Source organism: Mycolicibacter engbaekii (assembly GCF_002101585.1).
In the GTDB taxonomy this organism is placed as follows: Bacteria; Actinomycetota; Actinomycetes; order Mycobacteriales; family Mycobacteriaceae; genus Mycobacterium; species Mycobacterium engbaekii.
In genome coordinates, this window is the sequence record NZ_LQOT01000019.1 from 1 (window position 1) to 55,844 (window position 55,844).

Here is a 55,844-nt window from a genome sequence, read left to right on the forward strand (position 1 = left end):
GCGGTGGCGGCGGCGGTGGCGGCGGAGCTGGAGGCGGCAGCAACGGCGGGGATGGCGGGCATGGCGGTGACGGCAGCCACACCATTTTCCCTTACGCCGGAAGAACTGGAGGAACTGGAGGAACTGGAGGAACTGGAGGCCTAGCTAACGGCGACGGCATTGGTGGCCACGGCGGCCACGGCGGCAACGGCGGCAACGGCGATCCGAGTAGCGGCGGCAACGGCGGCGCGGGCGGCGACGGCAACAACAACGGCACGGGTGGTCACGGCGGCAACGGTGGCAACGGCTATACGGGTAACGGCGGCGATGGTGGCGCGGGCGGCGACGGCAGCAACAACGGCACTGGCGGTCACGGCGGCAACGGAGGTCAGGGCGGGGCCGGTGGGCGCGGGGGCTATACCGCTGGGGGCGACGGCGGCAATGGTGGCGTTGGCGGTGACGGCAACGACAACGGTACTGGCGGTCACGGCGGCAACGGAGGTACCGGCGGGAACGGCGGCACCAACGATGGCGGCGGTCGCGGTGGCGCTGGCGGCGCTGGCGGCCTAGGCAGCGACGACGGCACCGGTGGTGACGGTGGCGGCGGCGGTGACGGCGGTAATGGCGACGACGGCAGGGGCGGCGATGGTGGTGCTGGAGGTACCGGTGGTGACGGCAGCAGCGGTGGTACGGGCGGCGAGGGTGGCGCTGGTGGCCTAGGCGGCGCTGGTGGCCTGGTCAGGGTAGGCAATGGCGGCGGAACCGGCGGAACCGGCGGCACCGGCGGCACCGGCGGCAGTTTCTATGGCACTGGCAGTGGCGGCGCTGGTGGCGCTGGCGGCTCCGGCGGACTGGCCAGCAGTGGCGGTACTGGCGGCCATGGCGGCGCTGGTGGGGTCGGCGGGGCCGGCGGCAGCATTAGCTACAGCAGCTCATCGCCCAGCGCGGGCGGCGACGGCGGCAACGGCGGCGACGGCGGCGAGGCTCATACCACCGGAATTGGTGGGGCTGGCGGGGACGGCGGCCGTGGAGGCCAATTGTTATTAGACGCGCCAAACCATGGCCGTGGAGGCGAGGGCGGAACCGGCGGTACTGGACGCAACGGCCAATCCGGCGGCCAAGGCGAAAATGGCGGAACTGGCGGCGGCCGCAACGCCCCTGGTGGCGATGGCGCGCCCGGCGAAGATCGCGGGTGATTCATCCCTGCCCCCAACTGGGCACCCGCACAGCCGAAGGCAGCGACACTTCGGTCAGCGACATGCAATCAGCCCACCTGGGCTGAGCAAGGAGAGCGAAGTTGAAGAAAAACGGAAGTAGAACGGTGGTCTCGGGATCACTGATCGACGGATTGACCTGCGCGCGGCCCACTGCGCGCACCGGATGGCGACAGCGAGATCGCCTCGGAACGGGAGTCTCCGTCCTGCTGGCGATAGGCAGCCTTTGTGTGGCAGCGGCACCCTCCGCAACCGCTGAGCCGTTCGCCAGCGGCCCTGGCGAACGGGAATACCTGGCCCAGGTCGACCAGTACTTGCGGCTGCCCAGGCCGACCGACGTCGCGTCGAGGACCCCGTGAGGCGTGGCCGGGATCTTGTCACCGCGCCTGAGCGGGTGCACCTCCCAGCCGCGCCGTGCGTAGTCGAGAGCTGCCGTTCCGAGCACAAAATCCAGATCCGCGTTAGCCGCGAGGCCGTCGAAACCACCCGAACCTCCGGTATGGTCAGGGGCGACGGTTTGCTTTGTGGTGAGGCTGTCGCCGTCGGAGGTACCCCCGGTTCTGCCGGGGGTCTCCTCGTCTCCGGGGACGACCACGCCACGCTCGACGCGCACCCGAGACAGCTCCGCGTCATGGCTGGCCGCCGCCGACTTCTTGTCCGACTCGGCGGTCGTTGCCTTAACTTCGACGGCCAACGCGGCCTCGTCGAGCAGCGGGAGACGATCCCGTCGTGTCATCACTCGGCACTCCTGACCCCGGTTGGCCAGTCGGAGACCACGCCTGTTGCCCGAGCAGTCGCCGCGGAGCCCTCAGAGCTACCCTCACGGCTATCCCGGTGCGAACCGGCCCTACGACGGCGGGCAACAACTTCGCAGGTCGAATCCACCACCAGGAGGACAGATCCGACTAGCAAAGTGAGGACGGTCAGGTTTTCGATCACCGCCGTTCACCACCAGTCGGCCTCTCACACCGATCCTTGAGACGGCCCTTCGCGGCGGTCGCCTTGTGACGCTGGAGTCGTTCAGCCAGCGCGCTCATGGGCTCACCCTGGTATGCCTCATCGACCGTGGCTTGGAGCATCACAGTGACGCGTTCGTGGCCGCGATAAACTCGGTTGACCAGGTCGATTGCCCCCTCGAACGAGTCGGCACCAAAGTGTGTGGCCAGCACCTTGTCGGCCTCGAAGCGTAGGTCGAGCAGCCTATGAGCTACCTCGTCGGGCAACTCTTCACTCTCCTCGTAGCGGCCACCGGCCTCATAGAGTCGCCCGACAACTCCCACCGGAAATTCAGCCAGGTCCTGCATGACCTTTTCGGGGATGGCGTTGCTCATGGCTCCACTCAGGTCGGCCACGTAGCGATCACGCTTGTCCTCACGAGTCACGTCAGCCCACCTCCCCGCCGCGGAGCTGTGAGTTCTCAAACGCGATAACGTCGCTGAGCCGGTAGCGGACGTGGCGACCAAACCTCGCGTACTTCGGCCCGCGCTTCTGCGAACCCCATTGACTGAGGGTCGCCTCTGGCATCTGCCACCGCTTGGCCAGCTCCGCCCGGGGCAACCAGCAGTGCTCAGGCGATTCGCTCATGAAGCCCTCCTTTTCTCGTTTGTCTCCGCAGCTATCGCCGATGACGATTCAGTTCTGCGGACACCAACATCAGTTGTACCGAGTATCGTCCATTTCCGCAACATGTCATAGATAATTGCTATACTGCGTGTTATGACGCAAACTGTTGGTGAGTCGCACACCTGGAAGACGCCGCCGGTGGACTGGGCCGAGGAGCAGGCACTACGGATCGCCCAAACGGTTCGCACCCTGAGGGGCAAGAGGTCCGCGCAGTGGCTCGCCGACCGGACCGAGGCACTCGGCTACACCGTCACCCGATCGGTGATCTCTGATCTTGAGCTTGGCCGCCGACGCTACGTCAGCACAGCGGAAATCATTGTTCTTGCGGCCGCGCTGACGGTGCCTCCGGCCTATCTCCTCTACCCCGACCTGCCTGACGGTCCCGTCGAAATCGTTCCTGGCACTCCAGTCCCATCAATCAGCGCGCTGAGGTGGTTTTCCGGCGAGCGGATCTATCAGCCGTCGCCCCAGCGAGTAGGCCTGAAGTTGGCCAAACAGCACAGCGACCTCGGAACTTCTGAAGCCGCCCTCGTGGTAGAGCTCTCCCGGAAGCGCCTCCAACTCCGAGAGCAGATGACGAAACTGACCACGATCGCGAAGTCTGCCCGAACGAGCCCGGATGTTAGAGCTACTGTCACACAGGAAATTTCGGCTATCTGGGATGAACTTGAGAACGTCGATGGCGAGCTAGAGGCGCTTCATGCCGTGGTGGTATCTGACCCTTTAGAGGACGAACGCCTTGGCGGGTAGACCACCGTTACGGATCGGGCAGCACGGAAAGATCCTGCGGAGACACCTTGGCGGCGGCGTCTGGGTGGCCACTTGCCGAGTTCGTGACCTCGACGGAGTCACGCGCCGCGTAGAGCGCAAGACTCCGGTCGGCATCGCAGACGAGTACGGTGCCCGCGCCGAGGCCGAGCTGGTCAATGCCATCGCAGGCCGTCGGCCGCCGGGGAGCGGAAGCATCAGCGGGACCACAACCCTTGGGGTGTTACTGGACCGCTACATCCAGCGGTGCCGCGAGGACGGTGAGCTGGCGCCCAAGAGCGTGGACACGTATGCGGCCACCATCGCAGCAGTACGGTCCCGTATGGCCGATATCAGGGTCAGCGAGGCGACACCTGGGCTCCTCGACGAGATTTTGCGCGGCATCCGCCGCGACCATGGCGATACCCGCGAACGCCACACCAAGGTGGCTCTGAACTCAGTGCTGACCGACGCGGTGTTGGCCGGGGTGATCACTACGAATCCGGTGCGCGAGTTGAAGCGCCGCCGCACGCAGCGAAACATCACGAAGAAGGGTGCCGCGGCGATCGGCATGGAGCAGGTGCGCGCACTGCTGGCGGCGATCACGTCGTCGGAGGCATGCCAAGCAAAGGATCTCGCCGACCCCGTGACGATGCTGGCGGCAACCGGGCTTCGACGCGGAGAGCTGCTCGCGTTGCGCTGGGAGGACGTGGACCTGGATGCCAAGACGCTCACCGTGGTCGGGTCCGTGGTCCGGCTCAAGGGCGAAGGCCTGCTCTGGCAAGACACCACAAAAGGCGGCAAGTCGAGATCGCTTCCGCTGCCGCAGTTTGCGGTCACCATGCTGCGCACACGGAAGAGCACCTGGCGAGGACCGAACACCGCCGGGGTGATTTTCCCTTCGTCGACCGGAACACTGCGACCCGGACAACTTCGGGAAGCAGTGGCGCGAGGTGCGCGACGAGTTGGGCCTGCCGGACGTGTCGAGTCATAGCTTCCGCAAGTCGGTCGCAACCCTGATCGACGACAGCGGCTTGTCCGCCCGGATCGGGGCCGACCAGCTCGGGCACGCCCGCCCGAGCATGACCCAAGACGTGTACATGAACCGAGGGCGGGTTCACGCCCAAGTGGCCGACATTCTCGACCGGGCGGTGGGTATAAACGACGAATAAACGTCAAGTGACCGTGAGGATTGAGGCGAAAACCGCCTCTGACGTGGCCAGGGCCGGGATCGAACCGGCGACCTTCCGCTTTTCAGGCGGACGCTCGTACCAACTGAGCTACCTGGCCGGAAGGCACCAGGTGCCTCGCCGTTAAAGCGACCCTGACGGGACTTGAACCCGCGACCTCCGCCGTGACAGGGCGGCGCGCTAACCAACTGCGCCACAGGGCCTTGCTGTTCGCTCCGTTGTTACTACGATGCGAGTACCCCCAACGGGATTCGAACCCGTGCTACCGCCGTGAAAGGGCGGCGTCCTAGGCCACTAGACGATGGGGGCCAGAACCGAATCTCTCCGAGGCACTCGCAACGGTTCTCGTTGGGAGCTTCGCTAGCTTAGGGCACGGTGGACCGAAACCTCAAACCCGGCCCCCATCGAGCCCGAGCGCGCAGGCAGTATCCTGTTCCAGCACGGCCCCTATAGCTCAGTTGGTAGAGCTACGGACTTTTAATCCGCAGGTCGCAGGTTCGAGCCCTGCTGGGGGCACGGGAAACATCCTGGTAAACGCGATTTTCGACCCTCACGGCGAGTAGTGTTGACACGACAGTCCGCAGACAGTCCGCAGGACGGTTACGATTGAGCTGGTGAAACGCAAGAGCCGCGCCGGGGTCGAAGACCGTTGGCACCGCAAACCGCGCCCTGGCGAGCAGGTGCCAGACCCGGCTAATCACGCTGGTCCCGGCGCTTGGTGCACTGATCCAAAGCACGGAACGCCTGCCACCATGGTGACCAGCGCACGCCATGGCCAAGGCTGTCGCTGGCTGGCCCGCTGGGTCGACCACGACGGGCAGGAGCGGACGGTCTCGTTCGAGCGTAAGGCCGAAGCTCAACAACACGTGACGAACATCACCGCCCAGCTGACGACAGGTACGTATGCGGACCCCCGTCGTGGTGCCGCAACATTCTCCGCTGTGGCCGAACCGTGGTTCGAATCAAAAAGTGGCCTCAAACCCAAGACCCGCGCAGGCTATCGGTCCCTACTCGACGTCGTGGTTCTCCCTAGGTGGAAGGACACCCCTCTGCGGGACATCACCCATGCCGACGTCCAGGCGTGGGTGCACACCCTGGCCACCGATCCCACAACACGTCAGAGGAAGGCGACGCGGGCTAAGTCCGGACACGAGGCCAAAGGCCTGTCTGCGGCCAGGGTGGTGCAGGCGTACCAGGTCTTGGACCAGGTGCTGCGGTACGCCGTGCGAACCCGTTACATCAGCCTCAACCCTGCCGACGACATCCAGCTGCCGCGAAAGACAGTCCCGGAGAAGACACCCCTGACTCATGAGCAGGTGCGCGCGCTGGCTGACTCCGCAGGCGAGCTGGGCACCATGGTCCTCGTCTTGGGCTACGGCGGGCTGAGGTACGGCGAGTTGGCCGCGCTGCGCGTCGGTGATGTCGACACCGTTCGACGCCGAGTCATTGTGACGCGGTCGGTGACCAGTGTCGCAAAACTGGGAATGGTGGAGGGTACGACCAAAACAGATCAGACTCGATCGGTGCCGCTGCCCGCGTCTGTAATGGACCTGGTAGCCGACCAAATCGTGGGGCGCGCATCCACCGAGCTCGTGTTCCCGCACAGCGACGGAGGTTGGATCCCCCGTGACTGGTTCGCACTTCGTCTTGAGAAGGCCTGCACCGCATCGGGGTTGCCTAGAGTCACTCCACACACGTTGCGACACACAGCTGGATCACTTGCGCTGGCATCCGGCGCATCCGTTGTGACTGTGCAGAAACTTCTCGGCCACCAGTCCCCTATCACGACGATGAACGTCTACGCCCATCAGCTACCCGACGACTTCGACAACCTGTCTGCAGCGTTGGATTCCGCCGTACGGCAAGCAGCCAACGCTGGCGCGGGCCAATCACAATGATGTAGTCTGCTGCTCGCAGGACCTCGTGTCCGGCAACCACCACAGGGAGGTCAATTGACCTCGGCTACCAGAGTGGTTGCCGTTTGACACTGAAAGGGGTCCATGATGGTGCCTAATCCCATTTTTCCGCCGCGCAGGCTGCCCACCTCAGGCGCTGCGGAGTACACCGGCCTTGCCGAAAGTACGCTCCGGTACTACCGCCACGCGGGGATCGGTCCCGCCAGCTATGTCATCGGCTCCAAGGTTTTTTACGACGTGGCTGATCTGGACGAGTGGTTGGCCACCCAGAAGGCCGCGACCGTTCGCGGGGGTGTTTCCCGGTGAAACCGCCCACGACTGTCATCATCAGCGAGTCGCCCACATCTGGGCGGATGCCGAACGTTGCCCTAGACGTTGATGTCCGGGAATACCACCTCCCCGTGGTGCGACCAGCATGAGCGACGAGATATACCGCATCCAAGCGCGCTGGCATGACGAGGAACTGGAGCAAGTGTCGTTGCGGGCCGCAGATCAGCGGGTGCTGCTGCACCTGCCTGACGTAGCGTCGGGGCTGCAGCGGCTGCGGCGGCTGCAGGACTCACAGCTGGAGCTGTTGCAGCGCGAGATCGACGAGCTGATCCTGCGGCAGGAGCTGACCATCAGGCAGTCCAAGTTGGATCAGAATCTGGATCTGGAGGAGTACCACGCACGGCGGCAGTCCCTGCTGGATCGGGCTGACGCGCTGGGTATTGGTATCCGTCGAGGACCCGTCCGAACGGACTCCGGCGCGACGCCCGACAAGAGACTCCACGACCGGCTGCAGCGCTTGCTGAATCCTGACGCCGCGCTGGGTACTGGTATCCGTCAAGGATACGTCGAAACGGACTCCGGCGGCCCGCACGCTAAGAGGCTGCGCGAACGGTTGCAGCGCGCGCAGGAGCGTGCTGAAGCGACGCACCGTGACCGATGAGGCTCGGGTGAAGTCCCAGGGCAACGATGGCGGAGGTGATCCCAGGATCGGCGGTAATGTGGCCGCTCGAGTTCGGCTAGCCTATTCGGGGCTCTACCCTGCCTTTTCGGGCTGTGTGGGCGGTCCGCTCCCGGGTGTTCAGAAGGATCGTCAGAGGCACCGCTGGGTGATGTTGACCTACCGTACTGCCGCCCGACGAGGGGCCCGACGATGAGCCAGGAAGGTGGGGGCGCGGAAGTCGGCGAGGTCGTCGCTACACGGCCCACACAGCGGGCTTCAGTGCGCTTTAAGCACAGGGGCTGGGCGGCGATTGAAACACTCTATGGCGACATGCCGGAGTGGATCGCCTCCGGTACTCATGTCGAGCTGCGTTTGGGTTGGTCACGGGAGCAGACCGCCGCTATCGCCGAGGCGCTGGGCCTGGATGCCGGGATGAATGCGGACTGGCGGCACGTCACGGCGATGATGGTGCGCGATGTCGTGGTCAACTGGCAGGCTCAGGGGAAGCAGACGTTCTACTCACGATCGCGCGACTTCTACAGTGACCTTCCCCGCCGCTACCGCACCATCGATTTTCTCTCCTACCACTACGTCACCAGGGCGTCGGACTGGCTGCAGCGTCGCGGGTACATCACCCAGACGACAGGCAAGCGCAACCCCGGCCCGGGCGGTGATTCGTACCGCAGTTACGCCCAACCCACCCCCGCGCTGCTCGACTTGGTCTCCGGGCTGATTGATCTCGCTGAGCCGCGTAGGGCAGAGAAGACCCCAGAGTTGATCCTCCTGCGCGACAAGGACGGTAAGTCGGTGGACTATGCCGACACCGACGAAACCCGGCGCATGCGGGCCGAGATGGCCGAGATCAACGCCCGCATGCACACCCTGTGCCACCCCCACGTGGAGGGGCGTGCAGTTCAGCTGCCCTGGCTGGTGAGGATTTTCAACGGCGACTTCAGCCGTGGAGGCAGGCTCTACTTCCTGGGAAATTCCGTCCAGAACATGCCCAAGGTGGATCGACAGCGAGTACGGGTCGACATCGACGGCGTAGCGCACACCACCGTCGAACTGGACTATTCAACCCTGCACCTGTCGCTGGGCTACGCCGAAGAAGGTGAACGCCGCCCCCGCCACCCCTACGAGATCCCGGGCTTCACCCGCGATGAGGTCAAGGTGGCCACCAACATCGCGATCAACGCTGCCAACAAACGGAGCGCCGTCGGCGCGATCGCCATGCACCAGGCCGAGCAAGAAAGAAGGTGCTACCCCAGCCAGGAACACCGGGAGCGGGCCCGCATCGTGTATTCGCGCCTAACACGCAAACACTGGAGAGCTCGCAACCTGATCGGCTCCGGGGCAGGACTTCGCCTCCAGAGGGTCGACTCCGACATCGCCGTCGAAGTGATGCTGTCCCTACTTCGCCAGCGCATCCCAGCCCTGCCCGTCCATGACAGCTTCCTGGTCGCCGCCCACCACCAGGAACAGTTGTGGGTAGCGATGACCTCGACAGCCAAAGTCAGAGGCTATGACCTGGAGATTCACGGAGGGGACAACACCTTCCGAGCACAGACAGGTACACGCCCAGGAACCACAGCCACAAGGTCTATCACCGAACACACCGGAACCAGGCTCCCACGGTCCCGCCTCACTACTGGAGGATACTTCCCTGAACTGCACCTTTGCCGGTGCACTGAGGGTCGGAGGTATAGCGGAACGAGCCTCAACAGCAGACATGAGGAGTACTCGGGGACAGATCCACCCCGGAGGGTATGCCTCAGCGTCAGCGAGTAGACCTCCGTGCGGTCGACATCGGCAGTATTCGGCCAGCTGCGCCACCCCAGCCAGGTCGGCAGCAAGGCGGCCTACTCCAGCGGCGGGTTACTCATCCAACCGTGGCCAGCTGCCGGTACCCGGAGGCTGCGTTGATGATCTTGCGGACGGTGGCGTGGTGCACCCCGACGTGGGTCGCGATTCGAGTGATCGCCGCACCGGCTGCATGTGCTTCTAGCACCTGCTGGACCTGTTCCAGGCTCTTAGTGGTCGCGCCGCCATCGACCAGCGCGAACTCATCAACCCCAGCATCTTGGGCAGCGGCGACGGCCGGGAGGGACTGGTAGGTGGAGAACACCACGGTCAGCCCGGCGGCACGCTTGCGGTGCGCCATCTCCGCGGCTAGGCGGGCCGGGTCGGTGGTGACCGGGATCGGCACGTCGTGGACGTTGTAGTCCTCCACGGTGCGCGACACCTTGATGTCCGAGCAGACCGCGAACGCCCGCAGGTCCAGCTCGGTCTGGGCGGTCCACTCCCGCAGCGTCTGGCTCAGCAGCGAGATCGACGGCACCAGGAACAACACCCGCGCCGCCCCACCGTTATCGGCGGCGGCACGCTCACACAGCCGCAGCGCGGTGAAGGTCTTCCCGGTGCCGCAGGCCATGATCAGCTTGCCCCGGTCGTTCCCGGCGGCGAAGCCGCGCAGGACGGCCGCGATGGCCTGTTCCTGGTGCGGCCGGGGGGCGAACCGCTGAGATGGGGTGAGTTCGATCTGGAGTTGCCCGGCGGGCCAGGCGATGTCCCAGTCGATGCGCGACTCGGCGATCACGTCCAACCCGATGCGGCTCACCGGCTTGGAGCGGCCCTCCAGTGACTCCTCGGCGTTCTTGCCCCACCGGTCGGTGGTGGAGATGATGATGCCCTTGGTGAACGGCTCCTTGCCGAGTTCGTTGAGGAAGGAGTCGATCTCGCCTTTCGGCAGGGTGTTTCCCGGCTCGTAGAACTTGCACTGAATCCCGACATACTCACCACTATCACGCTCACGGGCCACCAGATCGATGCCGGTGTCGATCGCGCCGTTGCGGCCGGGCCAGTCGATCCACCGGCACACCTGGTCGTACTGCTGGACCAGCATCGGGTCGAGTTCGAAGTAGCGCACCATCAGCTTCTCGAACTCGGTGCCCCGCTCGGAGTTCGACGGCGCTTGCCGCAGCACCTCGATCACGTCATGGATCGAACCCATACCCCTGAGACCCTCCGCGTCGACTGTGAACGACCTCATCATTGCCTACCGACAGCCGCGGGCTCACAACATCCGGAAGTCGGCGTAGGCCTGGGCGAGGGCGGGGTACCTGGAGGGCGTTCGCGGTGCACTGGTCCGCACCCCGCGCTTACGAGGCGCACTGGTAGGCCTGGTTATTCGCTGCTGGTCAGGCGGCAGTCTCGGCGAGGTGCCGGTACACGGTGGCGCGGGAGACGCTGAGCATCTTGGCGATGTCCGTGGCCGCGATGCCTTTCTCCGGATCCCACGCGCCTTGGCGGCGTCGGCGTCGCCAATCTTGCGTGGAAGGCCGCCCTACGCCCATTCGCGGCAGCAGCGGCCAGCCCCCGCACGGAAACTAACGAGGTGTCGCGCGGCCCAGGTCGCCGGAATCACCTGTGTGGCTGTCGCACCTTCGGTTCATGATCTGGTAATCCATCTGGCCGTGGCGGCATCGCAAGACCGGCCCGTCGATCTCGCAACCGCAGAAGCTCGCCCAAAAGGTGCAATGCCTGCACGGCGAAGTAGAGGGTCATGTCCTCACGTGCGGTCATCCGATAGACAAGGTGACCGTCCGTGCCTCCATCGACCTGCTCGCGGTGTAAGAACCCCTGATGTGCCCACGGTCGCCCATGCGCGAACCCCGACGTGATCTGCCAATCGTTGTACACCGGCAACTCGGTGTACAGCGCGCCACCCTTGATCGGCTCGGTGACCTTTAAACCCGACTTGGCGCGATCTGCGTCGATCCCCAAACGTTTTGCGACATCGGAGATCTGGTCCAGACTGTCGGCATTTCGTTTCAACATGTCCGCCGTTGAAGATCCCGAGGAAGTCAGATAATTCGCGAAGTCGTGATAGTTCCTGGCATGCCAGCGCAGTGCACGCTCGATCCGTTGAGGCCGGGCTTTGGGGCCCAAGATCCACAGTCCAGTCGCGGTGTTCTCCAGTGCTGCCCGTACAAGAGTGTTACTCACCGCCAGGTGTTGGTAATTGGCGTCCCGCACCACCACCTTCACGCCGTGTAGCTGGTCAACGGAGGCATTGATGATGTGGCGCAACGCATGGCTGACCTCAAACGGGTGAGACTTGGTGTCGTCTCCGGCCAACGAACTGCGCGAGATCACCCGAAAGTCGTCAGGGTCCCCGACCCGGGCCGCCAACGCCTCGATCGATTCTGCGTACTCACTCCATTTTTGTTCGACCCATTCGGCTGCGACGTCAGACATCAGCCGACTAACTCCACGAGCCGAAGGAGGGATGACCGCCGGTGACGTTCTGGAAAGTGCGGGGCTATCGCAGGATCGTGCTGATAGATCGGCATTCCGCTTATCCTGCCACCGCCCGCAGGCATACTCGGCGGAGTGCTGATACCGCCTGACCCTATCTACCTAGAAGGTCCTGGCACGATCCGCTGGGCAGCGGGGTGTCCTGATGGCCGCCGGTCGCTGACCTGGGTTGTGACTGGAGCGAAAAACAGCGCCGACATCTACATCGGGACGCGTTCGATGATGAAGGATATGAAGCTGAGCCTTCACCCGAGGAGGTGGCGTATGGCGTTGACGACCCAGGCCGCAGCCCGCCACCTACCAGAGGGTTCCGACCGCGTCTTGGCGCGTTGGGAGGTTCCTGCCGATAGGTGGCCGGGCTGGCGACTTGCGGCGGCAATTCTGACGCCCGCCATCACCTTCTCGGCCCCGTTCAAGGAGCGCCGTCCAAGTGATGGCGGCCCGATTCTTTGGTTTCCGGCCCCAACACCGCCAGAGCATCTCCGGTTCTACGTACTCCTCGGGGAACCTGATGCTGGGTTGACGATCAGCAACATCGTCGGTGACGTAGGCCGAATGACGCTTGGCTCAGGCCTGCGTGTGTGGATAGTCGCCGATTCCGTCACCGTAACTGCGGAACACCAACGGCGTATAGAAGACATCCAGCTGGCCATGGCACGGAACCCCGACGCGGCTGCCGGATGGGCCTGGGGTGAGGTTGAGGGGATTCCGAACCTTCTCGATCTGGCTGCGCTAAGGCAAACGACCGAAGGCACCGGAGCGGGTCGCCACAACTACCTTGCGCGTGTTGGTCTTGACCCGGAAGCCGAAGCGGTCACGCCGCCGATGGTAGACGATTCACATGACGTCCGCGCCGGAGGCGACACACCATCGACCCCTAGCTGCGGACCTTCGTAGAGCCTCAGCGACTGGGGGCAGATCAGTCCTTTCCCGCCAGCAGCCGGTACATCGTTGGTCGCGAGACACCGAGCAGCTTGGCGATCTCGGGCACCGGCTCACCTGCGGCCCGCATCCGCTCGGCCTGAGCGATCTGGTCGGGCGTCAGAGCACGCGGCCGCCCGATGGGCAGGTTGCGGGCTTTCCGCGCCGCCTTGGCCGCTGCACGCCGCTCCCGGCCCAACTCCAACTCCAACTCGGCCAGGGATGCCAGCACCCCTGCCACCATCCGACCGGTCGCGTTCGAGGTGTCGATGCCCTCCCGCAGCGAGCGCAAGATGATGTCGCGCTGACCGAGGTCGCGGATCGTGGCCATCACCTCGGCGGCGTTGCGGCCCAGTCGGTCGATCCCGACGACCACGATGGTGTCTCCGGGTCGGGCGTAGTCGAGCAACCCGGCGAGGCCGGGGCGCTGCTCCTTGGTCGACGTGCCGGTCAGCTTGTCGGAGTAGACGCGGTCCGACTCGACCCCGGCGGCGGTGAGCGCGTCCGCTTGGGCATCTAGGGACTGGTGACCGGTGGATACCCGAGCGTAGCCCAGCAGCTGGCCGGTGGCCGGGGGAGTGGTGGCGACGGTCATGCCCATTATTGTATCTCGAAAGGCCGACAGTCATCGTTTTAATACGAGACAACTTTCAAGAATTTCCACCTGCGGATACGTGGTGATCGAGACCGGCTCGTGAAGCCGTCTCGGAACTAAAGAATCGAGACGCCGCATGGTGGCGTGTACTGCGCGCCCCGCCAGCCCCTTCCGCGTGGGGAAGATCCCCGATTACGTCGTCCCCTGGCCCCGCGAACGGGCCTGAAAGAAGTCGTTACCTGTCCGCGTCATTACCAGTAACGAACCCGGCACCAGAAGGATCAGCGGGAGCAGTAGCAGGATTGTCGGCTGCCATGAGCCCTCGCCGAGTGCTAACCCGACCAGGAATGGCAGCGCAGAGAGGCCTCCAAGCACTATGGGTGCGTAGAGCAGACCCTTCGGGGTGACACCTCTATAGGCAGCGACTGCGCCCCAACCCACGAGTGCGGTCATGGCGAGACATTCAACTCCGATGACACAAAAGACGATATTGAAATTCCACCCGGCGTCGAGGGGGCCGAGGATCGGCAGGAAGGAAAACACGCCGATCAACACGAGCAATGCCACCGCTAGCCCTGTGGTGAGCAAGGCGCCGATCACGGTGTTTGGTCGCCATGGTGGTTCGTCAGATAGTTGCAGCTCTGATTCTGCGCTATCGACCGGCGCAACCTCGGTCGACGCGTATTGGGTAGGCGCTTCGTGGAGTTCGGGTGTGGGAGCCGCGAGGGTTTCCGCCCCGGCGGCGGCGATCGTTGCGTGGCTGACGGGTTTTGGAAGTGCAGCTCGCGCTGCCTGGGCAAGTTTCCGGGTGGTGGCGTAGCGCTCGTCGAGGTCTTTCGCCATGCCGACAGCGATGACGTTGTCCATCGCTGCGGGGACGCTGCTCTGTATGGCCGAAGGTCTTGGGGGCGGGTCGAACATGTGGCCTGTCGCGATCTGCTCCAGGCTTTCGCCGGGGAAGGGCTGTTGCCCGGTCAGCGCCTGGTGGAGCACGCAGGTCAGCGAGTAGACATCGGCGCGGGCGTCGGCTACGCCGGTTCGGAACCTCTCCGGGGCCATGTACGGCCACGTCCCCAGCGTCATCCCGGTACTGGTCAATCCGGTCTCCCCGGCGACCCGGGCGATCCCGAAGTCGATCAGGTAGGCGAAGTCGTCCTCAGTGACGAGGATGTTGGACGGTTTGACGTCACGATGGATCAGCCCGATGCGGTGCGCGGCGTCCAGCGCCGAGGCGACCTGCTCGATGATCGCTACCGCCCGGTCTGGACTCAGTGGCCCGTGGGCGAGCAGGGCCTGAAGGTCATGGCCGTCGACCAGCCGCATGGCGACGAACAGGCGGCCATCGATTTCGCCGAAGTCGTGGATCGGTACCACATGTGGTTCATTGAGGCTGGCCGCCGCCTTGGCTTCCCGCAGGAATCGCTGCTGGAACCCTTCGTCACCGGCCAGATGCGCGGGCAGCACCTTGACGGCCACCGTCCGCTCGGTGACGGTGTCGAAGCCCCGCCAGACTTCTCCCATGCCGCCACGGCCCAGCACCTCTACCAGCCGGTACCGCCCGAACGGTGTCCCCTCCATAGCGTCCTCTCCTATCGGTGTGGTTCATCAGCACGGTAAGTCCGGGGTCCGACATGGGGGCCGCTGGCGGTTCACCGGCCAGGTCTGGCTACTCCATCAGCGCCGACGGTCAGCTCGGGGCAGATGTTCGCTATCGCAGCGTCCACCACCTGGTCTGCGGCTGCAGCTGTGATCTTCATGTGGGCAGCGACGTCGTGAACCACGTAATCGGTCGATGTACCGCCGCGCAGCATGATGCAGGTGCCGCGACCGATTTTCAGCAGTGTCGCGTCATCGCCGGGGTAGTGGCCTCGGACGTTGTTGAGGTAGGCAGCTTCGGCGCGGTTGGGTGGCGGTGGCGTCGGGCCAACGTATGGCACACAGTCGAGGGGATCTTGGCGTGCGCCGCAGTAGCCGGGGTCCATTGGACCCGGGTCTGCTGAGGCACCTGGCGCTGGTACTACGACCGCTGACGGACGGGTGGTCGCGGGCGCACTGAGTGTCGGCTGGGCTGAGCTGCGCCGCTGCGGACGTGTGGTCCAGTCGCATACTTGCGTATCGAAGGGGTCAGAGGGGGGCTGGGGGTATTCGCTGAGACCCGCCGAGTTCTCGATCATGACCATGACCTCGATATTTGCCTCGAACTTGCCCGTGCCAAGAAATCTGTTCTGGCCACCTATATCCACCGCGATCGTGAGGGTGTCACGGTCCGAGCTGACTGATGGTGCGGGGATGGAATTACCGGCACCTTGGATCAGCGAAACGTCAGCACTCCACTTGTGAATGTCTGTCGCCAAAGGCGACTCGATCTGCATCCCCTGGTCTTTCGGCAGGTGCTTCGGGTCGATCCAGATGATGTAGGAAACCGACCCAGGAGCCAGAATCGACTTTCCGTACGATCCGGTTATCACCTCCGGTTTCGGCGGAACACTCTCTGCGAACTTCAGTTCGAGCAGCAGTAAGGACGAGCCACTCCGACTCAACCTCGCCTCAGTGATTCGCACCCGCTCAGGAGGCGTCATCGCCGGGTCGCCACCGTCAACGACTCGACAACCCATCGAATGCGGCAGCGAGTCCGACCACCGAGCGCTCTCGGACCCACAGCCTGCGACGAGTGATGCAGCAGCTGCGACCGCCACAAAGATCGCCGCGATCCCCGCTTTCGTTCGTGAGGTTTGACCGGCGACGTGCCCAGACCCTCGATCCGCCATCTAGTGGGGATGTTCGAACTGCAGATTGTCGTACTTCGGACAGTAATGTGCAGCTGATAACGCTACGAAGTTCGCTGCTCGAGCTGGTGCGAAGCCCATCTGGGAGACGAATAGCTCGGTGAGAGCATCTGGAGTAACGCCATTATCGAGACCATTGCAGACCTGGTGGGCGTTTCTAATTAAATCAGCAGGAGCCCCGGTGACCCCTACGCTCTTCAACTTCGCAACGAAATTGTCGTCATTGTTATCGGCATGAGCGGTGCCAACCGATAACAAGGCCATGAATGTGGCCATGGCCGAAATTGTAAGTCTTCTCATGTTGTTCCCTTCTGTGGTGGTATGAATGCTTACGGACGCAATATGCGATCAGTGGCGGAGAGGTGAGCTCGTCTCGTCGTCGTCATACGGAACGGTCAGACGGGCAGTGCACTTCACAATCGGATTACTGCTAGCTGTCGGACCGTGAACCGATTGAGGATCGCTCAAGAACAAATGCCGTCACGGCGACAGCAACGAGAACCAGAGTTAATGCACAGGCGAACAGCAACCCCATCCCGATAGATAGATGTGCACGCCCGCCATGCGGATTTGCTACCGAGGTAAGGTCCATGGCCTGCATCAGGCAGAGGAGGAAACTGATGCCGCCGCCGATGGCTGCGGTCAGCGCTGCCGGTGTTCTCCACCCTGTCCACAGAAAAGCACAACCGGACGCAACGGCCACCAAGCCCACGATGAGGACCCACATTCCGGGATTAGTGCCCGCGTAGGAGTCCGTCATCCTCCCAAATGTTGTAGAGGTCTCTCCGATGCCAGGAATTGAGTACGTGAAGTCAGGAGTTACAGCATGGACCCACTCTAGAAAGCTTGAAAGAACAAGAGCGCCCCCAGTGACTAGAACTGCTAACCCAGCGATCCAACGTGGACTTCCACGTTCCACCAATCCTGCGCTCGCGTTCGCATCGGTTGTCACGGCCTACCTCCGGGGTGTGGTGTTGTGAGCAGGTTAACAGGGAGTCGTTTGTCGTAAACGACAGTCCGGAGTTTCGGAACGGGGTGTAGTCATCCAGGCCGTGGCGCTCCTGGTCGGAGGTCTCCCGCTGCTTCCCGGTGACGATTGCCGCGATCGCACTCGGTGCTCGTGCCCAAGCGAGATGCACGGGTAGCGCTGCCGCTAGTGGCCCGGACCTGCTCGGCGGCCCTCCCCAAGCGCCTGGGCGGGGGAGAAGTTGGCCTGGTCGCGGCCACCAGCATTCCGACGTGGCAGCGACCAGGAGCCGCTCGAGGGACACATCTTGGACCACTTGGGCCCCTGTGGATCATGGGCGTTCATGCGGTCGAGGTGCTCGTTGTCGGCACGAAGCTTGGCCAGGTGTTCTGGGTCGGTGGTGGCGGGCCAGCGGCTACTTCCTCGGGCGCGGCGCACGCGGCCTGCTCGCGGGCGGCCAGGATGCGGCGCACGGTCAGTAGTCCACGGTCACCGGTCGGCTGTCCCCACGCTCCCGACGACGAAGCCGCTCGGCCTCGACCCAGCGACTCGCGGCGGTGGCGCGGGATTCGTGCCACTCCTTGACCGGCTGCGGCTCGCCGATCCAGCCGCGTTCAGCGCTCATCGGCTTCGGCTCCTAATCGGAGGGGTGGGGGTTGTTCACCAGGTCGCGCAGGCGCTGCTCCTCGACGACCTTGGCCAGACGCTCCTGGCGGAGTCGCTCTAAGTGGTCCCATTTGTGCTTCAGGGCCTCGTCGGGGACGGGAACGTAGGTCACTCGACCACGGTTAATATCCACCATTCTCCAGCATCCTTCGCAGCTCATGAGGCCCTTTCAGGATACCGACGTGTGCCGACAGCATCTTGATCAGCGAGTGAGCCAGGCGGTCGGAACCCGCCGTCCTGAGCCAGTTGATGGCGGTTGACCGCGCTCCCGGCGCTTGGATGATCCCCACGACGATCGATTCCGCCAGGTACCACGGTCTTTTCGACCTCAGGCTGGGCGTGAAGCCGTGGAACGTCCACCCGACCGGTCTTCCGATGCAGGTCAGCGATGGTCGGGCCACGCACAACATTGCCGGGTCATCCTGTAGTCGGCCCATAGTTGGGTGCCACCAAGCCGCACGGGCGGGACAAAGCACGGTACAAAATGTGATCAAGAGCGTGTCGAGGTGCCCGGGCGAACCCGCACTAGCCGTTGGCCGATCTGGCCAGCCCCCTCGCGGGTCGTCAACCCACGCCGCCGGGATGCAGCCCCCAGTCCGCAGCCAGTCCGCAGGAGGATTCAACACCGCCGTTTTTCAATCAAACCCATCAACGCATCCGCGCAGGTCGGAATACACGAGCGGTAAACTCATCAAAGCGGGTCAAAGCCGTAAACGCCAGGTACAGCGCTCTTTTAATCCGCAGGTCGCAGGTTCGAGCCCTGCTGGGGGCACCACACCAAGTTCGGACGCTCGCTTTGTCGCGCCCCACAGGCTGTGACCCGTTTCATACCGACGGCTCGTCGAGCACGGCGCTCAGATAGGTCAAGTCGTCAAAGGCGATCGCCAGTTCGTCGTCCCCGTACTCCAGGCCGCACTCGGCGTAGAGCTCGCGCACCTGGCGGCCCGTGACCGTCCAGCCGGCGGCGGTCAGGTACTCCACGATGTGGTTGCGTTCGCCGTGGTAGATCAGATCGCCGATCTCCACCTGGAATCCCAGCGCCGACATCTTCTCCCGGTGGGCGCGCCACTCGGGGCCGGCGAACACCGAGGTGTCGCCGATGAACTCGCACGCCACCCGGCTGCCCGGTGCGCTCAGCGACTTGATGGTGTCGAACAGGGCATCCTGGGCCTCGGGCTGCAGGTAGATCAGCAGGCCCTCCGCGCTCCACACGGTGGGCGCCTGCGGGTCGAAACCGGCGGCCCGCAACGCGGTCGGCCAGTCGTCGCGCAGGTCGATGGCGACGGTGCGGCGCTGCGCGGTCGGCTGGGCGCCCAAGTCGCCCAAGGTGCGGGTCTTGAAGTCGATGACCTCGGGCAGGTCGACCTCATAGACCACGGTGCCGGCCGGCCAGTCCAGCCGGTAGGCCCGGGAGTCCAGGCCGGAGGCGAGGATCACCGCCTGGCGGATGCCGCTGCGCGCCGCCGACAGGAAGTGATCGTCGAAGAACCGGGTCCGCACGCCCATGCCGTGCGCCACCGCGACCGGGTCGTAGTCGCCGCCTTCGACCACGGGAATATCGCCGTCGACCATCCGGGTGAAGAAGTCGATGCCCACGGCTCGCACCAGCGGCGCCGCCCAGGGGTCGTCGATCAGCTTGTCCGGCCCCGCGGTGGCCAGGGCACGCTGCGCGGCCACCATGGTCGCGGTGGCCCCCACACTGGTGGCCAGGTCCCAGCTGTCACTGTCGGTGCGCGTCATCGATGCCTCTCTCGAACTCCAGTTATCTAGCTAGGCTACCGACCGTCGTGCACCACAGCACCGGCGACGATGGTCACAGCCACCAGACCGGCGTCGAGGGTCAGCGGATCGCCGTCGAGCAGGCACAGGTCCCCGGGTTCGCCGGCTGCCACAGCGCGCGCGGTCGCGGGCCGGTCGGCGCGGCCGGTGAACCCGTGCAGGGCGGCGCTCGCCGAGATCCGCTCCCCCGGTCCCAGCACGGCGCCGCCGGGGGTGCGCCGGTGCACCGCGGCGCGCATGGCCGCCCAGGGGTCGCTGTCGCCGAAGGGCGCGTCGGTGGACAACACCACCGGTATCGCGTTGCGCCGCAACGACGCAACCCGCCAGAGCTCATGGTGGCGGTCGGGTTCGACGTCTGTGAGGTAGTGGTCGCCGCGCTCGGCGACGAAGTTGGGCTGGGTGACGACGGTGATCCCGAGTGCGGCCAGGTCGGCCAGCCGATCGTCGGGCACCACCGCCGCGTGTTCGATCCGGTCATCGAGGTGCGTACCGGCGGCCTGCCAGGCGGCGATCGCGACGGCGAGCTGGGCGTCGGTGACGCAGTGCACCGCCACGCCATGCCGGCGGGCATGGGTGTCGCACATCAGCGCGATGAGCGCGTCCAAGTCCAGGCGCTCGTCGTCGAGGATGACCTTCATCGGCCCGAGGGTGACCTCGGCGGGCGTGGCGGTGCCGGCCGGCGCCAAGCAGTGCAGTCGCTGCAGCAGGTCGCCGCGGCTGCGTGCCGCGGCGAAGGCGGCGATGTCGGCGTCGGTGTGCCCCGGGGTGGCCTCGGTGATTCCGGTGACGCCGCGCGCCGCCAGCTCTCGGCTCAACCGCGCCAGGGCGGGTTCGCGCGGTGGCAGCCGGGGCGTCGGATCGCCGTGAGCCCGCAGCAGCCGGCCGTCGGGGTGGCCGGTCATTCCGGCGCGAGCCAGACCGGCCGAGTTGAGCACCCACAGCGCGCCGCTGCGGTGCGCCACCCGAACCGGTACGTGCGGGCAGTACCGGTCTAGCAGCTGCGCGGTCAGCTCCCCGGCCACCGACTCGTGATAGCCGTAGGCCCGCACCCAGCCGTCCCGCCCGGGTCGCGCGGCGGCCAGCGCCGCCGCCAACTCCGCCTGGTTGTGCACCTGCGGCGGGCCCAGGCGCACCGAATCCAGCGCTGCTGCCGCCGATCGCAGGTGCACGTGGTGGTCGTGCAGGCCGGGAATCACCGTGGCGCCCCGGGCGTCGAGGAACTCTTCGCCGCGTCGCGCCGGCAATGCCGGGGCGACCTGCTCGATGGTGTCGCCGAGCCGGATGTCGACCGGCGTCCCGTCGGGCAGCACGGCCCGCTGGATCAGCACCGCGCCGCCACTAGGTCACCGATTCGGGCGTTGTCGGCCCCCAGCGCCGGCCCGGTGCCCTCAATCCGGGGGGATGGCGGTGGCCGCACCGGTGCCTCACCGGCAGAGAGACACGTCGGCAGTGCGGCGTATCCGGCGGCGACGGCGGACAGAGCCAGCGTGATCACCTCGCCGCCACCGCGGGCCAGCGCGTCGACGACGTGCACCGCCGCCTCGATGCCCGTCAACGGGTCGGCGATCGCATCGGCGCAGAACACCGGGCCGCCCCGGCCGTCGCTGCCCACCAGGCCGCCGGCGACCGCCGCGTCATCGCCGAAGCCCGGATAGCCGGCCCGGGGGCCGTGCGCGGTGATCTGCAGCCACACCCGGCCGGGCCGGCCCACGACGTCGGAGGGCCCCAACCCGCGGCGGGCCAGCGCGGCCGGGCGCGAGCCTTCCAGCACCACGTCGGCGGCTGCCAGCAGCTGGGCCAGGGTCTGCGAGTCGCGGTCGAAATCCAGCGAGCAGGAAAGCTTTCCGGCGTTCATCCAGTCGAAGAACGCGCTGGGACCGTGCCGGGTGCCGTCCGGGCGGGACGGGCTTTCCACCTTGACCACCGTCGCGCCGGCCTGCGCCAGCAGGCGACCGCAGAGCGGCCCGGCCCACAGTGCGGTGAGGTCGACCACCAGTACGCCGCGCACCCCGCGACCGGGACCCGCCACACCGGCCCGGCGGATCACCGGGGTACCGGCAGCGGTCTCGCCCAGTGCGGCGGCAGGCAGGTCGAGCAGCCGGGCCCGCTCCACGGCCTCGCTCACCGACCGCCGAGCCGCCCACGCGGCGATGGCATCCCAGGGCTGCGCGCCGTCGGATTCGATCAACGCGGGCACGGTGTCGATGTCGTCGGGCCGGGACAGCGTCAGCGCCCACCAGCCGTCCGCCGCGGCCAGCAGGCGCGACGCTCCTCCCGCGGAGATGCGCCCGGCCCGCGTGAAGCCGAGCAGCCCGGCACGTCCGGCCAGCAACTGCCCGGCGTCGGCCGCCACCCCCGTCGCGGCGGTGAAGCGAGCCAACCGCTGCCCGCAGTGCTGCAGCACCGCGGCCCGGGAGAAGTCCGCGGCACCGTCGGGTCGTCCGGTCAGCCAGGCCAAGCCCGACGCGCCCCAGGCCTTCACGGCACCGGGGCGATCTCGTCGACCAGGCCCCACCGCAGCGCCGTCTGCGCGTCGATGGTGCGGCCCGACAGGATGAGGTAGGCGGTGCGCCACCGGCCGATGCGCCGCGTCACGCTGACCGTGCCGCCGGCGCCGGGAATCAGCCCCAGGTTCAGCTCGGGCAGGCCCAGCACGGTGTCGGGGTCCGCCCGCACCCGCCCGCAGAAAGCAGCCATCTCCAGACCGCTGCCCAGCACCCGGCCGTGGATCTCGGCGCGGCAGCGGGCGCCGAGCCGGCCGGTCAGCGCGTCGAGGGCCCGCGCGGGGCTGTGCCGGGTGCGGGCCAGGTGCGCGCTGGGCACATCGGTGAAACCGCCGAACTCGGCGAGGTCGCCGCCGCTGCAGAAGGACGGCCCGACGCCGCTGAGCACCACCTCGTCGATCGCGGGGTCGGCGGCGGCGACGGCGAGCCCGTCGAGGAGCACCGCCCGGGTCGCGTTGTCGAAGGCGTTATGGCGCTGCGGCCGGTTGAAGCGCAGCCGCAGGGTGTCGCCGTCGCGGTCGAGCAGCATCGGCTCGGCGGTCTGCGGCGCATCGGCGGGCCCGCGCGCGGCCACCCAGTCGGCGAACTCCGGGCCGGCTTGCAGCACCGAGTAGGCCAGGGATTCGGTGATGAGCCCGGCCGAGGCCGGTGCGGCGGGATCCACCGCGCGCAGCACGTCGTCGCAGATGGCCGCGGCGTGCGGCCGACGCCGGCAGCGGTCGGCGATCTCGGTGAGCGCTTCGGGCACCGAGGCGACGGTGATGACCCGGCGGTCGGCGGTGTCGGTCTCGGAGAGGGTGAAAGTGGCCCGCTCCAGCCAGCGTTGGGCGTGGGTGGTGCCCAGCCGGGTGCCGGTCGCAACGATGATCTCGGCGCCGGGCTCGGCGTCGAGCTCGTCTTCGGATACGTCGAGGTCAACCGTGCGGATCATCTCGCGCGTCAGCCTACCCAGCACCGGATCGCCGCCCGCCGGTATGACATCTCGACTTCCGCAAAATGATAATGTCGTTCTCATGAGGGCTGAGCCGTGAGCATCTCGCTGCTGCTGGAGATGGCGGTATCGGCGGATCCCGACCGGGTCGCCGTCGTCTCCGAGACCACCCGCCACACCACCGCCGAGCTCAATGACCGGGCCGATGGCGGCGCGGGGGTGATCGACGAGACCGGCGCCGACAGTGTCGCCTACGTCGGCATGGGCGGCGACATGCTGCCGCTGCTGCTGTTCTCCTGCGCCCGTGCGGGGCGTCCGTTCGCACCGCTGAACTACCGGCTCAGCGGGCAGTCGCTGCGGGAACTGATCGAGCGCCTGCCCCGACCGTTGATCGTGGTCGACAAGGAGTACCGCGACGTGGTGGGCGACATCGGTGTCGCGGTCATGGATTCCGATACCTTCTGCGCCCGCACCCAGACCACCGCGCCCGCCCTGCAGTGGCCCGACCCCGACGACGTGGCGGTGGTGCTGTTCACCTCGGGCACCACCTCCAAGCCCAAAGCCGTTGAGCTGACGCATAACAACCTGACCAGTTACGTGACCGGCACCGTCGAGTTCGGTTCGGCCGACGCCTCCGACGCCGCACTGATCTGCGTGCCGCCCTACCACATCGCCGGTGTCGGCGCGGCGCTGAGCAACCTGTATGCCGGCCGCAAAATGGTGTATCTGCGCCGGTTCAGCGCCGGCGAGTGGATCCGGTTGGCCACCACCGAAGCCGTCACCACCGCGACGGTGGTGCCGACCATGCTGGAGCGCATCGTCTCTGAACTCGAGGCCCGCCCGACCCCGCTGCCCGCTCTGCGCAATCTCGCCTACGGCGGTTCCAAGGTGGCGCTGCCGCTGGTGCGCCGGGCGCTGGAACTGCTGCCCGAGGTGGGCTTCGTCAACGCCTACGGGCTGACCGAGACCAGTTCGACCGTCGCGGTGCTGACCCCCGAGGACCACCGCACCGCCCATGCCGCCGACGACGAAGCCGTCCGCAGGCGGCTGGGTTCGGTAGGGCGCCCGGTGCCCGGCATCGAGGCCGTCATCCGCGACGAGGAAGGCCGGGTGCTCGAGCCGGGGCAACCCGGTGAGCTGTATGTCCGCGGCGAGCAGGTGTCGGGCACCTACACCGGAATCGGCTCGGTGCTCGACGCGCAGGGCTGGTTCCCCACGCGCGACCTCGCCGTCCTCGACGAGGAGGGCTACCTGTTCATCATCGGCCGCTCCGACGACACGATCATCCGCGGCGGCGAGAACATCGCCCCCGCCGAGATCGAGGACGTGCTGGTCGAACACGCCGAGGTCCGCGAGGTGGCGGTGGTCGGCGCGCCCGACCCCGAGTGGGGGCAGATCATCGTCGCGTGCGTGGTGCCGCAACCCGGTACGTCGCCGGATCCCGAAGCGCTGCGCGAGTATGTTCGGGAGCAGCTTCGCGGCTCCCGCACTCCCGACCGGGTGGTGTTCCGGGCGGAGTTGCCGACCACCCCGACGGGCAAGGTGCTGCGCCGGGAACTGGTCGCGGGACTGACCGAAGAACTGCAGAGTGTGAATGCCGAAGGGGCGCAATGATCAAGTCCGGTACCCGTCTGAAGAGCCAGGTTTGCGACACGCAGGTCATCGTCGTCAAAACCGCCGACAGCCTCGAAGACCTGCGCGCCGGCGGCGCCCCGATGGTGCCGCTGGACGAGACCGCGTCGGCGGACGCGGCGCTGGACCCCGACTTGGCCACCGGAGCGGTGATGGGAAAGCGCTACGTCGACGAGGCCGGCGCCGAGGTGCTGGTGACCAAGGCCGGCGCCGGAACCTTGAGCATCGGCAGCGTGCCGCTGACCATCAAGGAAGCCAAGCCGCTTCCCGCCAGCGACTGAGGGCTCAGCCGGCGGTGTCGTCGCCCACGCGCATCAGTTGCGCCAGCCGGCCGACGAACACCGGCGGGTAGACGCCGACACCGGCCCGGGTGATCCACTCGGCGGCGAACTGCGGCTCGTCGATCCACCCCACCGCTGCGCGCTCGGCGACGCCCTCGGCGGCCTCCTGCAGCATGAAGACCTCCCGCGGGTTGTCGAAGGCCTGAAACATCCAGATCCTCCGGATGCCGGCGGCATGGAAGTGCTTCGTGGTGCCTTGGACATGGGCGATCAGCGTCTGGGGGTCGGCGACTTCGGCTACCGCCGCGACCACCGCCCCGGGCGCCTCGGTGGCGCCCGCGCCGGCCGGATCGGTGAGCTCGATGCGCTGCACCAGGTAACCGGCGAACACCGCCGGGATGTCGACGACGCCCACGGCATCGAACCAGGCCAGGAACGCGGCGTCGCGCAGCAGTTCGGTGACGGGCTGCAGGGCGTCGATCGCCATCACCGCCAGCACCCGGCCCGGGTCCACCGCCGAGGTGTAGACGAGGACGTGGTGGGCGCCCATCCGGGCGAGGTTGTCGCGGTGCTGCTCCACCAGCGGCCAGACCCTGCCCGGGTCCGGCACCCGGTAGTCGGTCACCAGCACCACCGAGCGTGCCAGTGGATCAGGCATCATCGCGGACGCGCGGGCGCGCTCTCAACTGGCCGGGCTCAGATCCGCCGCGACCGAGCTACACGCTGCCGGTCCGCACCGGAAGAACTCCACCTGGGCATTGCGGTCCGGGGCGACGCCGGCCGCTCGCAGCGCCTGCGCCTTGAAGGCGCGCGCCGCCGCGCTGAGCCGGTGCTGGCGGACGTCGACGTCGCTGTCCAGTTCCGCCGGCACGTCGCCCCACAGCGTCACCTCGGTGCTGCTGTGGTCGAGCGCGTCGAGCACGCCCTGGCGTACCTGGGCATGGCCGTCGAACATCTGCGCGCACACCGCGATGGTCTGCGGGTGCGGCCAGCGATCCCACTGCTTGAGCACCGACGCCAGGTCTGCCACGCGGGCCCCGAGGATCTGCAGGGGCCGGACGTCCTCGGCGCCGTCGATCATGACGGTGACGTCCCAGCCGGCTGCGGCACGGTCATAGAGCCAGCCGCCGGCGGCGGAGACGACGTCGATGACGCTGCGGCCCACGATGTCGAACCGGTAGCGCATGTCCGGGTCGTCGGCGCCGCTCACCGGTGGGCGTCCTTTTCCTGGGGAGTGAAGTCGCGGTCCAGTGTTTCCGCGTACCCCGCGAACACCTCGGTCAGCGGTATTGATGGATCCAGCAGCCATGACATCTCCATTCCGTTGATAAAGGCGATAATCTCCACGGCCTTGGCGTCCGCGTCGAGGTCTGAGCGGTACCGGCCCTCGGCTATGCCGCGCCGGATCAGGTCGGCGACGATCTGCAGGGCGCTGCGGTACCGGTACAGCATGCGGTCGTGCAGGGGCGCCTCGGGCAAGACGTTTTCGGCGAGCAGCACCGTGAAGGTGCCGACCAGCTCGGGAGCCCGGCGGAACCGCTCGGCCACCCGCTGAATCTCCTCGATCAGGTCGCCGCTTCGGTCGGCGTGGATGTCGTCGTCGGCGTCGCGGGCATCGAGCACCGCGTGCAGCAGCTGTTCCTTGGAGGAGAAGTGATGCAGCAGGCCGGCCGCGCTGACCCCCGCGTTGCGGGCGATCTGCGCCAGCGAGGTGTTGCGCCAGCCGTTGCGCGCCAACAGCTGTTCGGCTGCCAGCAGAATCCGCTGCCGGCGGTCCTCGCCCTTGGCGAGCAATGTGGCGTACGGCCGGGGTGAGGTCACCGGTCTCCTTCGTTCAACCAACCGAGTGAACACACAGTAGGTTGGTTAGGCCGTCTGTGACAAGGGTCTCATCGAAGAATTTTTGTTCCCGGCCTCACAGCCCCAGGGACTTGGCGACGATCATCTTCATCACCTCGGAAGTCCCGGCATAGATCCGGGCGACCCGGGCATCGGTGTAGAGCCGCGCGATCGGATACTCCATCATGTAGCCGTAGCCGCCGAACAGCTGCAGGCAGCGGTCGATGACGCGGGCCTGCATCTCGGTGCAGAAGAGCTTGGTGCGAGCGGCGTCGGCACCCGACAAGACGCCGTCGACGTGGTCGGCGACCGCGCGGTCGAGCATGCATTGGGCGGCCTCGATCTCGGTGGAGACCGCGGCCAACTCGAACTTGGTGTTCTGGAACGACGCGACCGGAGAGCCGAATACGTTGCGGTTCTTGACGTAGTCGATGGTGGCGTTCAGCGCCGAGCGGGCCTGGGCCACCGACCCCACCGCCACGGTCAGACGCTCCTGGGCCAGATTGTGGCCCAGATAGCTGAAGGCCTCGCCTTCCTCCCCCAGCCGGTTGGCCACCGGAACCCGCACATCGGTGAAGGACAGCTCGGCGGTGTCTTGGACCTTGCAGCCCATCTTGTCGAGCTCGCGCCCGCGCTCGAAGCCGGCCATTCCGTCCTCGACCACCAGCAGGGTCAGACCACGCCGCCGGTTGTCGGGGTCGGTCGAGGTGCGGGCCACCACGATCACCAGGTCGGCCTGAATGCCGCCGGTGATGAAGGTCTTGGCACCGTTGAGCACGTAGCTGTCGCCGTCCCGGACGGCGGTGGTGCGCATCCCGGCGAGGTCGGATCCGGTGCCCGGCTCGGTCATCGCGATGGCGGTCAGCAGTTTGCCGGCCGCCATGCCCGGAAACCAGCGCGCCCGCTGTTCCTCGCCGGCGTAATGCAGGAAGTAGGGCAGGATCACCTCGAGCTGGGTGCGCACCGTGGACAGCGTGACCAGTGCCCGGGCCGCTTCCTCCTGCAGCACGACGTTGTAGCGGTAGTCGTCGATGCCTGCGCCGCCGTACTCCTCGGGGATGGCCATGCCCAGCATCCCCAGCGAGCCCAGCTGTTCGAACACCGCGCGGGGCATCCGGCCCGCCTTCTCCCACTGCGGGTACTCGGGCACCACATGCTTCTCGATGAAATCGCGGGCCAGTGCCCGGAATGCCTCGTGGTCTTCGGTGAAAAGGTCGCGCCGCATGCGAATTCCTATCCGGCCAGCTCGACGATGGTGGCGTTGGCGGTGCCGCCGCCCTCGCACATGGTCTGCAAACCGTAGCGAATCCCGTTGTCGCGCATGTGATGGATCATCCGGGTCATCAGCACGGCTCCGGAAGCGCCGAGCGGGTGCCCCAGGGCGATCGCTCCGCCGACCGGGTTGAGCCGGTCGGGGTCCGCGCCGGTCTCGGCGAGCCAGGCCAGCGGCACCGGGGCGAACGCCTCGTTGACCTCGAACACGCCGATGTCGGCTATCCCCAGTCCGGCACGGTTGAGCACCTTCGCGGTGGCCGGGATGGGCCCGGTGAGCATCAGCACCGGATCGGCCCCGGTCACCGCGCCCGCGGTATACCGCACCAGCGGGGTCAGCCCGCGCCGGGCAGCCTCGTCCTCGCTCATCACCAAAAGCGCCGCGGCGCCGTCGGAGATCTGCGACGAGTTGCCGGCGTGGATCACCCCGTCCTCGCGGAACGCCGGCTTGAGGCCGGCCAGCTTCTCGGCGGTGGTGCCGCGGCGAATGCCCTCGTCGGCGTCGACCACCCCGCCGTCGGTCGCCACGGGCACAATCTGGTCGCGGAACGCCCCCGCGTCCTGCGCGGCAGCGGCCAGCTCATGGGAACGCGCCGAGTACTCGTCGAGTGCAGTGCGGTCCAAACCCCACTTCTGACAGATCATCTCGGCTCCGGTGCCCTGGTTGAACTCGAACCCGTCATAGCGGGCCAGCGCCTTGGGTCCGAAGGGCTCGCCGGTGGCGCGCGCGGCGCCGAGCGGGACCCGGCTCATCACCTCCACACCCCCGGCGACCACGATGTCCTGCTGGCCGGACATCACGGCCTGCACGGCGAAGTCCAGCGCCTGCTGACTGGAGCCGCAGGCGCGGTTGACGGTGGTGGCCGGAACGTGTTCGGGCCAACCGGCGGCCAGTACCGCATACCGGCCGATGTTGGAGGACTGATCGCCGATCTGCGACACGCAGCCCCACACCACGTCGTCGACCACCTCGGGTTCGACACCGGCGCGGTGCATCAGTTCGTTGAGCACGATCGCGGACAGGTCCGCCGCGTGCGTACCGGACAACCCGCCGTTGCGCTTTCCGACGGGGGTGCGTACCGCTTCGACGATCACCGTGGGTCGCATCTGACTACTCCGATCTCCTTGACGTGGGCAGCCACCCGCCGGTGAAGCGCGCAGGGCGCTTCTCGGCGAAGGCCGCATAGGCTTCCGCGGCATCGGTGCCCGCGAAATTGGCGATCTGGGCCCGCGTTTCATTGGCCAGCGCCTCGGCCAGCGTGGCGTCGGCGCCCTGGTTGAGCAGTGCCTTGGTCTGCGCCAGCGCCCGCGGCGGGCCGGCGGCGAGCCGGTCGGCGAGGTCGTCGACGAAGGCGTCGATCTCCCCGGCGCCGACCACCCAGGTCACCAGGTTCAGTGCCTGCGCCTCGGCGGCGTCGATGGTGTCGGCCAGCAGTGCCAGGCGCTTGGCCTGTTGCAACCCGACCAGTTTGGGCAGCAGCCAGGACCCGGCCAGGTCCAGCGAAAGCCCGCGTTTGGCGAAGATCTGGCAGAACCGCGACTCCGGGGTCGCCACCACCAGGTCACACCCCAGCGCCAGGTTCCAGCCGGCCCCGACCGCGACCCCGTTCACTTTCGCGACGGTGGGCACGGCCAACTCATGCAGGGCCAACGCGACATCGGACAGCCGGCGCAACTTCTCGGCCGGGTGGACCTCGTCGGGTGTGCCGATGTCAGCACCCGAGCAGAACGCCCCGCCGGCGCCGGTGATCACCAGTGCCCGCAGGTCGCGGTCGTCGGCGGCGTCGCGCAGGGCGTCGCGCAGCTGGCGCCACAGCGCCGGGTTGATCGCGTTCTTGCGGGCGGGCCGGTTGAGGGTCAGTGTGCGCACGCCGTCGCGGTCGGTGCGCAGCAGCAGCGGTTCGGTGTCGGGGGCCATCAGCACTCAGCCTGCCCTATCGCCCCCTGCCGGCGCAGGGCGGCGATGTCGGCGCCGGTCAGCCCGAGCTCGCCCAGCACCGCGTCGGTGTGTTCGCCCAGGCCCGGTACCGCCCCCATCGGGGGCTGGTAGCCGGCGATCACCGGCGGCGGCAGCAGCGACGGGATGGGTCCGGCGGGGGTGTCGATCCGGTGCCACCGGTCGCGCTGGGCAAGCTGCGGGTGTGCCAGGACGTCGCTGGGCGTGTTGTAGCGCGCGTTGCCGATTCCGGCGGCGTCGGCGGCGTCCTGGATGTGGGCCAGGTCGTGGCGTGCGCACCACGCCGCGATCGCTTCGTCGAGAATCGGGCGGTTGGCGACCCGGTCTGCGTTGCCGGCGAACCGGGGGTCGTCGGCAAGGTCGTTGCGGTCCAGCAATTCCCGGGCCAGCCGCTGCCACTCCCGGTCATTGGTGGTGCCCAGCACCACGGTGTGGCCGTCGGCGGTCGGGTAGGCACCGTAGGGCGCCACGGCCGGCGAGCTCATGCCCAGTGGCTGCTGATCGATTCCGGAGTGCCGCGCGTAGGTCAGGTTGTAGCCCATCAACTCAGCCATGGTGTCGAACAGGCTCACCCCGACCGACGGCGCGGGCGAATCCGGTTGCGCCCGGCGGCCGACCAGCAAGGCCATGATCGACAGCGCGGCGTAGAGCCCGGAGGTCACATCGGCCACCGGCGGCCCCGGTTTGGCCGGGGCGCCCGGGTGGCCGGTCACCGAGCACACTCCCGACTCCGCCTGCACCAGCAGGTCGTAGGCCCGCTTGTGCGACAGTGGCCCGCCGCTGCCGTAGCCGTCGATCTCCACGGCGATCACCCGCGGGTGCCGCTGCGCCATCTGTTCGGCGGCCAGGCCCAGCCGTGCGGTCGCGCCCGGCGCGAGGTTGGACACCAGCACGTCCGCGCGGTCCAACAGTCGGTGCAGGACATCACGTCCCGCTTCGCTTTTCAGATCCAGGGTCACCGACTCCTTGCCCCGGTTGACCCAGACGAAATGCGCGGCCTGGCCGTTGACGACATCGTCGTAATAGCGGGCGAAGTCGCCGCCGGCGGGGTTTTCCACCTTGATGACACGGGCCCCGAAGTCGGCCAGGGTGCGGGTGCACATGGGCGCCGACACCGCCTGCTCCAGCGCCACCACCGTGATGCCGGCAAGCGGTGCTGCAACCATCAGTAGCTCCTCGGCAGGCCGAGCACGTGCGAGCCGAGGAAGTTCAGGATCATCTCCTGGCTGACCGGCGCGATCTTCATCAGGCGCGACTCCCGGAAGAACCGGGAGATGTTGTACTCCTCGGAGTAGCCCATCCCGCCGTGGGTCTGCAGAGCGCGGTCCGCCGCCGCGAACCCGGCATCGGCGCACAGATATTTGGCCATGTTGGCCTCCCGGCCGCAGGACTTGCCGTTGTCGTAGAGCCAGGTGGCCTTGCGCAGGATCAACTCGGCGGCATCCAGACGAGCCAGCGAGTCGGCGAGCGGGAACTGGATGCCCTGGTTCATGCCGATCGGCCGGTCGAACACCACCCGCTCGTTGGCGTACTTGACCGCCCGGTCCAGCGCGACCCGGCCGATGCCGAGCGCCTCGGCGGCGATCAGCATGCGCTCCGGGTTGAGCCCGTGCAGGATGTAGGAGAAGCCCTTGCCCTCCTCCCCGATCCGGTGTTCGGCCGGGATGCGCAGGTCGTCGATGAACACTTCGTTGGACGACACCGCATTTCGGCCCATTTTGGTGATCGGCCGGATGTCGACGTGGTTGCGGTCGATATCGGTGAGAAACAGGGTGAGGCCGTCGGTCGGTTTGGCCGCTTCGTCCCGGGACTGGGTGCGGGTCAGGAGCAGGATCTTCTCCGACTCCAGCGCCTTGGATATCCACACCTTGCGGCCGTTGACCACGTAGTCGCTGCCGTCCCGCCGGGCAAACGTGGTGATACGTGAGGTGTCCAGTCCCGCAGTCGGTTCGGTGACACCGAAGCACACGTGCAGGTCGCCGCTGACGATGCGGGGCAGGGTTTCGGTCTTCATCTCATCGGAGCCGAAGACCACCACCGGCTGCATTCCGAAGATCGACATGTGGATGGCGCTGGCGGCGTTCATGCCGCCGCCCGAGCGCGCCACCTCCTCGGCCAGCAACGTCGCCTCGGTGATGCCCAGCCCGTGGCCGCCGTACTGTTCGGGGATGGTCATGCCCAGCCAGCCGCCGCCGGCGATGGCGTCGTAGAACTCCTGCGGGAATTCGTGCGCCAGGTCTTTGGCCATCCAGTAGTGGTCGTCGAACCTCGCCGCCAGGTCGGCGATCGACTTGCGGATCAGCTGCTGGTCCTCGGTCAGTTCGAAGCTCATTCCGCCGGACATGGTCGCCTCCAGCCCCTCCGCGCTTGCACGTTGTTATTCCAAAACGAGAATAATATTCTCATTCACTGGGTGCCCTCGGCATACCAGGTCCGGAACTCGGCGTAGTTGGGCATCTCTTCGGAGTTCGCCTTCGGATCGATGCAGACGTGGATGACCGCGGTCCCGCCGGTGGCGTAGGCCCGCTCGATCGCCGGCCCGATCTGAGCCTCGTCGTCGACGTACTCCCCATGGCAGCCCATGCCCTCGGCGATCTTGTCGAACCGGACGTCTTTGCTCCAGTGCACGCCCGGTTGCGGCGAAGGCTGCTCGAAGGTGCGCTTGTACACCCCCACCTCCAGGCCCCATTGGTGGTCCACGCCCACCACGCAGACCAGCGGCAGGCGCAGCCGGGCCGCGGTCTCCAGCTCGGCGATGTGGAACAGGAACGCCGAGTCGCTGGTCAGCAGCATCACCGGCCGCTTGCCGCCCTCGGCGACCGAGGCCCCCACGGCATAGGGCAGTCCGGTGCCCAGGTGCCCGAAGTTCTGGTTCCACATCACGTCGTGCGGTTTGGCCTGCGAATAGGTCCACTGGAAGATCACCGTCGCGCCGCCGTCGCGGACCATGATGCCGTCGGACGGGAAGGCTTTGGTGGCCTCGACCACGAAGCGCGCCGGATGCACCGGGCTGCGCCCCGCGGGTGCGGTTCGGGCCAACTCGGCGAGCTGGTCGGCATCCTGTTCGATCCACCTGGCCAGCTCCGGCGACGGTGTGCGGGGACTGTCCTTGAGCGCGTCGACAAGCTGCGGCACGATGCCGCGCAGGTCGCCCACCAGCGGCACGTCCACCGGCCGGTTCACCCCGATCGCCGTCGGGTCCTGCTCGACGTAGATCCACTTGCGTTCGGCGTTCTTGTCCGCCCAGTGCCGGGTGGTGCCGTAGTGCACCGGCTCGCCCAGCTCGGTGCCCAGCGCCACGCAGACATCGGAGCCGGTGACGGCTTCGACGGCCGCGGTGGAGAAACCGTAGGGGAAGGTGCGCTCTTCCAGGCCGGGGATGAACGCGGTGCCGCCGGACGTCTGGATCACCGGGCAGGCCATCAGCCCAGCCAGCTCGGCGACCGCGGCCGCGCTGCGTGAGGTGTGCACCCCGTGGCCCACCAGCAGGATCGGGCTGGCCGCGTTGCGGATGATCTCGGCGGCATCGGCGATCTCGGCCGCACCGGCACGCTGGTTGACCAGCCGATAGCGGTGCGGCTCAGGCGGGGCCGCGACGTCGAGTTCTTCGAGGATCACGTGTGAGGGGTATTCGATGTAGGCCGGGCCGGGAGTGCCCGACAGCGCGCGGCGAATCGCCTCGTGCACGATCTCGTCGGTCTGGTCGGCGTACTCGATCGACGCGCTGTATTTGACCGACGGCGTGAAAAGTTCTTCCTGGCGCACGAACTGGATCCGCCCGCGCCGCACCCGCCGCTCGGTGATACGGGCGCGCTGGCCGCCCAGGAACACCACCGGGGAGTTCTCCACCTTCGCGCACATCATCGCCCCGGCGATATTGGCGACTCCCGGCCCCAGGGTGCCGATGCACAGGCCCGGCCGGCCGGTCATCCGGGAGGCCGCTTCGGCCATGAAGCCCGCACTTTCCTCGTGGTGCGGCGCCACCACCGACCAGCCGCGCTGTTCGGCCTCGACGAACATGTGCACGAAGTTGGGGTCGGGAATACCGAACAGCGTGTTGACGCCCTCGGCCTCGAACAGCTCCAGAATCCGGCGATATACGGGTACACCCACGGTCGAAACTCCTTGCTTTTCTTATCAGTACCGCTGAGTCAAACGTTTCCGGTGGGCTGCCGGCGATCCGAACAGCGACCGGTTGAGGGTGGCGCGCTTGAGGTAGACGTGGATGCCGCTCTCCCACGTGTAGCCGATGCCGCCGTGCAGTTGCAGTGCCTTGCCGACGACGTCGACGGCGGCGGCACAGGTGTAGGACTTCGCCATGGACACCGCGGCCTCGGTGTCCGGTCCGTTGCCCACCAGCGCATCCACCGCGTCGTGCACCAGGACGCGGGCCATCGAGACCTGCACCAGCATGTCGGCGCAGGCGTGCTTGACGGCCTGGAAGGAGCCGATGGGGCGGCCGAACTGCTGGCGGGTCTGCGCGTAGGACACCGTCGCCGCGAGCATGGCCTGCGCCAGGCCCAGGCTGTCGCAGGCCACCGCGACGGCCGCCCGGTGGTGGGCTTCGGCTGCGCGCTGCGGCTCGGCGTAGCGCAGCACCGCCGAGTCGGCCACCGCGATCCCGTCGGCCGTGACGGCGGCAGCGCGGCGCGTCTGGTCGATCAGCGGCACCGGGGTGACCTGCAGACCGTGAGCGACGACCGCGACCTGCGCTCCGGACGGCTCGGTCGCCAGCACCAGCAGCCGGTCGGCGCCCTCGACGTCGAGCACACAGTCGGCGTGCCCGCTCAACCGCCCTCGGGCATCGATGGCGAAGGACTCCCCGATGACGGTGGCGACCTGGGTGCGGCCGGCGGCGACGTCGGCCAGCAGCGTGTTGCGCGCCGTACTGGTCTGCAGGTTGTTCAGCACCCCCACCGTCAGCACCGCGCTGCCCAGGAAGGGTGTCTGCGCGGCGGCGCGGCCCAACTCCTGGCAGATCACCGCGGCCTCGGCGAAGGTGGCGCCCGCACCGCCGAGCTCCTCGGCAACCTCCAGGCCCAGCCAGCCGGCGTCGGCCATGGTGGGCCAGTCGACCACGCGGTCGCGGGCCAGCAGGTCGGCCGCCACGCTGCGCAGCTCGTCGTGCAGCTGGGCGAAATCGGTGGTCACGGCGCACTCGGCTCTCTGGGCAGGCCGAGGCCGCGTTCGCCGATGATGGTGCGCTGGATCTCGCTGGACCCACCGGGAATGGTCCATTCCCAGGAGCCGATGAAATCCAGCACCCACGATCCGGATTCCCAGCCGCTGGACAGCGGCTTGTCCAGCACGGTGTGGGCGCCCACGCCGCCGATCTCGGTGCCGAAGTCGGTGAGCCGCTGCAGCAATTCGCTGTAGCAGAGCTTCACGATCGAGGCGTCGGCCGGCCCAGCGGTGCCGGCTTCGACGTCGCGCACCAGTTTGCGGCACATGCTGCGCAGGCCCGTGATCTCGGTCTCCAGCTGGGCCAGCCGGTCGGCTGTCACCGGGTCGTCGACCGGGGCGGCCTGCAGCAGCCAACGCAGACCCGCACAGCCCAGGCGCTCGGACAGCTCGAGCATGGTCATGCCGCGTTCGGCGCCCAGCGTCGCCTGCGCCACCTGCCATCCGGCGTTCTCCGCGCCGATCAGGTTGGCCGCCGGGATCACGACGTCGTCGAGGAAGATCTCGCAGAAGTGCTGATCGCCGACGGCGTTTCGGATCGGCCGTACCTGCACCCCGGGAGTGGCCATGTCCAGCAGGAAGTACGAGATGCCCTTGCGTTTGGGGGCGTGCGGGTCGGTGCGGGCCAACAGCAGGCACCACTGGGCGTAGCGGGCGCCGCTGGCCCACAGCTTCTGGCCGTTGACCACATAGTCGCCGCCCACGCGGCGCGCGGTGGTGCGCAGCGAGGCCAGATCCGAGCCCGCCTCGGGTTCGGAGAAGCCCTGCACCCAGATCTCGCCGTCGAGGATCGCCGGCAGATGGCGGCGGCGCTGTTCCTCGGTGCCCGCGGCCAGCAGTGTCGCCGCGGCGTGGTGGATGCCGACGAAAGCCAGCACCAACCGGGGGGCGTCGTGGGCGGCCAGTTCCTGATAGAGCACGGCCTGGTCGGCCACCGACATCCCGCCGCCCCATTCGCGCGGCCAGTGCGGGACGGCGAACCCGGCGCTGTGCAGGGTGGCGAACCAGGCGCGCTGGAAGTCGACGAATTCACGCTCGCTCACGCCGGTCTGGGCGCTCCGCCAGTCGGCCGGGATGTTGTCGCGACACCACTGCCGCACCCGGAGCCGGAAATCGGTGGGTTCATGCGGCGGTTCCAGCTTCGCCTCTCCTCCGTCGAACCTCGCTGAACCGCCGGTCATCGCCGGGCCGCCCGCTCCGCGAAGGCGAGCAGGCGCTGCCGGTGTTCGGCGGTCTTCATGGTGGCCACTTCCGCGGCGAACCCGGCCTGCAGCGGCCCGCCCAGCACCTGGGACAGGTACATGTTGACCACGCGCTTGGTGCCCTGCAGCGCCTCGGGAGGCTGGGCGGCCAGCCGGGCCGCCAGCTGATGGGCTTGCGGCAGCAGTTCCTCGGGCGCCACCGCGCGGCTGGCCAGGCCGAGCTCGACGGCGGTGGCGGCGTCGATGCGATCACCGGTGTAGAGGTATTCGCGGGACCGCAGGATCGGGGTGATCAGGGGCCACAGGGCGGCTCCGCCGTCACCGGCGACCAGACCGACCGCCACGTGCGGATCGGCCAGGTAGGCGGTCTGGGCGATCAACACGATGTCGCAGAGCACCGCGACGCTGCATCCCAGCCCGACGGCGGAGCCGTTGACGGCCGCGATGACCGGCAGCGGGAAGCGCAGCATCTCTTCGATGATCTGAGCCCCTTCGCGGATGCTCTCGTCGCGGGCGGATTCGTCATCGAGAAACGTGGTGATCCAGCCCAGGTCGCCGCCGGCGGAGAACGCCCGCCCGGCGCCGGTCAGCACCACGACCCGGATCTCCTTGTCGGCGGCCAGCTGGCGCCACACATTGGCCAGGCCCCAGTGCAGGTCGGCGTTGACGCTGTTGAGCTCGTCGGGCCGGTTGAGCGTGACAGTCCGGACCGGACCGTCCCCGGTGACCGTGATTGCCTGCGGCAGATCGTATTTCATGAGTACAGTCCCGTCAGACCGGTACGCGGGGCGCGGCGGGCCAGCCGGTCGCGGGTCGCTGCCAGCCCCCAGGGCAGGCGCCGCAGCGGCTGGCTGTAGCGCGACAGCCACGACAGCGCGGTCTCGTCGCAGAATCCGACGGCACCGTGCAGCTGGTGGCACACCCGGAACACCACGTCGGCGGCCTCCAGCGCCGCCGAACGCAGTGCCAGTGCGTCATCGACGGCTTCGGGGCGCCCGGTCGCGATGCTCCACAGTGCGTATTTGGCCAGCATGTCCAGCCCGGCGCGCTCCACCTCGGCGTCGGTGAGCTGGAACTGAACACCCTGAAATTTCGAGAGCGCCTGGCCGAACTGCTCACGCAGCTGCACGTGGGAGATGGTGAGATCCATTGCCCGGTCCAGCATTCCCAGCAAGGTCCAGCACGGCAGCGTCAGTGCCAGGGCGATGTCGCCGGCGCCGCCGGTGTCGACTTCGGCCAGGGTCAGCTCGGCCACCAGGGCGGGCCGGGTCTGCGACTGGGCCACCACGGTGCTGCGAACACCGGCCAACGTGACCGCCGCCCAGCGCTTGGTCAGTCCCGCCACCGGTCCGGACGGCAGCTGCTCGGCCACCACGATCAGCCCGTCGACGTCGAGATCCTCGGGTGCAGAGAGACATTCGGCCACCGGGTATGGCAACGCCCAGTACCCGGCGCTGCGGCACAGGGCGGCGGCCGCCTCGAGTTCGGCGGCATCGGCGCGGGGCTTGAGTTCGGCTGCCCCCAGCTCGCGCAGAATCGGGCCGACCAGGTGCTCCCGGATGCCCGGGTCGGCGTCGGCGCGCAGCACCAGCTCGTCGCCGCCGGCGGCTTCGAAGGCGCGGCGCGCCGACCGCCCGTACTCTTGGGCTTCGCTGCCCAGTTCCAGGTTCATCGCGGCGCCGCCAGCAGGGCACGCGACAACAGGATGCGTTGCATCTCGATGCTTCCCGAAGACACAGTGGCCGCCTGCGAATAGCGCCAATGGTCTTGGACCTCGGCGCGGAACCATCGCGCCTGCGGCTCGTCGGGCGCTTCGGCGGCGATCTCCATCAGCACTTCCGCACTCTCGTGATCCAGCCGGGTGACCGCGATGCGGTAGGCGGCGGCATCACCGGGCGCCACCTGGCCCCCGGCTTGCAAGGCCACCACACGGTAGGCCATCAGCCGGGCTCGCCGGCAATGGGTGAGCATGCGCACCCACCGCGCGATCAGCTCTGCCGGCAGGGCGTCCCAGCGCACGCCCAGGACGTGCGGCGCTGCGGCCAGCAGTCGTTCGCAGCGGGCGTAGCGGGCGATGCCGACCCGCTCGAAAGCCATCACGTCGGCCACGATCGACCAGCCGGCGTCGACCTGGCCGAGCACGTCGGCGTCGGTGACGCGCAGGTTGTCGAAGAACACCTCGTTGAGATGGTGCGGGCCCATCATGGTGCCCAGCGGGCGAACGGTGATCGCGGGGTCGTTCATCGGAACCAGGAACACGGTCAGGCCCTGCTGCTTTTTGGTCACGGACCCCTCCCCGACGCGGGTGGTGCGAACCAGCAGGAAGCACCACTGCGCCATGGTCGCGTACGAGGTCCAGATCTTCTGGCCGTTGATCAGCCAGCCGTCCGCGTCACGGCGGGCGTACGTGCGCAGCGAAGCCAGATCGGAACCGGCTTCGGGCTCGGAGAACCCCTGGCACCAGATCACCTCCCCCGCCGCGATCGGCGGCAGGTGCCGTTGCTGTTGTTCGGGTGTGCCATGCCGCATGAGGATCGGGCCGACCCAGTTCACCCCCATGTACTGCGCGCCGCGCGGCTCGTGGTGCGCCCACATCTCCTCACGCACCACGGTCTGCTCCCACACCGAGGCGTCGGCGCCGCCGAACTGCGCCGGCCACGACAGGCACAGCAGCCCCTGCTCGGCCAGCAGCCGGCAGAACCGTTGCGCCGCAGCAAGGTCGGCGGGGTCATCGGTGAACGCGCCCGGGAACTGCTCGGGCATCTCCTGGTGGATCAGGTCACGCAGCCGGGCCCGTAGCTCGCCGGCCTGCGGACCCATGGCGAAGTCCAGGGTCATGCGGTGTCCTGCCCGAGGCCCAGTTCGGCGAAGATCTCCGCGGTGTGCGCGCCCAGTTCCGGTGCGCCGCCGGCGACTTTGCCCGGCGTGCGCGACAGCCAGGTCGGAACCCCGGGGAAACGGACCGGGCCGTGCGGGGTGGCCACGGTTTCGAACAGGCCCACCGCGTTGAGGTGCGGATCGTCGAACAGCGCACCGGGGGAGTTCAGCGGGGCGGCGGGAATCTCCAGCTCCTCGAAGAGCGCCAGCCATTGTGCGGTGGTGCGTTCTTTCATGGTCTGCGCCACCAGCCCGTACACGGTGTCGATCTGCTGGGCACGCTGGGCCAGGGTGGCGTACTGCTCGCCGGCCCAGGCGGGCTGCACGGCCGCGATGAAGGCGTTCCAGTGTTTGTCGTTGTAGATCAGTGCAGCGATCCGGCCGTCGCTGGTGTCATAGGGCCGCCGGTTGGGCGCCACCGTGCGCGGGTAGACGGCCGGACCCAACGGCGGGTCGAACATCGCACCGTTGGCGTGTTCGACGAGCATGAATGAGGCCATGGTCTCGAACATCGCGACTTCGACCTCTTGGCCCTGGCCGGTTCGTTCGCGGTGGAAAAGCGCCATCATGGTGGCGTAGAGGGCGGTCAGCCCGGCGATCTTGTCGGCGATGATGGTGCCGACGTAGTCGGCGCGTCCGGTGAGCTGCTCTTGGACGGCGGGCAGACCGCATTCGGCCTGAATGGTGTCGTCGTAGGCCGGGCGGTCCGCGGCCGGCCCGCGGCGGCCGTAGCCGTAGCAGTTGGTGTAGACGATCCCGGGGTTGTGTGCGGCGACGTCGTCGTAACCCAGGCCCAGCTTCGCGATCGCTTTGGCCCGCATCGAATGGATGAACACGTCCGCGCTGCCGATCAGCGCGGTGATCGCCGCGTGCCCCGCCGCCGAGCGCAGGTCCAGCACCATGCTGCGTTTTCCGCGGTTGACGTTGACGAACACACCACTCATGTCCGGTGCCGGCCCGGCGGAGATGTAGCGGGTGGCGTCCCCCTCGGGCGGCTCGATCTTGATGACGTCGGCGCCCATGTCGGCCATGATCTGGGTGCAGTACGGGCCCATCACCATGGTGGTCAGATCGACCACGCGCACGCCGCGCAGCGGGCCGCCCACCGCAGCGTCGCCGGCGTCGGCTGCCGTCATTTGTTCGGACAAAATACTCCGTTCTGCGTATTGCAGAACACTATTCCGCAGGGCTTATTCACCCGTCAAGGCCGAGAATCCCGTCCACTGCGGGCTATTGTCTGGACTAACAGAGCTTGCTAACGTCCGGAGTCATGACCGCCGCCCTGCCGTGCCCGCGCGAGGTGGCCGGAACGCCCACGGTGGCGCCCGGCTGGCGCCTGGAGCGGATCACCGAACCGAGTCGGCTCTTCGGCGCCAACGGGTTGCGAACCGGCCCCGACGGCCGGGTCTACGTCGCGCAGGTCACCGGCAGCCAGATCAGTGCCCTGGACGCGTCCACCGGCGAGCTGGCGGTGGTCAGCGCGCGCGGCGGCGATGTCGTGGCACCCGACGATGTCGCATTCGACGCCGACGGCATCCTGTATGCCACCGAGGTGATGGATGCGCGGGTCAGTGCGCTCGACCCCTCGGGCCGCAGCCGCATCCTGCGCGACGACCTGCCCTGCGCCAACGGGATCACGGTGTACCGCGACCGGCTGTTCGTCGGGGAATGCCGCGAGGGCGGGCGCCTGATGGAACTCGACCGCGGCACCGGTGCGCAACGCATCCTGGCCGAGAACCTTCCGTCGCCCAACGCCATGGAGGTGGGGCCGGACGGCCTGCTGTACTTCCCGGTGATGACCGCCAACGAGATCTGGCGGATCGACCCGTTTGCCGCCGGCGCCACGCCGCAGCGGGTCGCCGCCGATCTGGGCGTACCGGACTCGGTGAAGTTCGACGCCGAGGGCTGCATCGTCTCCACCCAGGCCGCCAGCGGACAGGTGCTGCGCATCGATCCGCGCACCGGCACCGCCACCGTGCTCGCGCAGCTGCAACCCGGGCTCGACAACTGCACCTTCGTCGACGGGCGATTGTTGGTCTCGAACTTCACCGGCGAGATCACCGAGATCTCCGGTGCCGGCCAGATCCGTACCGTGCTGCCCGGCGGATTGAACTGGCCGCTGGACCTGACCGTGGACGCCGCCGGTCGGCTCTATGTGGCCGACGGCACCTACTTCTACGCCGTCACGCCGGGCGGCCGCCTGGAGACCCAGGGCATGCTGTTCAGTCCCGGCTATCCCGGCTTCGTGCGCGGCGTGACCGCGGTCGGCCCCGGCGAGTTCGTCGTCACCACCTCCGGCGGGCAGGTCGCGCGCTACCAGCCGGCGCAGTCGTCCAGCGAGGTGCTCGCCGACGGATTCGATCAGCTCTACGGGGTGGCGGCGGGACCGGCCGGGGTGGCGGTCACCGAGTTCGGCACCGGACGGGTGCTGGGCGTGCGCGCCGGTGCGCACGAGGTGCTGGCGACCGGGCTGGCCGGACCGGTCGGCATCGATGCCACCGACGACGGCGCCTACCTGGTGGCCGAGTCCGGCGCCGGGCGGGTGGTCCGGGTCGACGGGTCGCGGCATCAGACCGTGGTGGACGAACTCGTTCGCCCGCAAGGCATCGCGCGGGCGGGCCGCACACTGTATGTGGTCGACGCCGGACGCCGGCAGGTACTGGCCGTCGACCTCGGCACCGGAGCGCGACAGGTGATCGCCGAGGGGCTGCCGATCGGGCCACCGCCGGGTGTCACGCCCAAACCCCTCAACGGCATGCCACCGTTCTCCGGCCCGCAGGGGCCCTTCGCCGGCATCACCCGCCACCCCGACGGCACCCTGTTCATCTCGGCCGACGGCGACGGCAGCGTGCTGGCCCTGCACCCGGTCGGCCCGTGACCGACCACCGCTACCTGCGGGTCGCACGGGTGTTGCGCAAGGAGATCGCCGACGGCGTCTACCCCATCGGTTCGCAACTGCCCACCGAGCATGAACTGTGCGAGCGGTTCAATGTCAGCCGCTACACCGTGCGCGAAGCACTGCGCCGGCTGCGCGAGGACAACCTGGTGGTCTCGCGTCCCCGCTCCGGCACCGTGGTGGTCCCCCGCGCCGCGGCCAACTGCTATGCCCAGGAGGTGGTGTCGATCGACGACCTGGTGGCATTCGCCGCCGGCGCGCACTTCGAGATCGACTCCAACGCCATGGTCACCCTCGACTCCGAAGCCGCCGCGCGCACCGGCCTGGCGCCGGGCACGCAGTGGCTGGCGGTCCGCGGCAACCGCCGTACCGAGGACCAGGCCGTACCGATCTGCCACACCGAGTACTACATCAACCGGACGTTCGCCGGGGTCGGCAGACTGCTGCAGCGGCACACCGGGCCGATCTTTCCCCTGATCGAGGACGTGTTCGGCGTCAGCGTCGTCGAAGTCCGCCAGCACATCCGCGCAGTGATCATCACCCCCGAACTCAGCACCGCACTGGCCGTCGCCCCCGGCACCGCCGGGCTGCAGATGCAACGCCGATACACCACCTCCGAAGGCGAGATCGCCCAGGTGACGGTGAACACCCATGCCGGCGACGACTACCGGTACTCCATGACGCTGCACCGGGTGACCGGACCGAGCGGCCCGTGACGGTCCGTAGCACCGCCGAGCGCGCCGCCGCGGCATACGCGGCGGGCCTGTGGGTCCCGACCACGCTGGCCGACCGGCTGCGCGACGCCGCCGAACGGGATCCCGACCGGGTGCTGCTTATCGACGGCGACACCCGGCTGCGCTGTGGGCAACTGCAGCGCCAGGCGAGCCGGCTGGCCGGGGCGATGCTCGAGCGGATGCCGAGCGGCAGTGTGGTGTCCTTCATGCTGCCGAACTGGCATGAAGCGGCCGTGGTGTACCTGGCCGCGGCCCTGGCCGGGATGGTGGTCAACCCCATCCTGCCGTCATTGCGCGACGCGGACCTGAGGTTCGTCCTCGCCGATTCGGGCAGCCGAATGCTGTTTGTGCCAGGGCATTTCCGCGGCCACGACTACGCCGCGATGCTGAACCGGGTAACCGCGGATCTTCCCGAGGCACCCGAAGTGGTGCTGGTCCGCGGCTCGGCCGCCCAGCACACCGGCTACCGCACGCTGATCGACCGTTCGCAGCCACCGGCCGCCCTGCCCGCGGTGGACCCCGACGCGATCCGCCTGCTGCTCTACACCTCCGGCACCACCGGCCGGCCGAAAGGTGTTTTGCACACCCATAATTCGATCAACGCCCTGATCAGCCAGCTGGGCCGGCACTGGCTGGTGACGCCCGGCGACCGGTTCCTGGTGCCCTCCCCCATCGCGCACATCGGCGGATCGATCTATGCGTTCGAGGCCCCCCTATTGCTCGGCACCACCGCCGTGCTGATGGACACCTGGGATCCCGCCGCGGCCGTATCGCTCATGCTCGCCGAGTGCTGCACCCACATGGCGGGGGCGACACCGTTTCTGGTCCAGCTGCTGGCCGCCGCGCGCGACGCCGGAACTCACCTGCCCGACCTCAAGCTGTTCGTCTGCGGCGGAGCCTCCGTTGCATCCTCGTTGATCCGCGAGGCGGCCGGCTATTTCCGCACCGCCACCGTCACCCGGGTGTATGGATCCAGCGAGGTACCGGTCAGCACGGTCGGATCGATCGGCAGACAACACCTTTCCCACGCCGCCGAGACCGACGGCCGGCCCGGGATCGCCGAGATCAAGCTGGTCTCGCACCCCGGCACGCCGGCCGGCGAGGCCGAGATCTACGTGCGCGGGCCGCAGATGTTCTGCGGCTACCTGCACCCCGAGGACGAGCGCGACTGTTTCGATGCGCAGGGTTACTTCGCCACCGGCGATCTCGGCCGGTGGGTCGACGGTGACCACCTGGTGGTCACCGGCCGCGTCAAGGACGTGATCATCCGCAACGGCGAGAACATCTCGGCGCGCGAGGTGGAGGACATCCTCATCGACCATCCGCAGATCGCCGAGGTCGCCGTGGTGGGGATACCCGATGCGCGGACCGGGGAACGTGCCTGCGCGGTGATCGTTGCGGCCGGTGAGCCGGCACCGGCAGTCGGCGACCTGCGCGCCATGCTGACCGAACGCGGCATCGCGCGGTTCAAAGCCCCCGAGCAGGTGGTCGTCTGGGACGAACTGCCCAAAAACGACGCCGGCAAGGTTCTCAAGCAACAGATCCGGGCGCAGCTGATCCCGGCGGAGGTAGGTGAGTAGATCATGCAGGTGGCGATTGTGACCGGCGCCAGCAGCGGAATCGGATTCGGCTGCGCGACAAAGCTGGCCCGGCAGGGCATGGCGGTACTGGCCACCGGCCGCGATGAGCACCGACTGGCCGGGTTGGCGGCCAGCCTCCAGGACGCCGGTGTCGAACCCGAACGCATCGCCACGGTGGCGGTGGACCTGACCGAGCCGGACGCGCCCCGGCAGATCCTCCAGGCCGCCCTGTCCCGCTGGGACCGGGTGGACTACCTGATCAACAATGCCGGAGTCGGCAGTCCCAAGCCGCTGCACGAGACCGACGACGAGACGCTGGACCACTTCCTGAATCTGATGCTTCGAGCACCCTTCCGCCTGACCCGCGAAGTGCTGCCCCACCTGGGACCCGGTTCGGCGATCATCAACATCACCTCGACCTTCGCCGTGGTGGGCGGATTGCGGGGCGGGGCCTACTCTGCCGCCAAGGGCGGCTTGACCGCGCTGACCACCCACCTGGCCTGCCAGTACGGGCCCCAGGGCATCCGGTGCAACGCGGTCGCCCCCGGTGTCACCGTGACACCGATGGTCGAACAACGGCTTTCCGACAACCGCTTTCGCAAGCTGAACACCGAGATGACGCCGTATCCGCGACTGGGCCGGGTGGACGACATCGCCGGCACCGTGGCCTTCCTGTGCTCGGAGGCGGGCTCGTTCATCAACGGCCAGACCATCGTGGTCGACGGCGGCTGGAGCGCGACCAAATACCTGTCCGACTTCGGTCTCGACTCCGACTGGGTGCAACCGTGAACCTGTTCGCACTGCTGGATCAGGCGGCGGCCCGGTTCGGCGATCAGGGCGCGGTGTATCACGGTGAGCGGCTGCTGCACACCTGGAGCGGGCTGGCCGACCGCGCCCGGCGGATCGCGACGTCGCTGGGCCGGCTGTCCGGCCCCGGGGCGCGCATCGCGATCGCCAGTGAGAACCGGCCGGAGATCATCGAGCTGATGTTCGCCACCTGGGCAGCCGGTCACGTCGTGGTGCCGCTGAACTACAAGCTGCATCCGCGGGAGATGGCGCAGATCATCGACGATGCCGGCGCGGCGCTGGTCTTCGCGTCCCCCAAACTCGCACCGGAGCTCACCGCGGCGGTCGGGACACCCGTGGAGACCATCGGCGGCGCCGCCTACCGGGATCGATTCGCCGGCCCGCCGGCCGACACCGCGGACCCCGATCCCTCCCGGCTGGCGTGGCTGTTCTACACCAGCGGCACCACGGGACGCTCCAAGGGCGCCATGCTGACCCACCGCAACCTGATGGCGATGACGGTGGCACATCTGGCCGACCTCGACGACCCGGACGCCGGCTGCAGCCTGATCCACGGTGCGCCGATGTCGCACGGATCGGGCCTCTACATCGCGCCCTATGTGCTGCGCGGGGCCCGCCAGGTGGTGCCGGCGTCCGGGGCGTTCGACGCCGGCGAGTTTCTGGACCTGTGCGCCCACCATCCGGGCGCCACCGCCTTCCTGGCGCCGACGATGGTGGCCCGGCTGGTGGCCACCGGCCGGGACCGCCCGGCCAACCTGCGCAGCATCGTCTACGGCGGCGGGCCGATGTACCTCGAGGACATCAAACGGGCGATGGCCGCCTTCGGACCGGTGTTCGCCCAGCTCTACGGCCAGGGCGAGGCGCCCATGACCATCACCGGGTTGCAGCGGGCCGATCACCTGGGCGACGACGCCGTCCTGGGCTCGGTCGGCTGGCCGCGGTCGGGCGTCGAGGTCGCGGTCCTGCGCGACGACGGCAGCCGGGCCTCCACCGGCGAGGTCGGCGAGATCGTGTGCCGCGGCGACGTGGTGATGGGCGGCTACTGGAACAACCCGGGCGCCACCGCCGAGGCGCTCCGGGACGGCTGGTTGTTCACCGGCGACCGGGGCTCGTTCGACGCCCGCGGCTTCTTGACCCTGCGGGACCGCTCCAAGGACGTGGTGATCAGCGGCGGCAGCAACATCTATCCGCGCGAAGTCGAGGAGGCGCTGCTGAGCCATCCCGGTGTCGTCGAGGCCGCGGTGGTGGGCGCGCCCGACGCGCAGTGGGGCGAGATCGTGGTGGCCTTCGTCGTGGGCGGCGTGTCCGCGGCCGAGCTGGACAGTCACCTGTTGGAGCGCATCGCGCGGTTCAAGCGCCCCAAGCGCTATGAGTTCATCGAGGCATTGCCGAAGAACAGCTACGGCAAGGTGCTCAAACGCCAGCTGCGCTGCCAACTGGGGTGAGACGGGCGTCGGTGCGCCGCCGCCGCACCACCGCTCGGCCTCCGCGCGCTGCCGCGGTGGTCACGCCGCGGGAGCGGTTGCGCTCTCCCCGTGCGGTGGTGGTGCCGAATTCGAACTCGCGCAACAGGGTGCGCAGCGTCACCAACATCTCCATGTTGGCGAATGCCGCACCCACACACCGGTTCACCCCGCCGCCGTAGGGAACCCAGAAGGTGGTGTCGGGCGGGTTGCCCACGAACCGGTCCGGGTTGAACAGCTCAGGATCCTCGTAATGCTGCTGCGAGAGGTGCAGCATCCGGAAGGGCACCACCACCATGCGTCCTTCGGGGATCACCCACCGCCCCAGTCTGATCCGTGCGTGGGTGAGGCGCCCGGTTCCCTCGACCACCGGACGGGTCCGCTGCACTTCCCACACCACGGCCTGCAACAGCTCGGTACCGCCGGCGTCGGCCTCTGCCGCCAGGCGCTCCAGCAGGTCCGGATGGCGGCGAATGCGCTCCACCGCCCACGCCAGAGTGGTCGCCGTCGTTTCGTGGCCCGCAGCCAGCAGGGTCAGCAACTCATCGGCGATGTGCGCATCGCTGATGGGTTCCCCGTCGTCGTAGCGCGCCGCCAACAGCAGCGACAGCACGTCGGTACGCTCGGCGAAATCGGGGTCCTGGCGTGCTCTGGCGATCAGTCTTGTGATCAATGCGTCGTATCGCCGCCGGTAGAAGGCGTAGCGCCCGCCGGGGCTGAGCGGGCCGTAGTCGCGGCGGACCCGCGGCGGCAGCACCGCCAGTCGTGACCCCAGTTCCACCAGTGAGGGCAGGATCTGGCGCAGTTCGTCGAACTCGGCTCCCTCGGCACCGAAGACCGCTCGCAGGACCACGTTGAGGGTGATGCGCATCATCGACGGCTGGGTGGCGAACTCCCGCCCTTCGGGCCAGGTCGCGACCTCGCGGAGCGCCTCCTGCTCGACGATCGACTCATATCCGGTCATCCGTTTGCCGTGGAACGGCGGCACCAGCAGCTTGCGCCGGCGAAGGTGCTCGGCGCCGGCCAAGCTGAACGTCGATCCGGGTCCCAGCACCGCCCCCAGATTGTTGGCCCGGGCCACCAGGTCGCTGCTGGTGGTGAACAGGTTCTTCGCCAACACCGGGTCGCTGATCACCACTGCGTGTCCGACGACCGGCAGGCGCACCGTGAACGCACCGTGGTAGCGGCGTTGCACCGCCCGAAAGGCGCCTTTGCGGCCGAAAAGGAAGAGCAGCGCCGTCAACAGTGCCGGGATCGGCACCACCGGTGGCAGCAGCACCGGATCACTAGTCTTCTCGGCCACGCCAACACCTTTCGAACACCCCGCGGTACATGCGCGTACCACGCTGCCCTATGGCGTCCGCCGGCTCAACCCTTAGATTCCCCGAGAACATAAGCGCCCGGCCACGCCGGGCCGTTCGCTAGGTGACCTGCGACTTCATCTGGTCAAGGTTCACCAGGATCGGCCAACCGCAGACCGAGAGCGCGTTGCCGTGACCGGTTTCGTGGATGTCGAACGCGGACTGGATCGCCGAATGGAAGCCCTGCACGTCCAGGGTCTGGTTGACCGCGCGCTTGGCCTGACGCAGTGCGAACGAGGGCATGGTGGCGATGTGCTCGGCGAGTTGGCGGGTCTCGGCGTCCAGCTGCTCACGCGGGACCACCCGGTTGACCATGCCGGTCTGCTCGGCTTCCTGCGCGGTCATCGCCCGGCCGGTGAACAGTATCTCCTTGGCCTTGCGCGCTCCCAGTTCCCAAGTGTGCCCGTGGTATTCGACACCGCCGATACCCATCAGCACCACCGGGTCGGAGAACTGGGCGTCGTCGGCGGCGATGATCAGGTCACACGGCCAGCACAGCATCAGCCCGCCGGAGATGCACCGGCCCTGCACCGCGGCGATCGAGGGCTTGGGCACATTGCGCCAGCGCAGGGTGTATTCCAGGTAGCGCTTGCATTCGTGTTTGTAGATGAACTCCAGAGTGATCTTGTCCGGAACCGGGCCGCCACCCTTGATGTCGTGACCGGCCGAGAAGTGCTTGCCGTTGGCGCGCAACACGATGACGGCCACCTCGTCGTCGTCGGCGGCGCGGGTCCATGCCGCGTCGAGTTCGTCGAGCAGCTCGGTGTTCTGGGCGTTGGCGGCATCGGGCCGGTTCAGGGTGATCGTGGCGATCTTCTCGGCGACCTCGTAGTCGATGTACATCGGCGTCCTTCGTCAGCGGGCCGGGACGGGGTGGTCGCCGGCGGGGCGGTGGGCTGTCACCGGGTCATGCGCCGGCCCGCGTGCCGAAACCCGGGGATGAGAAGCAACTTCTCCTTTTAGGAAAGTTACCATCTTATTTATCGCCACGGCAGCGCTGCGACAGCCAGCGGCGCTGCGCCACAATTCTCCGGTAGGGTGCATTCGTGTTCTCCCAAAAAGGCAACAGCTGGAGCCGCTGGTGAGTAACCCGGAAGAAGAGCCCGTCTGGAAGCAGCGGGCGGTCGAGCGGTCGATCAAGACCGCACGATTGCGGGCCGCCCAGCGCGTTCAGCGCTTCCTGGACGCGGCCCAGGCCATCATCATCGAAAAGGGCAGCACCGACTTCACCGTGCAGGAAGTCGTCGAGCGCTCCCGGCAGTCGCTGCGCAGTTTCTACCTGCAGTTCAACGGCAAGCACGAGCTGCTGCTGGCGCTGTTCGAAGACGCCCTGGTGCGCACCTCCGATCAGATCCGGGCCGCCACCGAAGGTCAGACCAAGCCGCTGGAGCGGCTCAAAGTAGCGGTTGAGCTGCTCTTCGAACTGTCCCGGCCGGACCCCGCGGCCAAGCGGCCCCTGTTCACCGACTTCGCGCCGCGCCTGTTGGTCTCGCACCCCACCGAGGTGCGCGTCGCCTTCACCCCGCTGCTGGCCCTGCTCACCGAGCTGATGGAGGCCGCCGAGGCGGCCGGCGAACTGCGCGAGGGCGTCAACGCCCGGCGCATGGCGGCGATGACCATGCAGACCGTCATGTTCGTCGCCCAGTCCAGCGCCGAATCCGACGACCCGGCGGCCCACCCGATCACCGCCGAAGAAGTGTGGGACTTCTGCGCCCACGGCATCGCCAAGTAGCCACCGGCCGGTAGCCGCAGCGCCTTCCCGCGACCTGACACGCCGGGCGATCCCGGCGATTCCGGCCGCCCGCGGCCCGCGGGACCTCCCCCCACGCACTGAACTCGCGGCGTTCGCCTTCCCTGACCGTAGGCACGTATGCTCTAATCGAGAATGTGATTTCCCTCGGATGTGCGACTGGTCAGCGGCCCGGTGGTAGCGGTGCGTAAGCCGCTTGCGCCCGACGTCACCAACTGGCCCGACGAGAATCTCGCCCTGATCGGCAGCCGGTGCGCGGAGTGCGAGGCGACGGTCTGGCCCCGCCAAGACCACTGCCCACGCTGCAGCGGCCCGCAGATGCACGATGTGCTGCTGCCCCGCCAGGGCACCCTTGAGGCCTGGACCACCCAAGGTTTTGTGCCCAAGCTGCCCTACGCCGGCGGGGAGACCGCCGAGGGCTTCACCCCGTACGGAGTCGGACTGGTCCGACTCGGCGACGTGGTTCAGGTCGAGGCTCGCCTGACCGAATCCGATCCCGCCAAACTGCAATTCGGCATGGACGTCGAATTGACCATGGTGCCGTTCTATGTCGACGACGACGGGACCGAGATTCTCACCTGGGCGTTCCAGCCCGTCTAAGGAGACCTGGACAATGACGGTAGCGAACAACGACGTGGCGATCATCGGCGTCGGACTGCACCCCTTCGGCCGATTCGACAAGTCCGCGATGCAGATGGGCGCCGAGGCCATCCACCTGGCCCTGGCCGACGCCGGGGCGCAGTGGAAGGACATCCAGTTCGGGGTCGGCGGCAGCTATGAGATCTCCAATCCCGATGCGGTGACGCGGCTGGTCGGTCTCACCGGCATCCCGTTCACCAACGTGTTCAACGCCTGCGCCACCGCAGCCACCGCCACCCAGGTCTGCGCCGACAACATCCGGTCCGGCAAATACGACATCGGCATCGCGATCGGCATGGACAAGCACCCCCGCGGCGCGTTCACCGACGACCCCGCCAAGCTGGCACTGCCGGCCTGGTATGCCGAGAACGGTCAGTTCGTCACGACCAAGTTCTTCGGCATGAAGGCCAACCGCTACCTGCACGACCACGGCATCTCCCAGCGGACGCTGGCCAAGGTCGCCGCCAAGAACTTCCGCAACGGAGCGTTGAACCCGAACGCATTTCGCCGCAAGCCGATGTCCGAGGACGCCATCCTCGACTCGCCGGCGCTGAACTACCCACTCACCCAGTTCATGTTCTGCGCGCCCGACGAAGGCGCTGCCGCGGTGGTGATGTGCCGCGCCGACATCGCGCACCGCTTCAGCGGTAAGCCCGTCTACCTGCAGGCCACCGAGATCCGCACCCGCCGCTACGGCGCCTACGAGGTGCACGCCACCTCCGCCCCGATCGAAGAGGACGTGGCACCGACGGTCTACGCCGCCCGCGCCGCCTTCGAAAGGGCCGGCGTGACACCCGAAGACGTCGACGTCATCCAGTTGCAGGACACCGACGCCGGGGCCGAGATCATCCACATGGCCGAGTGCGGCTTCTGCGCCGACGGCGACCAGGAGAAGCTGCTCGCCGACGGGGCGACCGAGATCAGCGGGTCACTGCCGGTCAACACCGACGGCGGGCTGATCGCCAACGGCGAGCCCATCGGCGCCTCGGGACTGCGCCAGATCCACGAACTGGTGCGCCAACTGCGCGGCCAGGCCGGTGACCGCCAGGTGCCCGGCGGCCCGAAGGTGGGCTTCGCCCAGGTCTACGGCGCGCCGGGTACCGCCTCGGCATCGATTCTCACCGTCTAGGGTGCGGGCCCTGCCCCGCCGGCCGCGCTAGTCACCCAGCGCGGGCGGCGGTGAGTAGGCCGGTTCATACCCGGCGACCCGGATCGGGCTGCCCACCAGCCGGAAATCCCCTGCCGTGACCACCATTTCCGGATGCTCCTTGAGGGCTTCGGGCAACGTCCGCACCGCGGCCGCAGGGATGCCCAGGGGACGCAGCCGCGCCTCCCAGCCCGCTGCGGTGTCGGCTGCAAGCGCGGCGGTGACCACCGCGAGCACCTCGTCACGGTGCGCTACCCGCTGCGCCATCGTCGCGAAGCCTTCGACGCCGGCCTCCTCGGCGAACGCCTTCCAGAAGCCGTCGTGGGTGACGAACAGTGCCAGATATCCCTGCGCGGTCGGGAAGAGCTGCGCGGGAACGTAATACGAGTGAGCGCCATGGGGATAGCGCTGCGGTTCGACGCCGTCGTTGAGGTAGGCCGACGCGCGGTAGTTCAGCTGGGACAGCATCACGTCCAGCAGCGACACCTCCACCTGCCCGCCGCGGCCGCTGACAATCTGGGCCAGCAGGCCCAGCGCCGCGGTCAGTCCGGTGGAGTTGTCCGCCGAGGAGTAGCCCGGCAGCGTCGGCGGCGCGTCCGGATCCCCGGTCATCGCGGCCACCCCGGTCGCGGCCTGGATCACGTAGTCGAACGCGGGCTCATCTCCGCCGTCCAGGCCGAATCCGGTCAACGCGACGCAGACGATCCGCTCGTTGTGCCGCCGCAGCGCTTCGTAGGTGAGGCCGAGGCGCTTGATCACCGACGGCTTCATGTTCACCAGCAGCGCATGGGATTCGGCGACCAGCTCGCCCAGCCGCGCCTGACCGGTCGGCGAGGTCAGGTCCAGCTGGATGCTGGTCTTGTTGCGGTTGAGGCTGGCGAAGTAGCTGGCGCCGACCTGCCGCGAGATCTCCCCGCCCGGCGGCTCGATCTTGATGACCTCCGCGCCGAGATCGGCCAGCAACATGGTGGCGTACGGGCCGGCCAGCATCACCCCCACCTCGAGGATGCGGATCCCGGTAAGCGGTCCGCTCACCTAGACCGCCTTGGCGAGCTCGGCGATCACCTCACGGGTGCGGTACTTGGAGGCGATCAGTTCGTCACGGGAGTCACCGATCGGCAGCAGCCGCACCGACAGGTCGGTCACTCCGGCGTCGGCGAACTGCTTGAACCGCTTGAGGATCGACTCCTCGTCGCCGGCGGCGCACAGGTCGCCGACGTCACGGGCCGAACCTCGGTCGAGCAGGCGCTGATAGTTCGGCGAGGTCTCGGCCTCCGCCAGGATCCGGTTGGCCCGCTCCTTGGCGGTCTCGATCTCGGAGTTGGCGCACAGCGTGACCGGAATACCGGCCACGATGCGGGGCGCGGGCTTGCCGGCTGCGGCCGCGGCCTTGTTGATCCGCGGCGCGATGTGCTCGGCGATCGCCTTCTCGTCGGCCATCCACAGCGAGGTGCCGTCGGCGTGCTCTCCGGCGATCTGCAGCATCACCGGACCCAGCGCGGCCACCAGCACCGGCATCGGGGTCTCGGCGCCCAGCGCGGTGGGGTTGTGCACGGTGAAGTGCTCGTTCTCGACATCCACCGGGCCGGGGCCGGTGATGGCGGCATTGAGCACCTGCAGGTAGTCGCGGGTGTAGGCGGCGGGCTTGTCGTAGGGCAGGCCGAGCATGTCCCGGATGATCCAGTGGTGCGACGGCCCGACGCCCAGGGCCAGCCGCCCTCCGGAGATCGCGTTCACCGACAGCGCTTGGCGGGCAAGCGCTATCGGGTGCTGGGCCTGCAGCGGGACCACGGCGGTGCCCAGTTCGATCCGTGTGCTGTGGCAGGCCATCAGCGCCACCATGGTCAGCAGGTCGAAATCGTCGGGCACCTGTGGCATCCACGCGGTGGCAAGGCCCGCCTGATCGGCCCACTCGATGTCGGCGATCAGCTTGGCGACTTTGCGCGCCATGTCGCCGCGTTCGGCGCCGATCATCACCCCAAGTCGCATGATCAGTGCGCCTTTCTCTGGTCCACCACCTGGCGCACGCCGCTCACCAGCTCCTCCAGCGACGTCCCGGTGGGAAACACCGCGGCGGCCCCGGCCTCCAGCAGCTTGGGCACGTCGCCCTGCGGGATGGTGCCGCCCACCACCACGGCGATATCTCCGGCGTCGGCGGCGCGCAGCGCCTCGACGACGCGGGCGGTCAATGCGTTGTGCGCGCCGGACAGAATGCTCAGGCCCACCACCGCAACGTCTTCCTGCAGGGCGATGGCGACGATGTCCTCGATGCGCTGGCGGATGCCGGTGTAGATGACCTCGAAGCCGGCGTCGCGCAGCGTGCGGGCGACGATCTTGGCCCCGCGATCATGGCCGTCGAGACCGGGTTTGGCGACCAGGACACGGGCCGGGACGGCGGAGGGAAGCGGAGAAGTCATCAGTACACCACCGGTTGCTGGAATTCGCCCCAGACTGCTTTGAGCGCCGAGACCATCTCGCCCACCGTGCAGTAGGATTTGGCGCAGTCGATCAGGGGATGCATGAGGTTGAGATCGCCCTCGGCGGCGCGCGACAGCGCCGCCAGCTTGGCGGCGACGTCATCGGCGTTGCGCTCGGCCTTGACCCGCGCCAGCCGCTTGAGCTGGACCTCCCGGCCGGCGGCGTCGAGCTCGTAGGTGGCGATCTCCGGCGGCGGTTCGTCAGACGTGAATTTGTTGACGCCGACGACGGGCCGACTGCCGGACTCGATCTCCTGGTGGATCTTGAACGCCTCATCGGCGATCAGGCCCTGCAGATAGCCGTCCTCGATGGCACGCACCATGCCGCCGTGGTTCTCCAGGTCGGCCATGATCTCGATGATGCGTTCTTCCGTGGCGTCGGTGAGCGCCTCGACGAAGTAGGAGCCGCCGAGCGGATCGGCCACCCGGGCCACTCCGGTCTCATAGGCCAGGATCTGCTGGGTGCGCAGTGCCAGCGTCGCGGACTCCTCGCTGGGCAGGGCGAAGGGCTCGTCCCAGGCGGCGGTGAACATCGACTGCACCCCGCCCAGCACCGCGGCCATCGACTCGTAGGCGACCCGCACCAGGTTGTTCTGGGCCTGGGGAGCGAACAGGGATGCCCCACCGGCCACGCAGCCGAATCGGAACATCGATGCCTTGTCGCTGCTGGCGCCGTAGCGCTCGCGCACGATGGTGGCCCACCGGCGCCGCCCGGCCCGGTATTTGGCGACCTCTTCGAAGAAGTCGCCGTGGGTGTAGAAGAAGAAAGAGACCTGGGGCGCGAACTGCTCGATGCTCATGCGGCCACGCTCGACGACGGTGTCGCAGTAGGTGACGCCGTCAGCCAGCGTGAAGGCCATCTCCTGCACGGCATTGGCGCCGGCGTCGCGGAAATGCGCACCGGCGACCGAAATCGCGTTGAACCGCGGCACTTCGGCGGCGCAGAACTCGATGGTGTCGGCGATCAGCCGCAGCGACGGCTCCGGCGGCCAGATCCAGGTGCCGCGGGAGGCGTATTCCTTGAGGATGTCGTTCTGGATGGTGCCGGTGAGCTTGGCGCGCGGCACCCCGGAACGCTCCGCGGCGGCCACGTAGAACGCCAGCAGGATGGCGGCGGTTCCGTTGATGGTGAAGCTGGTGCTGATCTTGTCCAGGGGTATCGAGTCGAACAGGATCTCGGCGTCGGCCAGGGTGTCCACCGCCACCCCGACGCGGCCGACCTCCTCGCCGACCTCGGGGTCGTCGGAGTCGTAGCCGCACTGCGTCGGCAGGTCCAGCGCCACCGACAGCCCGGTCCCGCCCTGGCTCAGCAGGTAGCGGTAGCGCCGGTTGGACTCCTCGGCGGTGCCGAAGCCGGAGTACTGGCGGAAGGTCCACAGCCGGCCGCGGTAGCCGGACTCGAAGTTTCCGCGGGTGAAGGGATACGTGCCTGGGGGCGGCGGCTCTTCGCGCCGGTCTTCCGGGCCGTATACCGGTTTCAGCGGAATCCCTGAGGAGGTTTGCACTGGGTCACTCATCGATGGATACGGTACTTGCAAGAAATGAGAATGCCAATACCGGTGTATGCGAATGCCCGGGTCGTCAGCCGGCCAGGTTGAAGTTTCCGCTGGCCCCGTAGACCGCCAGCGAGACCAACAGGGTCACCGAGACCACCACGATCAGCGAGGTCCGCACCGCGTTGCC

At 67.8% G+C, this 55,844-nt stretch carries 57 protein-coding genes, 4 tRNA genes and 1 pseudogene (1 of these 62 running past the window's edge); 19 read left to right on the forward strand and 43 right to left on the reverse strand.

Features of this window, described 5'->3' with window-relative positions; genetic code table 11:
- Window positions 1–140 precede the first annotated feature (140 nt).
- Window positions 141–467: a hypothetical protein gene (locus AWC02_RS22820; RefSeq protein ID WP_165757847.1), complete on the reverse strand. Its 327-nt coding sequence runs from the start codon at window positions 465–467 to the stop codon at window positions 141–143.
- A 316-nt stretch (window positions 468–783) separates the two neighbouring features.
- Here AWC02_RS22820 and AWC02_RS22825 point away from each other — a divergent pair, with 316 nt between their 5' ends.
- Window positions 784–1,026: a hypothetical protein gene (locus tag AWC02_RS22825; protein WP_133055601.1), complete on the forward strand. Its 243-nt coding sequence runs from the start codon at window positions 784–786 to the stop codon at window positions 1,024–1,026.
- Window positions 1,027–1,176: 150 nt separating this feature from the next.
- Here the strand turns inward: AWC02_RS22825 and AWC02_RS22445 are convergent, their stop codons facing one another.
- From AWC02_RS22445 to AWC02_RS04830, 3 genes are all read right to left on the reverse strand, one after another.
- Window positions 1,177–1,929 carry a bifunctional DNA primase/polymerase gene (locus AWC02_RS22445; protein WP_237160326.1) on the reverse strand — a complete coding sequence of 251 codons (753 nt, stop codon included), beginning with the start codon at window positions 1,927–1,929 and terminating at the stop codon, window positions 1,177–1,179.
- A 199-nt stretch (window positions 1,930–2,128) separates the two neighbouring features.
- Window positions 2,129–2,575: a hypothetical protein gene (locus AWC02_RS04825; RefSeq protein WP_085127662.1), complete on the reverse strand. Its 447-nt coding sequence runs from the start codon at window positions 2,573–2,575 to the stop codon at window positions 2,129–2,131.
- A gap of 1 nt (window position 2,576) precedes the next feature.
- Window positions 2,577–2,777: a helix-turn-helix transcriptional regulator gene (locus AWC02_RS04830; protein WP_085127663.1), complete on the reverse strand. Its 201-nt coding sequence runs from the start codon at window positions 2,775–2,777 to the stop codon at window positions 2,577–2,579.
- Between the two features lie 132 nt (window positions 2,778–2,909).
- Here AWC02_RS04830 and AWC02_RS04835 point away from each other — a divergent pair, with 132 nt between their 5' ends.
- The 3 genes from AWC02_RS04835 to AWC02_RS22835 all read left to right on the forward strand — a co-directional run bounded on the left by AWC02_RS04835 (window position 2,910) and on the right by AWC02_RS22835 (window position 4,735).
- A complete protein-coding gene (locus AWC02_RS04835) occupies window positions 2,910–3,566 on the forward strand; it encodes a helix-turn-helix domain-containing protein (RefSeq protein ID WP_085127664.1) in 657 nt (218 codons plus the stop codon).
- A gap of 64 nt (window positions 3,567–3,630) precedes the next feature.
- Entirely contained in the window at window positions 3,631–4,557 is a 927-nt protein-coding gene (locus AWC02_RS22830; RefSeq protein WP_133055602.1) for a tyrosine-type recombinase/integrase, read from the forward strand.
- Complete coding sequence (locus tag AWC02_RS22835; protein ID WP_085127666.1) at window positions 4,517–4,735, forward strand: site-specific integrase; 219 nt, start codon at window positions 4,517–4,519, stop codon at window positions 4,733–4,735. Before AWC02_RS22830 ends, AWC02_RS22835 begins: the two co-directional genes overlap by 41 nt.
- 44 nt (window positions 4,736–4,779) lie before the next feature.
- Here AWC02_RS22835 and AWC02_RS04850 read toward each other — a convergent pair.
- The 3 genes from AWC02_RS04850 to AWC02_RS04860 form a co-directional block, all read right to left on the reverse strand.
- Window positions 4,780–4,853, reverse strand: a tRNA-Phe gene (locus tag AWC02_RS04850).
- A gap of 29 nt (window positions 4,854–4,882) precedes the next feature.
- Window positions 4,883–4,956: transfer RNA gene (locus AWC02_RS04855), tRNA-Asp, on the reverse strand.
- 33 nt (window positions 4,957–4,989) lie between these two features.
- Window positions 4,990–5,062 (reverse strand) — tRNA-Glu (locus AWC02_RS04860).
- A gap of 134 nt (window positions 5,063–5,196) precedes the next feature.
- Between AWC02_RS04860 and AWC02_RS04865 the strand changes: the two genes are divergently transcribed.
- The 5 genes from AWC02_RS04865 (at window position 5,197) to AWC02_RS04885 (ending at window position 9,388) form a co-directional block, all read left to right on the forward strand.
- Window positions 5,197–5,269 (forward strand) — tRNA-Lys (locus tag AWC02_RS04865).
- A 236-nt stretch (window positions 5,270–5,505) separates the two neighbouring features.
- On the forward strand, window positions 5,506–6,651 hold the full coding sequence (locus AWC02_RS04870; RefSeq protein WP_237160327.1) for a tyrosine-type recombinase/integrase: 1,146 nt from the start codon (window positions 5,506–5,508) through the stop codon (window positions 6,649–6,651).
- Between the two features lie 105 nt (window positions 6,652–6,756).
- A complete protein-coding gene (locus tag AWC02_RS04875; protein WP_085127752.1) occupies window positions 6,757–6,975 on the forward strand; it encodes a helix-turn-helix transcriptional regulator in 219 nt (72 codons plus the stop codon).
- Window positions 6,976–7,084: 109 nt separating this feature from the next.
- Window positions 7,085–7,600, forward strand: a complete 516-nt coding sequence (locus AWC02_RS04880; RefSeq protein WP_085127667.1) for a hypothetical protein — start codon at window positions 7,085–7,087, stop codon at window positions 7,598–7,600.
- A gap of 210 nt (window positions 7,601–7,810) precedes the next feature.
- Window positions 7,811–9,388 carry a hypothetical protein gene (locus AWC02_RS04885; protein ID WP_133055603.1) on the forward strand — a complete coding sequence of 526 codons (1,578 nt, stop codon included), beginning with the start codon at window positions 7,811–7,813 and terminating at the stop codon, window positions 9,386–9,388.
- Between the two features lie 262 nt (window positions 9,389–9,650).
- On the opposite strand, the pseudogene AWC02_RS04890 reads toward AWC02_RS04885, so the two are convergent.
- From AWC02_RS04890 to AWC02_RS04940, 14 genes and pseudogenes are all read right to left on the reverse strand, one after another.
- A pseudogene (locus tag AWC02_RS04890) lies at window positions 9,651–10,610 on the reverse strand (restriction endonuclease); the annotation flags it as partial.
- A gap of 187 nt (window positions 10,611–10,797) precedes the next feature.
- The gene (locus AWC02_RS22960; RefSeq protein ID WP_336385667.1) at window positions 10,798–10,953 is read right to left on the reverse strand and encodes a helix-turn-helix domain-containing protein; all 156 of its coding nucleotides are present in this window, start codon (window positions 10,951–10,953) and stop codon (window positions 10,798–10,800) included.
- A 67-nt stretch (window positions 10,954–11,020) separates the two neighbouring features.
- A complete protein-coding gene (locus tag AWC02_RS04900) occupies window positions 11,021–11,857 on the reverse strand; it encodes a hypothetical protein (protein ID WP_085127670.1) in 837 nt (278 codons plus the stop codon).
- A 979-nt stretch (window positions 11,858–12,836) separates the two neighbouring features.
- Window positions 12,837–13,433, reverse strand: coding sequence for a recombinase family protein (locus AWC02_RS04905; RefSeq protein ID WP_085127753.1), 597 nt, complete (start codon window positions 13,431–13,433; stop codon window positions 12,837–12,839).
- Window positions 13,434–13,625: 192 nt separating this feature from the next.
- Window positions 13,626–15,011, reverse strand: a complete 1,386-nt coding sequence (locus tag AWC02_RS23005) for a serine/threonine-protein kinase (protein ID WP_085127671.1) — start codon at window positions 15,009–15,011, stop codon at window positions 13,626–13,628.
- A gap of 71 nt (window positions 15,012–15,082) precedes the next feature.
- Entirely contained in the window at window positions 15,083–16,012 is a 930-nt protein-coding gene (locus AWC02_RS04915) for a DUF732 domain-containing protein (RefSeq protein WP_165757848.1), read from the reverse strand.
- Window positions 16,013–16,201: 189 nt separating this feature from the next.
- Window positions 16,202–16,495, reverse strand: coding sequence for a DUF732 domain-containing protein (locus AWC02_RS04920; protein WP_165757849.1), 294 nt, complete (start codon window positions 16,493–16,495; stop codon window positions 16,202–16,204).
- A 154-nt stretch (window positions 16,496–16,649) separates the two neighbouring features.
- Entirely contained in the window at window positions 16,650–16,979 is a 330-nt protein-coding gene (locus tag AWC02_RS21595; protein WP_133055604.1) for a hypothetical protein, read from the reverse strand.
- A 682-nt stretch (window positions 16,980–17,661) separates the two neighbouring features.
- Entirely contained in the window at window positions 17,662–17,811 is a 150-nt protein-coding gene (locus tag AWC02_RS21835) for a hypothetical protein (protein ID WP_165757850.1), read from the reverse strand.
- A gap of 12 nt (window positions 17,812–17,823) precedes the next feature.
- Window positions 17,824–17,964 (reverse strand): hypothetical protein, encoded by a 141-nt coding sequence (locus AWC02_RS21840; RefSeq protein ID WP_165757851.1) that lies wholly within the window; start codon window positions 17,962–17,964, stop codon window positions 17,824–17,826.
- A 713-nt stretch (window positions 17,965–18,677) separates the two neighbouring features.
- Window positions 18,678–19,592, reverse strand: a complete 915-nt coding sequence (locus AWC02_RS04925; RefSeq protein WP_085127674.1) for a class I SAM-dependent methyltransferase — start codon at window positions 19,590–19,592, stop codon at window positions 18,678–18,680.
- Between the two features lie 35 nt (window positions 19,593–19,627).
- On the reverse strand, window positions 19,628–20,959 hold the full coding sequence (locus AWC02_RS04930) for an amidohydrolase family protein (protein WP_085127675.1): 1,332 nt from the start codon (window positions 20,957–20,959) through the stop codon (window positions 19,628–19,630).
- Window positions 20,953–22,113: a CoA transferase gene (locus AWC02_RS04935; RefSeq protein ID WP_085127676.1), complete on the reverse strand. Its 1,161-nt coding sequence runs from the start codon at window positions 22,111–22,113 to the stop codon at window positions 20,953–20,955. The genes AWC02_RS04930 and AWC02_RS04935 overlap by 7 nt, the downstream gene beginning before the upstream one ends.
- Complete coding sequence (locus AWC02_RS04940; RefSeq protein WP_085127677.1) at window positions 22,110–23,066, reverse strand: enoyl-CoA hydratase/isomerase family protein; 957 nt, start codon at window positions 23,064–23,066, stop codon at window positions 22,110–22,112. The genes AWC02_RS04935 and AWC02_RS04940 overlap by 4 nt, the downstream gene beginning before the upstream one ends.
- A gap of 96 nt (window positions 23,067–23,162) precedes the next feature.
- Here AWC02_RS04940 and AWC02_RS04945 point away from each other — a divergent pair, with 96 nt between their 5' ends.
- Together AWC02_RS04945 and AWC02_RS04950 are read left to right on the forward strand one after the other, a co-directional pair.
- Entirely contained in the window at window positions 23,163–24,680 is a 1,518-nt protein-coding gene (locus AWC02_RS04945) for a class I adenylate-forming enzyme family protein (RefSeq protein ID WP_085127678.1), read from the forward strand.
- Window positions 24,677–24,979 carry a hypothetical protein gene (locus tag AWC02_RS04950; RefSeq protein ID WP_085127679.1) on the forward strand — a complete coding sequence of 101 codons (303 nt, stop codon included), beginning with the start codon at window positions 24,677–24,679 and terminating at the stop codon, window positions 24,977–24,979. The genes AWC02_RS04945 and AWC02_RS04950 overlap by 4 nt, the downstream gene beginning before the upstream one ends.
- 4 nt (window positions 24,980–24,983) lie before the next feature.
- Here the strand turns inward: AWC02_RS04950 and AWC02_RS04955 are convergent, their stop codons facing one another.
- From AWC02_RS04955 to AWC02_RS05025, 15 genes are all read right to left on the reverse strand, one after another.
- Window positions 24,984–25,637: a fatty-acid--CoA ligase gene (locus AWC02_RS04955; RefSeq protein WP_109560879.1), complete on the reverse strand. Its 654-nt coding sequence runs from the start codon at window positions 25,635–25,637 to the stop codon at window positions 24,984–24,986.
- Between the two features lie 24 nt (window positions 25,638–25,661).
- Entirely contained in the window at window positions 25,662–26,165 is a 504-nt protein-coding gene (locus AWC02_RS04960; RefSeq protein ID WP_085127754.1) for a hypothetical protein, read from the reverse strand.
- A 20-nt stretch (window positions 26,166–26,185) separates the two neighbouring features.
- Entirely contained in the window at window positions 26,186–26,800 is a 615-nt protein-coding gene (locus AWC02_RS04965) for a TetR/AcrR family transcriptional regulator (RefSeq protein WP_085127681.1), read from the reverse strand.
- A 94-nt stretch (window positions 26,801–26,894) separates the two neighbouring features.
- Window positions 26,895–28,043 (reverse strand): acyl-CoA dehydrogenase family protein, encoded by a 1,149-nt coding sequence (locus tag AWC02_RS04970; protein ID WP_085127682.1) that lies wholly within the window; start codon window positions 28,041–28,043, stop codon window positions 26,895–26,897.
- Between the two features lie 8 nt (window positions 28,044–28,051).
- The gene (locus AWC02_RS04975; protein ID WP_085127683.1) at window positions 28,052–29,197 is read right to left on the reverse strand and encodes a thiolase family protein; all 1,146 of its coding nucleotides are present in this window, start codon (window positions 29,195–29,197) and stop codon (window positions 28,052–28,054) included.
- Window positions 29,198–29,201: 4 nt separating this feature from the next.
- Window positions 29,202–30,008, reverse strand: coding sequence for an enoyl-CoA hydratase/isomerase family protein (locus AWC02_RS04980; RefSeq protein ID WP_085127755.1), 807 nt, complete (start codon window positions 30,006–30,008; stop codon window positions 29,202–29,204).
- Window positions 30,008–31,213 (reverse strand): CaiB/BaiF CoA transferase family protein, encoded by a 1,206-nt coding sequence (locus tag AWC02_RS04985; protein ID WP_085127684.1) that lies wholly within the window; start codon window positions 31,211–31,213, stop codon window positions 30,008–30,010. Before AWC02_RS04985 ends, AWC02_RS04980 begins: the two co-directional genes overlap by 1 nt.
- Entirely contained in the window at window positions 31,213–32,391 is a 1,179-nt protein-coding gene (locus AWC02_RS04990; protein WP_109560877.1) for an acyl-CoA dehydrogenase family protein, read from the reverse strand. The genes AWC02_RS04985 and AWC02_RS04990 overlap by 1 nt, the downstream gene beginning before the upstream one ends.
- 62 nt (window positions 32,392–32,453) lie before the next feature.
- Window positions 32,454–34,160, reverse strand: coding sequence for a thiamine pyrophosphate-binding protein (locus AWC02_RS04995; protein WP_085127686.1), 1,707 nt, complete (start codon window positions 34,158–34,160; stop codon window positions 32,454–32,456).
- Window positions 34,161–34,184: 24 nt separating this feature from the next.
- Window positions 34,185–35,198: an acyl-CoA dehydrogenase family protein gene (locus AWC02_RS05000; RefSeq protein ID WP_237160328.1), complete on the reverse strand. Its 1,014-nt coding sequence runs from the start codon at window positions 35,196–35,198 to the stop codon at window positions 34,185–34,187.
- Window positions 35,195–36,409, reverse strand: a complete 1,215-nt coding sequence (locus AWC02_RS05005; RefSeq protein WP_237160329.1) for an acyl-CoA dehydrogenase family protein — start codon at window positions 36,407–36,409, stop codon at window positions 35,195–35,197. The genes AWC02_RS05000 and AWC02_RS05005 overlap by 4 nt, the downstream gene beginning before the upstream one ends.
- Window positions 36,406–37,188: an enoyl-CoA hydratase/isomerase family protein gene (locus tag AWC02_RS05010; RefSeq protein WP_085127688.1), complete on the reverse strand. Its 783-nt coding sequence runs from the start codon at window positions 37,186–37,188 to the stop codon at window positions 36,406–36,408. The genes AWC02_RS05005 and AWC02_RS05010 overlap by 4 nt, the downstream gene beginning before the upstream one ends.
- Complete coding sequence (locus AWC02_RS05015) at window positions 37,185–38,102, reverse strand: acyl-CoA dehydrogenase family protein (protein ID WP_085127689.1); 918 nt, start codon at window positions 38,100–38,102, stop codon at window positions 37,185–37,187. Before AWC02_RS05015 ends, AWC02_RS05010 begins: the two co-directional genes overlap by 4 nt.
- Entirely contained in the window at window positions 38,099–39,268 is a 1,170-nt protein-coding gene (locus AWC02_RS05020; RefSeq protein WP_085127690.1) for an acyl-CoA dehydrogenase family protein, read from the reverse strand. Before AWC02_RS05020 ends, AWC02_RS05015 begins: the two co-directional genes overlap by 4 nt.
- Entirely contained in the window at window positions 39,265–40,443 is a 1,179-nt protein-coding gene (locus tag AWC02_RS05025; RefSeq protein ID WP_085127691.1) for a CaiB/BaiF CoA transferase family protein, read from the reverse strand. Before AWC02_RS05025 ends, AWC02_RS05020 begins: the two co-directional genes overlap by 4 nt.
- Before the next feature lie 134 nt (window positions 40,444–40,577).
- Between AWC02_RS05025 and AWC02_RS05030 the strand changes: the two genes are divergently transcribed.
- The 5 genes from AWC02_RS05030 to AWC02_RS05050 are packed head-to-tail and all read left to right on the forward strand — an operon-like array spanning window position 40,578 to window position 46,769.
- The gene (locus tag AWC02_RS05030; RefSeq protein WP_085127692.1) at window positions 40,578–42,185 is read left to right on the forward strand and encodes an SMP-30/gluconolactonase/LRE family protein; all 1,608 of its coding nucleotides are present in this window, start codon (window positions 40,578–40,580) and stop codon (window positions 42,183–42,185) included.
- Window positions 42,182–42,919, forward strand: coding sequence for a GntR family transcriptional regulator (locus AWC02_RS05035; RefSeq protein WP_085127693.1), 738 nt, complete (start codon window positions 42,182–42,184; stop codon window positions 42,917–42,919). Before AWC02_RS05030 ends, AWC02_RS05035 begins: the two co-directional genes overlap by 4 nt.
- Window positions 42,916–44,517, forward strand: a complete 1,602-nt coding sequence (locus AWC02_RS05040; RefSeq protein ID WP_085127694.1) for an AMP-binding protein — start codon at window positions 42,916–42,918, stop codon at window positions 44,515–44,517. The genes AWC02_RS05035 and AWC02_RS05040 overlap by 4 nt, the downstream gene beginning before the upstream one ends.
- Window positions 44,518–44,520: 3 nt before the next feature.
- Window positions 44,521–45,306, forward strand: a complete 786-nt coding sequence (locus tag AWC02_RS05045) for an SDR family NAD(P)-dependent oxidoreductase (RefSeq protein ID WP_085127695.1) — start codon at window positions 44,521–44,523, stop codon at window positions 45,304–45,306.
- Window positions 45,303–46,769: an AMP-binding protein gene (locus AWC02_RS05050; protein ID WP_085127696.1), complete on the forward strand. Its 1,467-nt coding sequence runs from the start codon at window positions 45,303–45,305 to the stop codon at window positions 46,767–46,769. Before AWC02_RS05045 ends, AWC02_RS05050 begins: the two co-directional genes overlap by 4 nt.
- Here the strand turns inward: AWC02_RS05050 and AWC02_RS05055 are convergent.
- Together AWC02_RS05055 and AWC02_RS05060 are read right to left on the reverse strand one after the other, a co-directional pair.
- A complete protein-coding gene (locus AWC02_RS05055; protein WP_085127697.1) occupies window positions 46,738–48,090 on the reverse strand; it encodes a cytochrome P450 in 1,353 nt (450 codons plus the stop codon). The genes AWC02_RS05050 and AWC02_RS05055 overlap by 32 nt on opposite strands.
- A 118-nt stretch (window positions 48,091–48,208) precedes the next feature.
- Window positions 48,209–48,991 carry an enoyl-CoA hydratase gene (locus AWC02_RS05060; RefSeq protein WP_085127698.1) on the reverse strand — a complete coding sequence of 261 codons (783 nt, stop codon included), beginning with the start codon at window positions 48,989–48,991 and terminating at the stop codon, window positions 48,209–48,211.
- 172 nt (window positions 48,992–49,163) lie between these two features.
- Between AWC02_RS05060 and AWC02_RS05065 the strand changes: the two genes are divergently transcribed.
- From AWC02_RS05065 to AWC02_RS05075, 3 genes are all read left to right on the forward strand, one after another.
- A complete protein-coding gene (locus AWC02_RS05065; RefSeq protein WP_085127699.1) occupies window positions 49,164–49,880 on the forward strand; it encodes a TetR/AcrR family transcriptional regulator in 717 nt (238 codons plus the stop codon).
- 201 nt (window positions 49,881–50,081) lie between these two features.
- Entirely contained in the window at window positions 50,082–50,498 is a 417-nt protein-coding gene (locus tag AWC02_RS05070) for a Zn-ribbon domain-containing OB-fold protein (protein WP_085127757.1), read from the forward strand.
- Between the two features lie 13 nt (window positions 50,499–50,511).
- Complete coding sequence (locus AWC02_RS05075) at window positions 50,512–51,666, forward strand: thiolase family protein (protein ID WP_085127700.1); 1,155 nt, start codon at window positions 50,512–50,514, stop codon at window positions 51,664–51,666.
- A gap of 27 nt (window positions 51,667–51,693) precedes the next feature.
- Here AWC02_RS05075 and AWC02_RS05080 read toward each other — a convergent pair whose 3' ends face one another.
- From AWC02_RS05080 to AWC02_RS05100, 5 genes are all read right to left on the reverse strand, one after another.
- On the reverse strand, window positions 51,694–52,719 hold the full coding sequence (locus AWC02_RS05080; protein WP_085127701.1) for a CaiB/BaiF CoA transferase family protein: 1,026 nt from the start codon (window positions 52,717–52,719) through the stop codon (window positions 51,694–51,696).
- A complete protein-coding gene (locus tag AWC02_RS05085; protein WP_085127702.1) occupies window positions 52,720–53,673 on the reverse strand; it encodes a TIGR03564 family F420-dependent LLM class oxidoreductase in 954 nt (317 codons plus the stop codon).
- A gap of 2 nt (window positions 53,674–53,675) precedes the next feature.
- Entirely contained in the window at window positions 53,676–54,101 is a 426-nt protein-coding gene (locus tag AWC02_RS05090; RefSeq protein WP_085127703.1) for a cobalamin B12-binding domain-containing protein, read from the reverse strand.
- Window positions 54,101–55,678 (reverse strand): methylmalonyl-CoA mutase family protein, encoded by a 1,578-nt coding sequence (locus AWC02_RS05095; RefSeq protein ID WP_085127704.1) that lies wholly within the window; start codon window positions 55,676–55,678, stop codon window positions 54,101–54,103. Before AWC02_RS05095 ends, AWC02_RS05090 begins: the two co-directional genes overlap by 1 nt.
- Window positions 55,679–55,742: 64 nt before the next feature.
- Window positions 55,743–55,844, reverse strand: the final stretch of a protein-coding gene (locus AWC02_RS05100; RefSeq protein WP_085127705.1) for an MlaE family ABC transporter permease. It continues 753 nt past the right edge of the window; 102 of the gene's 855 nt are visible here — the last part of the coding sequence; its start codon lies off the right edge, out of view; the stop codon is at window positions 55,743–55,745.

Excerpts from the sequence above, each read along its gene's own strand:
- AWC02_RS04985 (WP_085127684.1), bottom strand. The coding sequence starts at position 31,213 with ATGGTTGCAGCACCGCTTGCCGGCATCACGGTGGTGGCGCTGGAGCAG.
- AWC02_RS04960 (WP_085127754.1), bottom strand. The coding sequence starts at position 26,165 with ATGCGCTACCGGTTCGACATCGTGGGCCGCAGCGTCATCGACGTCGTC.
- AWC02_RS05025 (WP_085127691.1), bottom strand. The coding sequence starts at position 40,443 with ATGACGGCAGCCGACGCCGGCGACGCTGCGGTGGGCGGCCCGCTGCGC.
- AWC02_RS04900 (WP_085127670.1), bottom strand. The coding sequence starts at position 11,857 with ATGTCTGACGTCGCAGCCGAATGGGTCGAACAAAAATGGAGTGAGTAC.
- AWC02_RS04980 (WP_085127755.1), bottom strand. The coding sequence starts at position 30,008 with ATGGCCCCCGACACCGAACCGCTGCTGCTGCGCACCGACCGCGACGGC.
- AWC02_RS04920 (WP_165757849.1), bottom strand. The coding sequence starts at position 16,495 with ATGGCCACATTCATGGCCTTGTTATCGGTTGGCACCGCTCATGCCGAT.
- AWC02_RS04830 (WP_085127663.1), bottom strand. The coding sequence starts at position 2,777 with ATGAGCGAATCGCCTGAGCACTGCTGGTTGCCCCGGGCGGAGCTGGCC.
- AWC02_RS22445 (WP_237160326.1), bottom strand. The coding sequence starts at position 1,929 with ATGACACGACGGGATCGTCTCCCGCTGCTCGACGAGGCCGCGTTGGCC.
- AWC02_RS05060 (WP_085127698.1), bottom strand. The coding sequence starts at position 48,991 with ATGTACATCGACTACGAGGTCGCCGAGAAGATCGCCACGATCACCCTG.
- AWC02_RS04975 (WP_085127683.1), bottom strand. The coding sequence starts at position 29,197 with ATGCGACCCACGGTGATCGTCGAAGCGGTACGCACCCCCGTCGGAAAG.
- AWC02_RS05030 (WP_085127692.1), top strand. The coding sequence starts at position 40,578 with ATGACCGCCGCCCTGCCGTGCCCGCGCGAGGTGGCCGGAACGCCCACG.
- AWC02_RS04955 (WP_109560879.1), bottom strand. The coding sequence starts at position 25,637 with ATGCCTGATCCACTGGCACGCTCGGTGGTGCTGGTGACCGACTACCGG.
- AWC02_RS05095 (WP_085127704.1), bottom strand. The coding sequence starts at position 55,678 with ATGAGTGACCCAGTGCAAACCTCCTCAGGGATTCCGCTGAAACCGGTA.
- AWC02_RS04925 (WP_085127674.1), bottom strand. The coding sequence starts at position 19,592 with ATGACGCGCACCGACAGTGACAGCTGGGACCTGGCCACCAGTGTGGGG.
- AWC02_RS04905 (WP_085127753.1), bottom strand. The coding sequence starts at position 13,433 with ATGACCGTCGCCACCACTCCCCCGGCCACCGGCCAGCTGCTGGGCTAC.
- AWC02_RS05015 (WP_085127689.1), bottom strand. The coding sequence starts at position 38,102 with ATGAACCTGGAACTGGGCAGCGAAGCCCAAGAGTACGGGCGGTCGGCG.
- AWC02_RS05085 (WP_085127702.1), bottom strand. The coding sequence starts at position 53,673 with ATGCGACTTGGGGTGATGATCGGCGCCGAACGCGGCGACATGGCGCGC.
- AWC02_RS05010 (WP_085127688.1), bottom strand. The coding sequence starts at position 37,188 with ATGAAATACGATCTGCCGCAGGCAATCACGGTCACCGGGGACGGTCCG.
- AWC02_RS04880 (WP_085127667.1), top strand. The coding sequence starts at position 7,085 with ATGAGCGACGAGATATACCGCATCCAAGCGCGCTGGCATGACGAGGAA.
- AWC02_RS05045 (WP_085127695.1), top strand. The coding sequence starts at position 44,521 with ATGCAGGTGGCGATTGTGACCGGCGCCAGCAGCGGAATCGGATTCGGC.
- AWC02_RS05005 (WP_237160329.1), bottom strand. The coding sequence starts at position 36,409 with ATGACCGGCGGTTCAGCGAGGTTCGACGGAGGAGAGGCGAAGCTGGAA.
- AWC02_RS05020 (WP_085127690.1), bottom strand. The coding sequence starts at position 39,268 with ATGACCCTGGACTTCGCCATGGGTCCGCAGGCCGGCGAGCTACGGGCC.
- AWC02_RS22960 (WP_336385667.1), bottom strand. The coding sequence starts at position 10,953 with ATGGGCGTAGGGCGGCCTTCCACGCAAGATTGGCGACGCCGACGCCGC.
- AWC02_RS04835 (WP_085127664.1), top strand. The coding sequence starts at position 2,910 with ATGACGCAAACTGTTGGTGAGTCGCACACCTGGAAGACGCCGCCGGTG.
- AWC02_RS04970 (WP_085127682.1), bottom strand. The coding sequence starts at position 28,043 with ATGCGGCGCGACCTTTTCACCGAAGACCACGAGGCATTCCGGGCACTG.
- AWC02_RS04875 (WP_085127752.1), top strand. The coding sequence starts at position 6,757 with ATGGTGCCTAATCCCATTTTTCCGCCGCGCAGGCTGCCCACCTCAGGC.
- AWC02_RS04940 (WP_085127677.1), bottom strand. The coding sequence starts at position 23,066 with ATGATCCGCACGGTTGACCTCGACGTATCCGAAGACGAGCTCGACGCC.
- AWC02_RS21835 (WP_165757850.1), bottom strand. The coding sequence starts at position 17,811 with ATGAGCGCTGAACGCGGCTGGATCGGCGAGCCGCAGCCGGTCAAGGAG.
- AWC02_RS22825 (WP_133055601.1), top strand. The coding sequence starts at position 784 with ATGGCACTGGCAGTGGCGGCGCTGGTGGCGCTGGCGGCTCCGGCGGAC.
- AWC02_RS04885 (WP_133055603.1), top strand. The coding sequence starts at position 7,811 with ATGAGCCAGGAAGGTGGGGGCGCGGAAGTCGGCGAGGTCGTCGCTACA.
- AWC02_RS05090 (WP_085127703.1), bottom strand. The coding sequence starts at position 54,101 with ATGACTTCTCCGCTTCCCTCCGCCGTCCCGGCCCGTGTCCTGGTCGCC.
- AWC02_RS04915 (WP_165757848.1), bottom strand. The coding sequence starts at position 16,012 with ATGACGCCTCCTGAGCGGGTGCGAATCACTGAGGCGAGGTTGAGTCGG.
- AWC02_RS21595 (WP_133055604.1), bottom strand. The coding sequence starts at position 16,979 with ATGACGGACTCCTACGCGGGCACTAATCCCGGAATGTGGGTCCTCATC.
- AWC02_RS23005 (WP_085127671.1), bottom strand. The coding sequence starts at position 15,011 with ATGGAGGGGACACCGTTCGGGCGGTACCGGCTGGTAGAGGTGCTGGGC.
- AWC02_RS05075 (WP_085127700.1), top strand. The coding sequence starts at position 50,512 with ATGACGGTAGCGAACAACGACGTGGCGATCATCGGCGTCGGACTGCAC.
- AWC02_RS04990 (WP_109560877.1), bottom strand. The coding sequence starts at position 32,391 with ATGTCCGGCGGAATGAGCTTCGAACTGACCGAGGACCAGCAGCTGATC.
- AWC02_RS04950 (WP_085127679.1), top strand. The coding sequence starts at position 24,677 with ATGATCAAGTCCGGTACCCGTCTGAAGAGCCAGGTTTGCGACACGCAG.
- AWC02_RS04870 (WP_237160327.1), top strand. The coding sequence starts at position 5,506 with ATGGTGACCAGCGCACGCCATGGCCAAGGCTGTCGCTGGCTGGCCCGC.